Here is a 55959-nt window from a genome sequence, read left to right on the forward strand (position 1 = left end):
GGCCCGCCGTTACGGCAGGGACGACAGGTGACGGCGGCGGCTGTGTGCCGCCGGTGGGTGGGCTGTTGCCCGGGGTGGCGCGGGCGGTCAGCGGGTGGGCGGCGCATCCCTGTCCGCCAGCGCACCGGCCCTGCGCTGCGCCGCGACGGCGCGGCGGAGGGCACGGTCCTGTTGGCGCTGGCGGTGGCTGACGGACCACCCGCCGAGGATCCAGATCAGGACGCAGGCGGCGATGGAGATGCCGAAAAGGAAAGCGCCGGCGAGAAAGCCCATCAGCGCCACGGCGATCCCGGCGGCAAGCACGGCGTAGAGGGCCCATTTGCCGGTGGATGTCTTGGAAAAGCCTGTCATGATCCTGTCTGCTTTCAGGCAAAACATCACCGGTGCGGCGCAAGTTCCGGGGGCCTCTGCGGGGTGCGGCAGGCGGCGGGGCATCCCGTGGACGGGATGCGGGAAATCCATGGATGGATTTCTGTGCTGTTGCCGGAGCCGGGGCTGTGCCCGTCTGGCCCGCATGGTGCCGCTTAGCCCATGCCCGATCCGCCATTGCCGCGGCGGCGGGCGCGGGCATTGTCCCGGCGCCAGCTCCAGTAGGCCATGCCCGACCACCAGAGGATGTAGAGGCCGCCCACGGCGATCACCACCCAGCCCGGCAGCGGTCCGACGGCGGAGCGCTCCAGCGCCTGCCCCCAGGTCTCGACCGGCGTCGGGTGGACGGCGACCTTGCCGGCAAAGGCCACGGTCTGGATCAGCAGGATCCACAGGTAGTTGCGCCGGATGCGGCGCCCCATCGCCGAGGCGAAGCTGACGTGGTACTCGGGGCGCAGGTAGTCCTTCGCCAGCACCTCCTGCCAGTTCTCTTCGAGATGAAGGTCGCCCTCCAGCAGCATGGGGGCGTAGAAATGCGTTTCCATCCAGCGGCAGCGCGCGCGCCAGACGTTGAAATAGCGGTAGCGCCGGGCCTCGAGCACCAGGAAGAAGACGATCAGCACGCCGACCAGCACCAGCGGCAGCGGCGAGGCCTCGGGCGAGGCAAAGGAGATCGACAGCGCTACGCCCAGCGTGACCACAGACCAGTTGGTCGTGGTGTCCAGCCGCGTGCGCCAGATCGTGCTGCGATAGACCTCGCCGCGGTACAGATGCGCCACGGCGCCGATTTCCGCCGTGGTGAACCGTTCGCGTTCCTCTTCGGCCACGGTCCGTCCTCCCTGTGGCCAGCCTAGCCGCCCGCCGTGGCCCTTGCCAAGTCGGGCCAGCCGTCCGGGATGTCGCTTTTGCCCCGCGCCTGCCGGAATTCGTCGATGCGCTTCGGGGCAGAGGCGCTAGAAACGGACAGCGGGGCGCCCTGGGCGCCTCCGCCACGATTCAGCGAGGACGAGGGGCCATGGCAGAAGCAGCAGTGCGCAGACGGGGCAGGGGCGGCGGCGGTGCCGCGCGCCGGGCCGAGCGGACCTCGACCGCGATCGAGACCGCGCGCTACATCGAGCGCAATATCGCCAACTTCGAGCTGCTGGACGAAGAGGCGCTGGCGCTGATCGAGGATCACGCCGAGCAGGTCCTGCAGGAGATCGGCGTCAATTTCGTCAACAATCCCGCCGCGCTGCAGCGGTGGCGCGACGCGGGCGCCGATGTCGAGGGCGAGCGGGTGCGCATCCCGCGCGGTCTTGCACGGCAGCTTTGTGCCACGGCCCCCGCGACCTTCACCCAGCACGCCCGCAACCCGGCGCGCAACGTCGAGATCGGCGGGCGCAACCTGGTTCTGGCACCGGTCTACGGCCCGCCCTTCGTGCGCGATCTCGATGGCGGGCGGCGCTATGCCACCATCGAGGATTTCCGCAAGTTCGTGAAGCTGGGGCAGATGTCCAAGTGGCTGCACCATTCCGGCGGCACGGTCTGCGAACCCACCGACATCCCGGTGTCCAAGCGCCACCTCGACATGCTGCACGCCCATATGACCCTGTCGGACAAGCCGTTCATGGGCTCGGTCACCGAACCCAGCCGGGCGCAGGACAGCGTCGACATGTGCGGGGTGCTGTTCGGGCAGGACTTCGTGCGCGACAACACGGTGATGACCTCGCTCATCAACATCAACTCTCCGCTGACCTTCGACGACGTGATGATGGGCGCGCTGGAGGTCTATGCCGCGAACATGCAGGCCTGCATCGTCTCGCCCTTCATCGTCGGCGGCGCCATGGCGCCGGTCTCGGTGGCGGGGACGCTGGTGCAGGTGCTGGCCGAGGTGCTGGCGGGCGTGGCCTATTCGCAGCTTGTGCGGCCCGGTGCGCCGGTGATCTTCGGCGCCTTCGTGACCTCGATCGACATGAACTCGGGCGCGCCCACTTTCGGCACCCCCGAGGCCAGCCAGATCACCTATGGCGCCGGGCAACTGGCGCGGCGGCTGGGGCTGCCCTTCCGCTCGGCGGGATCGTTCTGCGGATCGAAGCTGCCGGACGCGCAGGCCGCCTACGAGACCGCGAATTCGCTGAACATGGGCCTTCTGTCGGGCGTCAACTTCATGCTGCACGCCTGCGGCTGGCTGGAAGGCGGCCTCGTTGCCTCTTTCGAGAAGTTCGTGATGGACGCCGACCAGCTTGGCGCGCTGCACAAGATGGCCGAGGGTGTGCGCGTCGACGCCGACACGCTGGCGATGGACGCGATCCGCGAGGTCGGTCCGGGCGGCCACTACCTTGGCTGCGCGCATACGCAGGCCAATTTCAAGACGGCCTTCTGGCGCTCGGACCTGCTGGACTACAAGCCCTTCGAGACATGGGCGGAAGACGGTGGCCGCGATACCGTCGTGCTGGCGCAGGCGCGGGTCGCGAAGCTTCTGGACAGCTACCAGCAGCCGGCCATGGACCCGGCCACCGCAGAGGCGCTTCAGGCCTATGTGGCAAAGCGCAAGGAAGAGCTTCCGGACGCCTTCGCCTGACCCCTCGCCCGGGGCATTCGTCCCGGGCCGACGACCCGCGCCGGGTTTGACGGCCGGAGGTCGGGGCCGCGATGGCCGCGCGGGCGGCGGCCGTCCAGCGCGGTATCTGGCTGTCCGGCGCTCAGCCGGCGTCGCTCAGGATGCGGGCCTCGCCCATCATGGCGGTCAGAACCTCGACATGGCGGCTGACCGAATAGGCGGCATCATCGCCCCGGCGGCAGTCGTCGAGCAGGGCCTCGATCTCGATCAGCTTCATCAGCGCGGCACCGGGGCGGGGCAGGGATCCCTGCCCGAGCAGGCGGTGCAGCTGCGGGTTGCGCCGGTAGTCCTCGGCCCCGATGCGGGCGGCGCGGATCAACAGTCGCGGGCGGCGCATTTCGGTCAACAGTCCCAGAACATCCTTCATGGGGGAACCCTCTCGTTAGGCGGATGGGTCAAGCTTAGGCACATCCGAAGCGGGTGTTGCGCAGGCGCGGACACCGCGCGCGAGCGATTCAGGAATCGTTATTCTTTCTTAGGTTTCGTCAACAATGACGCGTTTTAAGGGGTCTTTGTTAACGAATAGGTAACTGGCACACGCGAAGGTTGCGTCCCGCGGCTTGTGGATAAAGCTGTGGAAAACTTCCGGGACGGAGGGATGTCATGATGGACACAGGTGTGAAGCCGCCGTGGAACCGCTTGCCGGAATGGGTTCCCGATGCGGCGCGCGTCTACCTTGCTCATACCGAGCAGGGGCAATCGATCCGGGCGCTGGCGCGGCAGGCGGGGTGCCATGCCTCGACCGTGCTGCGGCAAGTGCGCAGGATCGAGACGCGGCGCGACGATCCCCTGATAGACGCGGCGCTCAGCAGCCTCGGCGTGGCGCGGGCGTCGGCCATGGATCGAATGACCAGAAAGGACAGGGATCCGATGAATGCTGCCAATCAACACCCGGCACCGCCGGACGCACTGACACTGGCGCGCGAGGCGCGGCGAATCCTCAGGCGCCTGTGTGAAAGCGGGGCGGTGCTGGCCGTCGCCGCCGAGATGGACAAGGCCGTGGTGGTGCGCGACACCGGCGACGGCGGCAGCGCCCGGACCGGGGTGGTCGATGTGGCCGTGGCCGAGGCCATGGCGCTGAAGGGCTGGATCGCCTGCGATCAGCCGGCGCGGATCTCGCGCTACCGGGTGACGGCGTCAGGGCGGGCGGCGCTGAACCGCCTGGTGGCGGAGCAGGAAAACAAGGTCCGGGGTTTCGCCGAGGCGCAGGCCGGGTTCGAGACCGGTCGCGCCGCCGAGGCCGGGCTGGACGCGGTCGAGCGCGATCCGCGCGCCCGCAAGAGCCGCTACGTGCTGGCCGAAAGCCCACTGACGGCGCTGGGGCGGCGGCGCGACAAGGAGGGCATGCCGTTCCTGACGGAGCCGCTGATCGCCGCGGGCGAGCGCCTGCGCGAGGAATACGAGCTGGCGCAGCTGGGGCCGCGCAGCGTGCAAAGCTGGGACCGCTACGTGCAGGAGGCCCCGGTCGAGATCGCCGAGGGCGCGGAGGCCAATCCGGCGCAGGCGCGTCTGCGCGCCGCGCTGCGCGATCTGGGGCCGGGTTTGGGGGACGTGGCGCTGCGCTGCTGCTGCTACCTCGAAGGGCTGGAAACCACCGAAAAGCGGCTGGGCTGGTCGGCGCGTTCGGGCAAGGTGGTGCTGCGGATCGCGCTGCAACGGCTGCGGCGGCATTACGACGCGATGTCCCGGCAGGGCGGAGATTTCCTCGGCTGAGGATTGGGTTGTCCCAGAGCGGACCGCGCTTTGTAGCCTTGCAGCGTTGGCGCGCGGACGCAGGCCAAAGGCCGAGCGCGGCAGCCCGGCGCATTCCGACTGACAGCGGTGGTCCGAAGGAAAACGCCCCCGCAGTGGCCTGCGAGGGTGGTCAGTCTTCGGTGCGGTGGCGTCACCTCATCAGAACGGCGCGATCACGTCATCAGAGTGAAGCGCTCACTCCGCCGCCTTGGTGGGCGTGTCCGGTGTCACCGGCAGGGCGGGCGCGCTTTCGGCGGCTTCCCGGACGCCCCTGGCATAGGCCGGATGTACGCGCTCCAGCACCGCGTACCAGCGTTCCTTGACCGCGTCCGAGCAGGGCGCCATGGCGCCGGCCATGTTCTGGTGCAGGCGCTTGCGCGCGTCATCGTCCAGAACCTCCAGATACAGCGCGCGGGGCTGGACGAAATCGTCCTCCGTGACCTCTTGCGGATAGCGATAGGCCTCTGCGTCGATCTTCAGTGGCGGCTCCTGCACCGAGGGGTCGGGGCGCGGCGCGTCCTCGTACTGGTTGGGCTCGTAATAGGCATCCGGGTTGCCGGTGTCGTTCCGGAAAAAGCGCATCGCGCCGTCCTTGTGGTAATGCGCGACCGGGGCCTTGGGGGCGTTGGCGGGCAGCGCCTCGTAATGCGTGCCAAGGCGGTAGCGGTGCGCATCGGCGTAGGAGAAGATCCGCGCCTGCAGCATCTTGTCGGGGCTGAAGCCGATGCCCGGCACCACGTTCGACGGCGAATAGGCGGCGTTCTCGACCATCTGGAAGTAGTTCTCGGGCAGGGTGTGCATCTCCAGCTCGCCGACCTCGATCAGCGGATAGTCGGCATGCGGCCAGACCTTGGTCAGGTCGAAGGGGTTGAAGGGGAACCTGTCTTCCTCGCCTTCCTTCATCACCTGAATGAACAGCGTCCACTTCGGGAACGTGCCTTCGGAGACCATGGTCCAGAGGTCCTCCTGAAAGCTCTCCCGGGTCTCGCCGATCAGCTTCTTTGCTTCCTCGTTGGTGTGGTTCTCGATGGGCTGCTGGCAGCGGAAGTGGAACTTCACCCAATGCCGCTCTCCGGCCTCGTTCCACATGCTGAACGTGTGCGAGCCATAGCCGTGCATATGCGCGGGGTTCTTCGGAATGCCCCGGTCGGACATCAGGATCGTCACCTGATGCACCGATTCCGGCTGGCCCGCCCAGAAGTCGAACATCGCCTCGGGCGAGCGCAGGTTGGTCTGGGGGTGGCGTTTCTGCGTGCGGATGAAGTCGGGGAACTTGTAGGCGTCGCGGACGAAGAAGATGGGGGTGTTGTTGCCCACCATGTCCCAATTGCCTTCCTCGGTGTAGAACTTCAGGCTGAAGCCGCGCACGTCGCGCTCGGCATCCGCCGCGCCCTGTTCCCCCGCCACGGTGGACCAGCGCGACAGCACCTCGGTCTGCTTGCCGATCTCGCTGAAGAGCTTCGCGCGGGTGTATTTCGTGATGTCATGGGTGACGGTGAAGGTGCCCTGAAGGCCCCAGCCCTTGGCGTGGACCGCGCGCTCTGGGATGCGCTCGCGGTTCTGATGGGCGAGTTTCTCGATCAGCTGGTAGTCTTCCAGCAGCACCGGGCCGCGGGCGCCCGCGGTCTTCGACGTCTCGTTGGTGGGGACCGGCGCGCCGGCGCTTGTTGTCTGCCGTTTCGACATGGGAATGCTCCTTTGTGCTGCCGGGAAAATGCGGGGGTGAATCGATAGGTTCCATTGAAAGAACCTGTCGGAGCGATAGGGAAATCCTTTGCCTCGCCCGCCTGTCGGCAGGCGACCGGGTGGGGGCTTTGCCCCCGCTCGCTGCGCTCGCCCCCCCAAGGTATTGGGGGACCAAAGAAGCGGGGGGCGCGGCTTTTGCGGGGTTTGCGCGGCATGCATGGCGCTGCGTCATCCGGGGCACTGGCTTTTTCGCGGGCGGGGGGTTACCTAGACAGAAAGACCGGAGCCCGAGAAAGGCCGCCATCCCATGCGCGATCTCAAGATCCCCCAGGAACGCCACCCCGAGAAGGCCCACCGCAGGGACAATGCCCAGCCGAAGAAGCCGGACTGGATCCGGGTGAAGGCGCCCGGCGGCAAGGGCTATGCCGAGACGCGGCGGATCATGCAGGACAACAACCTGGTGACCGTCTGCCAGGAGGCGGGCTGTCCCAATGTCGGCGAATGCTGGAGCCAGGGCCACGCGACCATGATGATCATGGGCGAGATCTGTACGCGCGGCTGCACCTTCTGCAATGTCGCCACCGGGCGGCCCGATACGCTGGATGTCTTCGAGCCGGGGCGGGTGGCCGATGCGGTGCAGAAGCTGGGGCTGAACCATGTCGTGATCACGAGCGTCGACCGCGACGACCTGGAGGACGGCGGGGCGGAGCATTTCGCCCAGACCATCCGCGCCGTGCGGCATCGCGCGCCGGGCACGACCATCGAGATCCTGACGCCCGACTTTCTGAAATGCGGGCCGGAGGCGCTGGAGATCGTCGTGGCCGCCAAGCCGGATGTCTTCAACCACAACCTCGAGACCGTGCCGGGGCTGTACCCCGAGGTGCGGCCCGGGGCGCGGTATTTCCATTCGCTGCGCCTGTTACAGCGGGTGAAGGAACTGGATCCGCATATCTTCACCAAGTCCGGCATCATGGTCGGCCTTGGCGAGGACGCGCAGTCGGTGCGGCAGGTCATGGACGACATGCGCGCGGCGGACGTGGATTTCCTGACCATCGGCCAGTACCTGCAACCGACGCCCAAGCACCACAGGGTGGACCGCTTTGTGCATCCCGACGAGTTCGCGGCCTATGAAAAGGCGGCTTTCGGTAAGGGCTTCCTGATGGTCTCGGCCACGCCGCTGACGCGGTCGAGCTACCACGCGGGCGACGATTTCGCCCGGCTGCGGGACGCGCGCGAGGCGAAGCTGGCCAAGGCCTGAGGGCAGGCTGGCCGATCTGTCCGGGCCGCTTTCGTCGTGCGTGTTGGTCGATCTGGTGCGGTCTTGCACTGAGGCCGGAGAGAGTGAAGCCGGGTTCGGCTGCCAACCAATGGATATAGGAATGCGCCGCGGACCCGGGTCTGCGGCGCTTTCTTATTTGTCGGTCTGCCGGGGCAGGGGGTGTCACTCGCCCAGCGGCGGCAGGGCCTTGACGTAGGCGGCGACAGCCTTGCGGTCCTCTGCCGTAAGCTGCGAGAAGTTCTCGACCACCTCGGCCATGTGACCGCCGACCGCGTCGAATTCCGGCGTGAAGCCGGTTTCGAGGTAATAGGCCACGTCCTCTGCCGACCACGACAGCTTGTCAGGGGTCAGCGGCGGGATACTGCCCTCGCCCGAGGGGTTCGGCGCGCCGCCCATCCAGCGGCCCCGGTCCAGCCCGCCCAAGGCATTGCGCGGCGTGTGGCATTCGGCGCAATGGGCCAGCGCCTCGACAAGATAGCGGCCGCGTTCCAGGTTGGGGTCCACGTCCATCACGAAGCTCTCGCGGAAGAACAGCAGCTTCCAGCCGCCAAGCGAGCGACGGATGTTGAACGGAAAGCCCACGTCATGGGCCTGCGACGCCGTGCCATCGGCGGGCAGGGTCTGCATGTAGGCCCAGAGGTCCGCGACGTCCTGCGGCTCCATCTTGGAATAGGCGGTGTAGGGGAAGGCGGGGTAGTAGTGCTGCCCCTGCGGCGAAACACCCTGCGTCAGCGCGTTGGCGAGGTCGGTCAGGGACCAGTCGCCGATCCCGGCCTGCGCGTCGGGGGTGATGTTGGGCGCGTAGAAGGTGCCGAAGTCCGAGGCGAAGGGCTGCCCGCCGACCAGCACCAGCTTGGCCTCGCCCTCGGGCGCGTGGTGGCAGGAGGCGCAGCCGGCGGCGGTGAAGACGGTCTCACCCCGGTCGGCATCGCCGGTGAGGCCCTCGTAGGCCGAGGCATCGACCTGCGAGGGTCCGGTCAGGAACCAGCCGGCCCCGGCCGCGACAATCGCGGCCGGGACCAGGAAGCCAAGGAGCTTCTTCATCCCGGATTACTCGGGCGTGCGGTAGGTGTCGTGGCAGGCCTTGCAGGCATTGCCGAGCGGGCCCATGTTCGGGCCGATGGCGGCCTGACCCTCGCCGATGGCGGCCTGCATGGCGGTCGCGGCCTCACCCAGGGCGGCCCATTTCGAGCCGAAGTCATCCATGTCGGACCAGATCTCGGCCTTGGCGCGGGTGGCATCCAGGTCGTCGACCGAAGTGCCTTCGGGCCACATGGCGTGCTGGCTGACCATGCTCACCGCCACGAGGGAATCGGCGGCGGCCTGCGCGGCCTCCTGGTCGAAATCGACGGTGCCGCGGGCCATGCCGCCGAGCACGCCGAGGTTCAGGGCGAGGATGTTGAACTGGCCCTGACGGGCCTTCACGGCCTGCGGGATTTCCTGGGCAAAGGCGGGGGTGATCATGAGGGCGGTGGCTGCCGCGACTGCAAAAAGCTTTGTCATTGGGTGACTCCCTAAAGTGCAATGGTGCCAGCATACTGTGCATGGTGACTGTGACAATCCTATAGTGCGACAGCCCGACGCAGGCGGCAAGGCGCTGAAAACCCGTCTGAATCACGTTGAATTGACCGGATGCGAGCGCCGCGCCGATGCTTTCGGCAGCGATGGCGTCAGACGATGCAAAAACCGTGCAAACAGGTGCCTTGGCTGTACCTGCTGGCAGGGGGCGGCATTGGGGGGCGCAGCCAGCGGTGTGCCCGGAGGCGAAGGGCCTTCGCCGCGCGCATGGCCTGCGGTGCGCCGCGTGCCAAGGCCCTTTCGCCCGCGCGGTCCGCGTGCGTGAGGCCAAGGGCCTTCGCCGCGTCCGCGCACAGAGGGAGCGTCGCCGGGCAAGGCCCTTGGCGCCGCCGTCAGCCGATCCGCCGGATCGTGACCGCCTGCTCCGACAGCTCTGACGGCGCCTGGTGGTCGATGAAGGCCATGTCGCAGGCGTCGCGGCCCACGGCCCCCCCCTGCCAGCCCGTCGGCGTGGCACGGGCCAGTGGCCATCACCAGGTGCCAGGCCTCGTGCCGCCGGACCTGCGCGACGGCGCGGAAGTCAGAGGGCGTCACCCCCCGGCCCCTGGCGCCGCGCCATCCCGCCCCCGGGCACCCGCGCCAAAAGCGTGGCGGCGACCGCAACGTCGCCGCCGATGCGGATGATCTGCGCGCCCGGCCTGTCCGGGCTTTCCGACAGGCTGCGCTGGCCCTCGGTCTGCGCCGCTGCGCTTACAAGCAGCGCGGTGTTGGCCCTGCGGGCAGCCGTAGCGCCATGTCACGTCCATGGAGATCCTCCTGCCGTCCTTTCGGCAGGCGGCGCCCCCGTGCCGCCTAGTCCGTGAAGCGGACCTTTCCGATGTAGGGCAGGTTCCGGTTGCGTTGGGCGAAGTCGATGCCGTAGCCCACGACAAACTCGTCGGGGATCTCGAAGCCCAGCCAGTCCGAGCGGAAATCGACCTCGCGGCGCGTGGGCTTGTCGAGCAGCGCGATGCTTTTCAACCGGGCCGGGCCGCGCGACCGCAGCAGGCCGGTGACGTGGTGCAGCGTGTGGCCGGTGTCGACGATGTCCTCGACCACCAGCACGTCGCGGCCCTCGACGCCAGAGCGCAGGTCCTTGAGGATGCGCACCTCGCGGCTCGATTCCATCGCATCGCCGTAGGAGGAGGCCTCGAGGAAATCGACCTCGACCGGCAGGCGCAGCTCTCGCACGAGGTCGGCGATGAACACGAAAGAGCCGCGCAGCAGCCCCACCACAACCAGCTTTTCGGTATCGGCAAAGGCCGCGTCGATCTCGCGCGCCAGCGCTTCGATGCGGGCGGCGATGGATTTGGCCGAGATCATCTCGTCGACGACATAAGGTCGCTCTGTCATGGTATCCCCTTGAATATTTGCGCCCCCTATACGACATCAGCGCCCATTGTGCCCCACCAAAAAGAGCGACATGCCGACACATTCCGAGACCAAGACGCTGCCCTACACGGCCCAGCAGATGTACGATCTGGTGGCGGATGTGGCGAGTTATCCGAAGTTCCTGCCCTGGACCGCCGCCGCGCGCATCCGCAGGACCGAGGACAAGGGCGACCACACGGAGATGCTGGCGGACCTCGTGATCTCGTTCAAGGTGTTCCGCGAGACCTTCGGCTCGCGGGTGGTGCTGTGGCCCGAGGCGATGAAGATCGACACCGAATACCTTGACGGGCCGTTCAGGCACATGAAGTCGAACTGGGCCTTCAAGGATGTCGACGGCGGCTGCGAGGTCGCGTTCTTCGTGGATTTCGAGTTCAAGAACAGGCTGTTGCAAAGCGCGGCGGGGATGTTCTTCTACGAGGCGATGCAGCGCATCGTGCGGGCCTTCGAACGGCGGGCGGCTGAACTCTACGGCTGAAGCGCCGCGTTAACCACAGGGTAGGATCGGCGGCGACCTGCCAAGGTTTCGCCCGATTTCGCGACCAGAGTCCCACCATTCGCAAGGGAGGGACCAATTCATGACGTCCATCTTCACGGCAGCCGCCTATGCGCCCGCCGCGCAGCAGGTCCAGCGCCCCGGCGCGTCGGCGGATGGGACGCCCCCGGGACAGGCAAGGAAAGAGGCCGGTGCCTCTTCTGCCGCGCCCAACGGCGCCGGTCTGCCTGTTGCCACGGGGCAGGTGACGCAGGCAACGGGGGCCAACCCGGCCCCGGCGGCGACGCCGACCGCGGCCAGCGCGCAAACGGTCAGGGCCTTCGCGGCGGCGGTGAACGGAAGGGGCGACCCGGTGGCGCCAGAGGATATCGCCTGCGCGGCGGGGCAGGGCTACCGGGATGCCGCCGGGACCATGGCGGGGGGCGAGACCGGCAAGCTGCTGATCACGGCGTAACGGCCCGGTCCCCTTGCGGGCGGATGGTCGGGCCTGGGTCGGGTGCTTTCTGTCCGTGGCCTGTCTTGGCACGGCCTGCCATCGCTGGGCAGGTGGGGCCGTCGCGCGTCCTTAGCCCAATGCGCCAAGGATCAGCGACAGCGCGTGATCGCGGGCGGCAAGGCGCACCTCTGCACGGCCCAGGGCGCCGTGGTCGATGGTCTGGGCCGTGACCCCCGTTGCGGTGGCAAGGCCATAGCAGACACGGCCCTCGGGCTTGAACTCGGACCCGCCGGGTCCGGCGATGCCGCTGATCGCCACGGCGATATCCGCGCCCGCCCGGACCCGCGCGCCCTGCGCCATCTCGCGCACGACCTCTTCCGAGACGGCGCCGTGCGCCTCCAGCGTTTCGGGGTGGACGCCCAGAAGGTCGACCTTGGCGCCGTTGGAATAGGTGACAAAGCCGTAGGCGAAGACGGCGGAGGACCCGGCCACATCGGTGATCGCGGCGGCCACCTGGCCGCCGGTGCAGCTTTCGGCGCAGGTGACGGTGACACCCCGCGCGCTGGCCTGTTCCACGATCTGCCGGGCGAGCGGGCTCACATCAGCACCCCGTGCGCGAGACCTGCCAGCAGGATCGAGACCACTGCCGCCATGATGCCCGCGACGACATCGTCCAGCATCACCCCGCCCGCGTCGCCGCGCGCGTCCATGCGGCCCACCAGCCAGGGCTTCCAGATGTCGAAGAGGCGGAACAGCACGAAGCCCGCGACCCAGCCGGGCCAGAGCCGCCAAGGGTCGACACCCATCATGCCCGCACCGTAGCCCACCGGGAACAGCGCGATCCACTGGCCGACAAGCTCGTCCACCACCACCCAGGACGGGTCATGCTCGCCGTCCCGCGTGACCTCTGCGGTGGCGTACCACCCCAGCGCAAGGGCCGCGACGGTGGCGATCAGCAGCAGCCAGAAGCCGCCCAGCAGCAGGATGCCATAGGCCAGCGGCAGCGCCGCAAGCGATCCCCATGTGCCCGGCGCGGGCCTAAGATAGCCGACGCCACCGACCGATGCGATCCACCTCATGGCTTCACCAGCGTCGCGGTGGCAAGCGCCGCGATGCCTTCTTCGCGGCCCGTGAAGCCCAGCCGTTCCGAGGTGGTGGCCTTCACCGACACCCGGTCCTCGTCAAGGCCCAGCAGGCGCGCCATCCTTGCCCGCATGGCGGCGGCATGGGGGCCGACCTTGGGCCGCTCGCAAATCAGGGTAATGTCCACGTTGGATATCCCGAACCCCTTCTGCCGCGCCATTTCGGCGGCATGGGTCAGGAATATCTCGCTGGCCGCGCCTTTCCACTGCGGATCGGAGGGCGGGAAGTGCTGGCCGATGTCGCCCTCGGCCATGGCGCCGTACAGCGCGTCGGTCACCGCATGCATCCCGACATCGGCATCGGAATGGCCCTTGAGCTTGCGGTCATGCGGGACGCGCACACCGCAGAGGATGACGTGGTCGCCCTCTTCAAAAGCATGTACGTCAAAGCCGTTCCCGACGCGGATATCCATGGTGTCTTCCTTCAGCAGGCGCGCTGCCCGGGCAAAATCCTCGGGCAGGGTGATCTTCAGGTTGGCTTCATCGCCCGGAACGATGGTGACGTCCAGACCGGCGGCACGGGCCACCTCGACATCGTCGGCGGCGCCGCCCGGATGGGCGCGGTGCGCGGCAAGAATGTCGGGAAAGTGGAAGCCCTGCGGCGTCTGCGCCCGGTACAGGCCGCTGCGGTCCTGCGTACCGGTGACCCGTTCCCCGGCGCCGGTCCAGAGCGCGTCGGACACGGGCAGGGCGGGCGCGGCCCCGGCGGCGGTTTCCAGCGCGGCGCGCACGCGGGCGATGGTATGCGGGGGGGTGCAGGGCCGCGCCACGTCCTGGATAAGCACCGCGTCGGGGGCATCGGCCAAGAGGGCCTCTAGCCCGGCGCGCACCGAATCCGCGCGCTCGGCGCCGCCCTCGACCAGCGTCACGGGCAGCCCGGCGCAGGCGGCCTCGGCCCGGGCGCGGTCGTCGCGGTGGATGACCATGACGGTCGGCCCCAGTCCGGCGAAGCGTTCCAGCGTCCAGCGGGCGACGGGCTTTCCGGCAAGGTCTTGCCACTGTTTGGGCAGCTCGCCGCCCGCGCGGGTGCCGCGTCCGGCGGCGACAATCAGGACTGCGCAACGCATCATTCTGATATCCTTTCGCTTTCGCCCTTCTAAGAGCGGCAGGCCGGCGTTGCAAACGCCCTGCGCGCATGCCTAAATTTTAAGCATATGCGCATTTTGTCCGCGTGAAATCCGGCCCGAAACATTGAACAAATACAGGGTTCACGGTAATTCGACCCATAACCAGCCCCATCCGGGGAAAACGCACAAGGACTGGGCATTTGCGCCTGACACTCGGCAACCGTGACATTCTGCCTCCGGTGATGCTGGCCCCGCTGGCCGGAATCACCGATCTGCCTTTTCGCACGCTGGTCTCGGGCTTTGGCGCCGGGCTGGTGGTCTCCGAGATGATCGCCAGCGGCGAGTTCCTGACCGCGCGCCCCGGCACCCGCGAGAAGGCGGAACTGGGCGCGGCGGTCGAGAACACCTCTGTCCAGATCGCCGGGCGCGAGCCGGGGCCCATGGCCGAGGCCGCGCGGCAGGTGGCGGACATGGGCGCCCGGGTGATCGACATCAACATGGGCTGCCCGGCCAAGAAGGTGACGGGCGGCTGGTCCGGTTCGGCGCTGATGCAGGTGCCCGACCACGCGCTGCGCCTGATCGAGGCGGTGGTGGGCGCCGTCGACCTGCCGGTGACGCTGAAGACCCGGCTGGGCTGGGACGACGCGGCGCTGAACGCGCCCGAGCTCGCGAAACGGGCCGAAGGCGCGGGGGTGCAGATGGTGGTGATCCATGGCCGCACGCGCTGCCAGTTCTACAAGGGCCGCGCCGACTGGGCGGCGATCCGCGCGGTGAAAGAGGCGGTGACGATCCCGGTGGTCGCCAATGGCGACATCACCGATGCCGCGACCGCGCGCGAGGCGCTGCGCCTGTCGGGCGCAGACGGGGTGATGATCGGTCGCGGCGCGCAGGGCGCCCCCTGGCTGCTGGCCGAGGTGGCGTCCCAGCTGACCGGATCGCCGCCGCCTGAGATCCCGCAAGGAATAGAGCTTATCGACATGGTTTCAGGACATTACGAGGCGATGCTCAGCTTCTACGGCCCCGAGCTGGGCAACCGCGTCGCGCGCAAGCATCTGGGCTGGTACATGGACCGCGCGGGCACGCCCGCGACGCTGCGCAAGCCGCTGATGACAGAGCGCGACACCGCCCGCGTGCTGCGCCTGCTGCCCGAGGCCCTTGCCTGCGAAAGCGAGGCGGCATGACCGGACCCACAGAGATGCAGATCTGGTCCTCGCTGCCGGTTCCGGCGATCCTGATCGACGAATACGAAAAGATCGCCGAGATGAATCCCGCCGCCGAGGGCTTCTTCAACAATTCCGCCAAGTGGTTGACGGGGCAGCCGATCTGGGACCGGCTGGCCGTCGATGCGCCGCTGGAGGAAAGCCTGCAACGGGCCCGCGAACACGGCACGCCGCTGTTCGTGAACGACGTCGACGTGGGCACCGGCGCGCGGCCGCCGCTGGTCTGCAACCTGCAATTCGCGCCGATGCAGGGGCGCGAGGGCTGGATGATCATGCTGATTTCCCCGCGAGAGCTGGCGGGCCGCATGACCCAGAGCCACAGCGTGAAATCGGCGGCGAAATCCGCCATCGGCATGGCCGAGATGCTGGCGCATGAGATCAAGAACCCGCTGGCGGGCATCACCGGGGCGGCGCAGCTTCTCAGCATGAGCTTACCCAAGGGAGACCTTGAATTTACGGACCTTATCGTTGCCGAAACCCGGCGTATCGTGAAGCTGCTGGAGCAGGTGGAGCAGTTCGGCAACCTCTCTCCGCCGGAACAGCGCCCGGTCAATATCCACGATGTGCTGGACCGCGCGCGGCGCTCGGCCCTGCTGGGCTTTGGCGGGCACATGAAGATCATCGAGGATTACGACCCCTCGCTGCCCATGGCGCTTGGCGACCCGGACCAGCTGTTGCAGGTGGTGCTGAACCTGATCAAGAACGCCTCCGAGGCGGCGGACCCGAAGACCGGCGGCACGATCCGTCTGCATACCTTCTACGAGCACAGCTTTCGCCTGCGCCGCGCCGATGGCAGCGGGCAGACGCTGCCCCTTCAGATCGAGATCATCGACGACGGTCCCGGCCTGCCCGAGGACATCAAGGGCGACATCTTCGACCCCTTCGTCTCGGGAAAAGAGAACGGCACCGGGCTGGGGCTGGCGCTGGTGAGCAAGATCATTTCCGACCATGGCGGCTGGATTTCGGTGGACTCGGTCCCCGGCCGGACGTTGTTCCGCATCTCGCTGCCGCGCGCGCCGCGCCCCGCAGCCATCGAGGAGACCGAGTGATGGATGGCACAGTTCTGGTTGCCGACGACGACCGCACGATCCGCACGGTTCTGACGCAGGCCCTGACCCGCGCCGGCTGCAAGGTCCACGCGACTTCTTCGCTGACGACGCTGATGCGCTGGGTCAGCGAGGGGAAGGGCGATGTGGTGATCTCGGACGTGATGATGCCCGACGGCAACGGGCTGGAGATGCTGCCCAAGATCGCCGAGGACCGGCCCGGGCTGCCGGTGATCGTGATCTCGGCGCAGAACACCATCATGACCGCCATTCAGGCCGCCGAGGCCGAGGCCTACGATTATCTGCCAAAACCCTTCGATCTGCCGGATCTGATGAAGCGCACGGCGCGGGCGCTGGAGAACCGCAACAAGCAGCCGCGCCGGGACGAGCCGGTGGTGGGCGCGGACGAGCCGGACGAGCTGCCGCTGGTGGGCAAGACCCCGGCGATGCAGGCACTGTACCGCCTTGTCGCAAGGGTCATGAATACCGACCTGCCGGTGCTGATCACCGGCGAAAGCGGCACCGGCAAAAGCCTGATCGCCCGCGCGCTGCACGATTTCAGCGACCGGCGCAGCTTGCCCTTCGTCACCGTCACCGGGGCCGACCTGTCCGACCTCGACGGCCCGGCGCGGGTGCTGGCGCGGGTCAGGGGCGGCACGCTGCTGATCGACGAGATTGCCGATATCGACGACGAGGTGCAGGGCCGCATCGTGCGCATGATGGACGTGCCCGGCGAACATGTGCCGCGTTTTCTGGCGTCTTCGCAATACGATCCGCAAAGCCTGACCGAGACCGGCAAGGTCCGGCATGACCTGTTTTATCGGCTCGACGGGGCGGCGATCGCCGTGCCCTCGCTGCGCGAGCGGGTCGAGGATATCCCGCTTCTGGCAGAGCATTTCCTGCTGCGGGCCGAACGCGACGGCGCGGCGAAGCGCTGGTTGTCCGAGGGCGCGGCAGAGCTGTTCCGCGTCTATTCCTGGCCCGGCAACGTGCGCCAGCTGGAAAACGCGGTGCGGCGGCTGTCGCTGACCAGCCGCTCCGAGGAAATCACCCGGGCCGAGGTCGAGGCGGTGCTGGGCAATCAGCCGGAAACCGGCCCGGTGCTGCGCGGCGGCGATGGCGACAAGCTGGCCGACAGCGTCTCGCGCCACCTGCGGCGCTACTTCGACCTGCACGGGGCCATGCTGCCGCCGCCGGGACTGTACGGACGCATCCTGCGCGAAATCGAGGCGCCGCTGATCGAGATCGCGCTGGAGGCGACGGGCGGCAACCAGGCCAAATGCGCCGACCTTCTGGGCATCAACCGCAATACTCTGCGCAAGAAGATCACCGACCTCGATATTCGCGTGACACGCCGCCGCAAGTTGATGTAAAAAGACCACAGGACTGTGGCCCCGTTGCCCCATGGGTAGGAGAAGGCCACAGCATAAGGCGGACGCTGCCAACGAGCAGCACATCATGGTGAGAGGTGGTTGTGGCGACAAGGGCACGACCCATGTTTCGGTCGCCGACCTGGGCGTTTCTTATGCGCCTGCGTCGGCAAAGGTGGTTTCACAACCTGGTGACCCTTGCGCTGGTCGCGCTGGGGCCGATCCTTGCCTTCTGTACCTTCCTCGTTCTCGGCCCTCTGGATCAGGGCGGCTCTTCGCTGTCGCTGCGGCTGGTGCTGCTGGCGGACCTTGTCTACACGCTGCTGCTGGCGGCTTTGGTGCTGGCGCGGGTGGCGCGCATGGTGGCCGCGCGGCGGCGCGAATCCGCCGGGTCGCGGCTGCACCTGCGGCTGACGCTGGGCTTTGCCATGATGGCGCTTTTGCCCACCGTGACGGTGGCCGTCTTTGCCGTGCTGACCATCAATATCGGGCTGGAGACTTGGTTTTCCAGCCGGGTGCAGAACGTCGTCGGCGCCTCGCTGGAGGCCGCGGAAAGCTACGAGGCCGAGGCGCGCGCCGGGCTGGAACAGGATGCCGCCGCGCTCGGCGCCTTCCTGGATGCCTCGCGCCGCGCGTCCTTCGTCATGGATGACGGCGAATTGCGGCGCATGCTGGGGCAGGGGCAGGCACAGATCCAGCGCGGGCTGCGCGAGGCCTATGTCATCGACGGCACCGGGGCGATCCGCGCCCGGGGCGAACGGTCCTATCTCTTCGATTTCGAACAACCCACCGAGACGGATTTCGCGCAGGCGGACAAGGCCGGCATCGCGCTGATCCCGGACTGGGACAATGGCGAATTCCGAGCGCTGCTGCCGCTGCGGGCCTTCGTTGACCGCTATCTTTACATCTCGCGCGCGGTGGACGGCAAGCTGCTGAACCTGCTCGATGAAACGCAGGAGACCGCGCGGTTCTACCAGCAGCAGGAGACAGAGCGCGGGCGCCGCCTGTTCGACTTCGCGCTGCTGTACCTTGGCTTTGCGCTGCTGCTGATCCTTGCCGCCACCTGGGCGGGCCTGTTGTTCGCCGAACGCCTCAGCCGTCCCGTGGGCCGCCTGACCGACGGCGCGCAGCGCGTCGGCGGGGGCGATCTGGACGTTCAGGTCGTAGAGGACGACGGCGACGACGAAATCTCGCAGCTGGGGCGCTACTTCAATCAGATGACCCGCCAGCTGAAGGCGCAGCGCGAGACGCTGCTGGAGAACACGCGCCAGATCGAGCGCCGCCAGCGGCTGTTCGATTCCGTGCTGTCCTCGGTGACCTCGGGGGTCGTGGGGCTGGACGCCGAGGGCAAGGTGACCTTCGTCAACCGCTCTGCCGAACGCCTGCTGGGCTGGCACGAAACCCACCGCTCGGTGCCCCTGGGCGTCGCGGTGCCCGAATTCGGCGCGCTCTTCGACCGGCTTCGCGCGGATGCGCTGGAGACCGCGCAGGAAGAGGTCAAGGTCAGCCGGGAGGGGCGGCTGGAGCACCTCTTGGTGCGCCTGTCCACCCGCCGCCGCGCCGACCGCTCGCTTGAAGGGTACGTGGTGGCCTTCGACGACGTCACCAACCTTGTCAGCGCGCAGCGCATGGCGGCCTGGGGTGACGTGGCGCGCCGCATCGCGCATGAGATCAAGAATCCGCTGACGCCGATCCAGCTGTCCGCCGAGCGCATCAAACGCAAGTTCGGGCGGCACCTGCCCGAGGACGACGCCCAGAAGCTGGACGACATGACCGGCGTGATCATCCGCCAGACCGGTGATTTGCGCCGCATCGTCGACGAGTTCTCGAAGTTCGCGCGGATGCCCGAGCCCGAGCGCAAGCCCGAGGATCTGGGCGAGATCCTGCGCGGCGCGGTGTTGTTGCAGGAAACCGGTCAGCCGGACGTGCACTTCGTCACCGACCTGCCATCCGACCCGATGCCCGCCGAGCTGGACAGCACCATGATCGGGCAGGCGCTGACCAACCTGATCAAGAACGCGGGCGAGGCCATCGTCACGCTGCAGGAACGGGGCGCGCCCGAGGGCCACGCCCCCGAGATCCGCGTCAGCGCCGCCATCGCCGAGGACGGTCGCGCCGAGATCCGCATCATGGACAACGGCGTCGGCCTGCCCGAGGACCGCGCCAGCCTGTTCGAACCCTACGTGACCACGCGCGACAGCGGCACCGGCCTTGGCCTGCCCATCGTCAAGAAGATCATCGAGGAACACGGCGGCACGCTGGTGCTGGAAGATGCCCCGCCCTTCGGCCCCGAGGCGCATAGCGGCGCCATGGCCCTGATCCGCATGCCCCTGACCCGCCCGGTCCGGGAGGCCCCCGAAGAGGGGCGGGAACTGGAAGATGTTTGATAACCAATACCTGAGAGGCACCCAATGAGCGACATCCTGATCGTCGATGACGAACGCGACATCCGGGAACTGATCGGAGACATCCTCGAAGACGAGGGGTTCACCACGCGTCTTGCCGCCAACAGCCAGGAGGCGATGGCCGAGATCAATTCCGAGCCACCGGCACTGCTGATCCTCGACATCTGGCTGAAGGACAGCAAGATGGACGGCATCGACATTCTCAAGACGGTGAAACGGGACAACCCGGATATCCCGGTGGTGATCATCTCGGGGCATGGCAATATCGAGATCGCCGTGGCGGCGATCAAGCAAGGCGCCTACGATTTCATCGAGAAGCCCTTCAATATCGACCAGTTGCTGGTGGTGATCCGCCGCGCGATGGAGACCTCTATCCTGCGCCGCGAGAATGCCACCCTGAAGCGCGGCGACGTGAAGGCGGCCGAGATGATCGGCGACAGCGCCTCTTTCCGCACGCTGGTGGGGCAGCTCGACAAGGTGACCAAGTCGAACGGCCGCGTGATGCTGACCGGCCCGGCGGGCTCGGGCAAGGAGGTGGCGGCGCGCTACATCCACGGCCAGTCGGCGCGCGCCAATGCGCCTTTCGTGACGGTGAACTGCGCCGGCGTCGAACCCGAGATGATGGAGGCCATGCTCTTCGGCCGCGAATCCTCGAAGCGCGGGATCGAGCCGGGCCTGCTGGAGCAGGCGCATGGCGGGGTGATCTACTTCGACGAGGTCGCCGACATGCCCAACGGCACCCAGTCCAAGATCCTGCGCGTGCTGGTGGACCAGCAGTTCACCCGCGTCGGCGGCGCCGACAAGGTGCGGGTCGACCTGCGGGTGATCTCCAGCACCAACCGCGACCTGCAGTCCGAGATCCAGGCCGGGCGCTTCCGCGAAGAGTTGTATCACCGGCTGAACGTGGTGCCGATCGCGGTGCCCTCGCTGGCGGAACGGCGCGAGGATATCCCGGTTCTGGCGCGGCATTTCATCGAAGCCTGTCACAGCGGGCAGGGCCTGCCGATCCGCGAACTGACCGAGGACGCCGTGGCGCTGATGCAGACCATGTCCTGGCCCGGCAACGTGCGGCAGCTGAAGAACCTCGTGGAGCGGGTGCTGATCCTCGGCGACGGCACCGGCCCGATCGAGGCGCGCGAACTGCCGCAGGAAACCACCGGGCGCGACGACGGCGAAGAGCGGGTGGTGCTGTCGGGCACGCTGGCCACGATGCCGCTGCGCGAGGCGCGCGAGGCCTTCGAGCGCGAGTACCTGCTGACGCAGATCAACCGCTTTGGCGGGAACATCTCGCGCACCGCCTCTTTCGTGGGAATGGAACGCTCGGCGCTTCACCGCAAGTTGAAGTCCCTGGGCGTCGTGACCTCGGCAAAATCGGGCGGACGTATTGCCCATGTGGACGATGCCATGCAGGAAGTGTCCTGATTCCAAGGGACAGCCGGAGACAAGGGATATGAACAGAAGACGGTTTTGCAGCCTCCTTTCCGGGGCGGCGCTGGTTGCGGGCTGCGGCATGCCCGCGGACGAGATGGCCCAGTCGCGGGCGGTCATGGCCTTCGCCGAAGGCCGCAGCACCGAAGAGGCCAAGATCGCGGCGCTGACGCGGCGGTTGCTGGACCTCGGGCCGAATGTCTCGTCCGAGGAGGCGGCCCGGGCGGCGCGGATCGCGGTGATGGAGCCGCTGGACTGGGCGGTCGAGTGGCAGGTCACCGACCCGCCGCTGCTGCACAACACCAAGGTCAACAATGGCCTCAGGCCACGCGGGCTGTGCAAGGACTGGGCCGACGATCTGGAAATGCACATGCGGGCACAACGCTTCCAGACCCTCGACCTGCACCGCGCCATCGCCAATTCGCGGAATGTCCGGCTGGAGCATTCCACGCTGATCCTCTCGGCCAAGGGCGACCCGATGGAAAAGGGCCTTGTCCTCGATCCCTGGCGGCAGGGGCAGGGGCGGCTGTACTACGTCGGGGTCACCGAAGACCCGCGCTATGAATGGGACCGCCGTGCCGATGTCTTCGCCTGGAAGCGGCAGTGGCAGGACGAGGCGCGGGCGGAGATCCGCGGCCAGTGACGGGCGCGACGCGGGCCGCCTGCGGTGGCAAGCGCCTTGATACAACGGCCTGCGCAGTCCCGGGCGCCGCGAAGGCGCTTGGCGCCAAACGCGACCGCCGCGCCACGGGGCGGCGGGCTCTGCCACGGCTGGCGTTGACCCGCCGCGCGGGCCGTGTCACTCCGGCAGGGCAATTCCTCGGGGACGGTCCATGAAGGTCATCATTTGCGGCGCGGGGCAGGTCGGCTGGCAGATCGCCCGCCACCTTGCCGGAGAGCGCAACGACGTCACCGTCGTGGACAACAATCCCGACCTCGTGCGGCGCGCCACCGATACGCTGGACGTGCAGGGCATCGCGGGCTTTGCCTCTTACCCGGACGTGCTGGATCAGGCCGGCGCGGGCGATGCCGACATGATCATCGCCGCGACCTATTCGGACGAGGTGAACATGGTCACCTGCCAGGTCGCGCATTCGGTCTTTTCCGTGCCGCGCAAGATCGCCCGCCTGCGCGCCGAAAGCTACCAGAAGGCGCTGTACTCCGACCTGTACCGGCGCGACCACATGCCCATCGACGTGGTCATCAACCCCGAACGCGAGGTGGCCGAGGCCGCCTTTCGCCGCCTCTCCGCCACCGCGGCCTTCGACACCGAAGAGTTCCTGGGCGGCAAGGCCCATCTGATGGGGCTGCTGATCGACGAAGGCTGTCCGATCGTGAACACGCCGCTTCGGCAGCTCACCGACCTGTTCAGCACCCTGCGCGCGGTCGTGGTGGGCATCCGGCGCGACGACACGCTGTTCGCGCCGGAATCCGGCGACCAGCTGTTCGTCGGCGACAGCTGCTATCTCATGGTCCACGACGAGGACGTGCAGCGCGCGCTGGAGATCTTCGGCAAGTCGCAGCGCAAGCAGGAGCGGGTGGTGATCATCGGTGGCGGCAATGTCGGCCTGGCCGTCGCGCGGCGGCTGGAGCAGGGGCCGCGCCGCATCCGCGTCAAGGTGATCGAGCGCAACCGCTCGATCGCCGAACGGGCGGCCGAGGATCTGGAACGCACCATCGTGCTGCACGGCGACGGGCTCGATTCGGCGCTGCTGGCCGAGGCCGGTGTCTCGCGCTCGGACGCGACGCTCTGCGTGACCGACGACGACAAGGTGAACACGCTGGCCGCCGTGCGCGCCAAGGCGGCGGGCTGTCCCATGGTGATCGCGCTGATCAACGACCCGACGCTGGTGCCGCTGATGGATGCGCTGGACATCGACGCCTACATCAACCCGCGCGCCACCACCGTCAGCTCTATCCTGCGCCACATCCGCCATGGCCGCGTCAGCGCGGTCTATTCCATCGGCGACGCCGAGGCCGAGGTGATCGAGGCAGAGGTCATGTCGACCTCGCCGATCTCGGGCTCGCTGATCCGCGAGATCGACTTTCCCGAAGGCGTGCTGGTGGGCGCCGTGGGCCGGGGCGACCAGATGCTGAAACCCACCGGCGCCCTGCGGATCGAAGAGGGGGACAAGATCGTGATCTTCGCCCTGTCGGGTGACGTGCCGGAGGTCGAGCGCCTGTTGCAGGTCTCGATCGATTTCTTCTGATGCTGGGCATCCTCTCGCGCCTGCCGTTCTTCCTGTCCATCATGGGGCTGGCCTTCCTGTCGATGCTGGTGCCCGCGGGTTATGCGCTGGCCATCGAGGAATTCCACGACGCGCGCAGCTTCTTCTACGGCACGGTCCTCGGGCTGACGCTGACGGCGCTGATGGGGTTGGCGCTGGGGAACCGGGACCACAACCGGTCGGCCCTGCGGCTGCTGCTGCAACTGGCGGCCAGCTTCCTGATCCTGCCCGCGCTCATGGCGATTCCCTTCCACGAGGCGGTGCGCAACACCACCTACGTCAGCGCCTATTTCGAGATGGTCTCGAGCATGACCACCACCGGCGCGACGATCTTCGATGCGGCGCGGCTGTCGGGGCCGGAACACCTGTGGCGCGCGCAGGTCGGCTGGATGGGCGGCCTTCTGATGTGGATCGCTGCCTCGGCCATCCTGGCGCCGCTGGCGCTGGGGGGCTTCGAGGTGACCGCCAGCGGCGAGCCGGGGCAGACCATCCTCGACGGCTCTGCCCGCAGCGGCACCGGCACGCCCGGCCAGCGGGTCTGGCGCGCCACAGAGGTGCTGGTGCCGATCTACGCGGGGCTGACGCTGGGGCTCGCGGTGATGCTGCTGGTGGCGGGCGACCCGCCGCTGGTGGCGCTCAGCCATGCCATGGCGGTGCTGTCCACCTCCGGCATCACGCCGCTGGCCTCGCTGGGCGCCGCGCCCAGCGGTCTGGCCGGAGAGATGATCCTCTTCTGCTTTCTCTTCTTCGCGCTGTCGCGGCTGACGTTTTCCTCTGACACGCGCAACGGGCAAAGCCTTTGGTACGACCCGGAATTCCGCATGGGTATCCTGCTGGTCGCCGCCGTGCCCGCCGCGCTCTTTGTCCGGCACTGGGCCGGGGCCTTCGACGTCGGGCAGGAACAGGACTGGGTCACCGGCGTGCGGGCGCTGTGGGGCGCGCTGTTCACCGCGATGTCCTTCCTGTCGACCACCGGCTTCCTGTCGGGCGACTGGGACACCGCGCGGGCCTGGTCGGGGCTGCCGACGCCGGGGATCATCCTGATGGGCCTCGCGGTCATCGGCGGCGGCGTGGCGACCACGGCGGGCGGCGTCAAGCTGCTGCGGGTCTACACCCTTTACGCCAACGGCCTGCGCGAGATGGAGCGGCTGATTCACCCCTCGTCGGTGGGGCGTGCGGGGCTGATGGGGCGCCGCACCCGGCGCGAGGGCGCCTTCATCGCATGGGTCGTGTTCATGCTCTTTGCCATCATGATCGCCGCCCTGACGCTGATCTTCGGCAGCTACGGGCTGACCTTCGAAGAGGCGACGGTGGTCGCGGTCGTGGCGCTGTCCAACACCGGACCGCTTGCGCAATACGCCGCCGCCGAACCGATCAACATGAGCGCGTGGCTCTGGGACACCAAGCTGATCATGTGCCTTGCCATGGTGCTGGGGCGGCTGGAACTGCTGGCCTTCATCGTCATGCTGACCCCGGAAAGCTGGCGGGAATGAGCGCGGCGTGCCCGGCGGGTCGCAAGTTGATGCGCGATTTCGCTTTTCGGCTGGAAACTCCCCGCCGGGCGCGACATACTCTGTCCGACGAGGGCGCCCGAGCGGGGCGCAAGGCAAGAATAAAGGCAAGTCAATGGCTTCTGACAGACAGAACCTTCAGGACGCGTTTCTCAATCACGTCCGCAAGACGAAGGTTCCGGTAACGGTCTTTCTCATCAACGGGGTGAAGCTGCAGGGCGTGATCACCTGGTTCGACAATTTCTGCGTGCTGCTGCGCCGGGACGGCCAGTCCCAGCTGGTCTACAAGCACGCGATCTCGACCATCATGCCAAGCCAGCCGATCAACCTGTATGACGGCGAAGGGGACGCGTGAAGGAACACGCTCCGCATGTGACCCGGGCATGGGTCGTGCATCCCGACATCAAGAGCGACCCGAACCGCCGGGACGCGCGCATGGCCTTGGAAGAAGCCGTGTCGCTGGCGCATGCCCTGCCGGGGCTTGAAATCGTCGGCTCCGAAGTCGTGCCCCTGCCGCGCCCCCATGCCGGGGCGCTGTTCGGCACCGGCAAGATCGCCGAACTGAAAGACCGCTTCCACGATGCCGAGGTCGAGCTGGTGCTGGTGGACGGTCCCGTCTCTCCGGTGCAGCAGCGCAATCTTGAAAAAGAGTGGAAGGTCAAGCTTCTGGACCGCACCGGGCTGATCCTCGAGATCTTCTCGGATCGCGCCGCCACCCGCGAGGGGGTCTTGCAGGTCGAGATGGCGGCGCTGTCCTATCAGCGCACGCGGCTGGTCCGCGCCTGGACCCACCTTGAACGGCAGCGCGGCGGGCTTGGCTTTGTCGGCGGCCCGGGCGAGACCCAGATCGAGGCCGACCGCCGCGCCATCGACGAGCAGATGGTGCGCCTGCGCCGCCAGCTGGACAAGGTTGTCCGGACGCGCGAACTGCACCGCAAGGCGCGCGCCAAGGTGCCCTATCCCATTGTCGCGCTGGTGGGCTATACCAACGCCGGCAAGTCGACGCTGTTCAACCGCCTGACCGGCGCCGAAGTCATGGCCAAGGACATGCTCTTCGCGACGCTGGACCCGACCATGCGCGCGGTGCGCCTGCCCACCGGCGCCGACGTGATCCTGTCGGACACCGTGGGCTTCATCTCGGACCTGCCGACGCAGCTGGTCGCCGCCTTCCGCGCCACGCTCGAAGAGGTGCTGGCGGCGGATGTGATCGTGCATGTGCGCGATATCTCGCACCCCGAATCCGAGGCGCAGGCCGAGGATGTGAACGCGATCCTCGCCGAGCTGGGCCTCGACGAGGAAACCCCGCGACTGGAGCTTTGGAACAAGCTCGACCGGCTGGACCCGGAGGGGGCCGAGGCGGTGGCCCTGCGGGCCGAGCGCGATGAGGCGGTCTTTGCGGTCTCGGCCCTGACCGGGGCCGGACTGGACGGCTTTCTGGAAGCGGTGACGGCGGCGCTGGGGGAAGAGACCCGGCAGGACAGGGTGCGCCTGGGCTTCGGCGCGGGCCGCCGCCGGGCGTGGCTGTTCGAGAAGGGGCTGGTCGAGGCCGAGACGCAGGACGAGGACGGCTATCTGCTGACCGTGAAGTGGTCCGCCGCCGACCGCGCCCGCTTCGACTCGATGGAGTAGGGCAGGCAGCGCTCCGGGGGCCGGGCATGGTCCGGCTGCCGGGATGTGGCTACGGCCTGATTGCCTTGCGTGGCGCCACTTTGCCTTGGCCCGCAGCCCTGACCGTGACCTCGCGGCCCTGCGTCTGATCTCGACGCGCTGGCCGCTGCCGTCCCGCTCAGGCCGTCCTTGCGGGGCGGACCGGGGTCTTCCCGATCCCCAGTTCGACGCGGCCCTGCGATTGGCTTCGATATGCTGACCGTCGCGCTCCAGCGCAGGCTGACCTTGCGGGGCGGGCCAAGGCCTGTCAGATCACCGGTTCGCCGAGCCCCAGCATCCACTGCGCCGCCTCCAGCCGCGCCGCCTGTCGGCGCGAGGGCATGACGGGGGTGTTGGCCCAGACCCCGAGCGCGAAGGCCTGTTGCAGGAACAGCCGCGCCTGCGGTGTGGCGATCTCCCGGCCATAGCCCTGCCGCAGGGCCGTCAGCGCCGTTTCCCGCCCGGTCGCGCCCGGCGTTAGGACGCAGAGGTCCAGCGCCAGCGTGAAGAGGTCGCGCAGGGGTTCGTCCTCGCGGGTGTTCTCGAAGTCAATGCCCCAGACAGCGCCTCCACCGGTTACGAGATTCGCAAGGGTCATGTCCCGATGGGTCACCGCGCGGCAGGCGGGCGAGCCGCGCGCCGCCCTTGCCAGCGGGGTCAGCGCATCGATCCGCGCGGCGAAACCCTCGGGCTCGGGCAGAACGCGGGCGCCTGAGCGGACCGCCTCCTTCAGGCGCGCGGCCCATGCCAGATGGCCCGCGGGCCGGAAGGGATGTGCGCGCAGGCTGAGATCGTGGAAGGCCGCCAGCCAGCCGCCCGCCTGCGCCGCAACCGCCGCGCCGCCTTCGCCCAGGGTCCGCAGGCTCTCGCCGCCCGGGTCGGTCATGATCAGCGCGTTGCGCGCCGCGTCGAAGCCCAGCACCGCGGGCACCCGCCAGGCCCCGTGGGCCATCGCGGCGGCGACCTCGGCCTGTCGCGCCGCCTGCGCCGTGGCCCGGGCCGCGTTGCCCGGCCCCCAGACCTTTGCCACGGTGGGTTGCGGCCCGCCCGCCACGCGGAAGACGGTCGCCCGCAGGGGTTTGGTCAGGGGTTTGAGCGGCGTCAGCGTCACCGCCCGTCGCGGCCAGAGCGTCCCCAGCGCCGCAAGCGCCACAGCAAGGGCCTTTTCGCCATCGAGATGGGTGGGCAGGCCGCTCACCAAGGCCCTTGCCGCCTCACTTCGGGACGAGTCGCGTGATGCCGACCGAGGCGGCGCGCGCGAGGTCGATGTCCAGCGACATGGGGATGTATTCGCCGCGCCGCCACAGCTGCCCGAGGTCGTCGTAGTGCCGCGACAGCGGGTGGCCGGATTGCCCGGTGGCATTGATGAAGACCGAAGAGTCCGGATCTGCGAAGTCGTAGACGCCGCGATAGCCCGCGCCATGGACGTTCTGGAAGGGCGCCGGGTCTTTCCCCGAGGTGCGCCCGCGCATCAGCGTGTGATCGCCACCCGAGGTGCTTTGGCGGATGTTCACGAAGTAGCGCAGCAGCGGCACCTCGCCCAGCACCGGGTGTTCGTGCACGGCGGCATGGGCATCGCCCCAGCGCAGGCTTTCCAGCGCCGATCCGTGGTGTTCGGCGATCCACAGCAGCGCGTCGTCCAGCGCCAGCCGCGCGATGTCCGAGCAGGTCTCGACCTCGGCAGAGCGGATCACGTCGCACCAGACCCCGGCGCCGTTCACGTTGCGGAAGACCCGCTCGATGAACAGCGGTTCGACATGGTCGAAGTCCTCGGCCAGCGGTCCCAGCTCGTCGCGGATCAGCCGGTCCTGCAGGGCGCGCAGCCAGGCTGCGTAGATCAGCGGTTCGGGCAGGTGTTCGGACATCTCGCCGTTCCAGTCGGCCAGCAGGTCCAGCGCGCGCTGGCGGCGGCGCTCGGGCGTGCCCTCTTCGGCGGCCTCGCCGGTGAACCACAGGTCGCGCCCGATCAGCGGCAGCAGGGTGCGGGCGGCGGGCGACACGGTGTCCAGCTGCGCCTCGATGAAGCTGTCGCGGGTATGCACCTTGCGGCCCTGCATCAGCCCCTGCCAGCGCTGCACCCGCTGGCTGTCGCCCCAGTCAAAGCTGACGTGGTTGGGGAAGGGCCGGTCGATGACCTTGTTGTTGGTATTGCCGACGATGCCGCCCTCGGGGGCGAGGAACTCGGGGTTGGCGGAGTAGGGCATGACCCCCTGCCAGCGGTTCTGTTCCAGCCAGCCGGGCGAGGGCAGGCGCCCCCGGCTCTGGTGCGCGGGATCGCGGCGCGGCATGGCGCCGACCATCTTCATCGCCACCATCTCGTCGTCGATCAGCGTCAGGTTCTGTGCGGGCGCCACGTAGAGCCGCGAGACCTCGATCGCCTCTTCCACGGACTGCGCCATCATCAGCCCCACCGCCGCCGAGGCCGAGGTGTCCTCGCCCGAGAGCGCGGTCCAGGACAGCGACATGACATGGCCCTCGGGCGTCACGTCTTCCAGGTTGAACTGCGAGCCGGGCAGCACCGGGCCGTTTTCCGTCCAGCGCAGGGTGATGGTGATCGGGGCCGCGTCCTTGATCTCGATGATCGACTTGCGGGTGCGGAAGGGGACATAGCCCTCGGGGCTGCGCACCTCTTCAGGGTTCTCGGGGTTCACCTCTTCGAAGTGCAGGTCCTGATCGTCCATATAGGCCGAGGTGATGCCCCATGCGAGGTTCTCCGACCGCCCCACCATGATCGCGGGGATGCCGGGAATGGATCCGCCGATGACGCCGCCGGATTGCAGTTGCAGCCGCGCCAGATACCAGATCGACGGCGCGGTGAAGCCAAGGTGCGGGTCGTTGGCCATCAGCGTTCCGCCGCCGGCAGAGCGCGAGGCCGCCGCCGCCCAGACGTTGGAGGCGCCCGCCAGACCGCGCTCGGGCACGGCGGCCAGAAAGCGCGGCATCTCCTTGCCGGGCAGGGCCGCGTGACGTTGCAGCGGCGCCGGCAGCAGGCTGGCGTAAGAGGGCAGGGCCGCGACGCCGGACCCGGGCATATCCGGCAGGATGTCGGCCAGCCGGTCGGGATCGTCCAGCAGCCACGAGGTCCGGGCGCGCAGCACCTCTTCGGACATATGCGCCGAGAGTTGCAGCGCCATCAGCTTGATCAGGGCGATGGAATCGGCGGGTTGCCACGGCGCCATGGGCGCGTCGAAGAGGAACAGTTCCGGTGCCCCGCGCCCGAGGCTTTCGGTGTTGATCTCGGTGATCCGTGCATTGACCCCGGCCGCATAGGCGCGCAGCGCGTCCGTTGTGCGCGCGTCCTGCGCCTGCACCGACTGCCGCGCCAGCGCGTAAAGGTCGAGCCGCCGCAGCAGCGTGTCGGTGCGCACCGTGCGTTCGCCGAAGATCTCGGACAGGCGGCCCTGCGCGGTGCGGCGCAGCACGATCATCTGCCACAGGCGGTCCTGCGCATGGGCGTAGCCGAGGCCAAAGAAGGCATCCGCGTCGCTTTCGGCAAGAATGTGCGGCACGCCGGAATTGTCGCGCACGATCTCGACTTCGGCGGCGGCGCCCGAGACGCTCAGCGTCTTGTCGTAATCGGGCAGCGACCGCGAGGCGAGGTAATAGGCCACCCCGATGCCCAGAACGCTCAGCACCACCGCGGCGGTGGCCAGTCGCAGAAGCCATCGGAACAGAACCGCCATTTGCACGCGCCTTGTATTGGGGTAGGTGGGGCAGGGACGGGATTAACGTGCCTGCCGGGGCTTGCCAAGAGGCGCGCCGGGCGGGCCTGACGGAGGACCAACGACAATGGCAAAGGTTGCATTTCTCGGGCTTGGGGTCATGGGCTACCCGATGGCGGGTTATCTCGCCAGGGCCGGTCACGAGGTGACGGTCTACAACCGCACCGCGGCAAAGGCCGAAAAATGGGTTGCAGAGCATGGCGGTGCCAGCGCCGCGACCCCGCGCGAGGCCGCCAGCGGCGCGGATTTCGTCATGGCCTGCGTCGGCAACGACGACGACCTGCGCTCTGTCTGCACCGGCGCCGACGGCGCCTTTGCCGGCATGGCGGAGGGCAGCACCTTCGTCGACCACACCACCGTCTCAGCCATGGTCACCGCCGAGCTGTTCCAGCAGGCGCGCGAGGCCGGGATCGCCTTCGTGGACGCGCCTGTCTCTGGCGGGCAGGCGGGCGCCGAGAACGGACAACTTGTCGTAATGTGCGGCGGCGATCAGGCCGCCTTCGATGCCGCCAAGCCGCTGATCGACAGCTATGCCAAGCTGTGCAACCGCCTTGGCGAAAGCGGTGCCGGGCAATTGTGCAAGATGGTCAATCAGATCTGCATCGCCGGGCTGGTGCAGGGCCTGTCCGAAGGGCTGCATTTCGCGCAGAAGGCGGGCCTTGACGGGCGCGCGGTGGTCGAGGTCATCGGCGGCGGCGCCGCCGGGTCCTGGCAGATGGTCAACCGCTTCGAGACAATGCTGGACGACAAGTTCGACCACGGCTTTGCCGTCGACTGGATGCGCAAGGATCTGGGCATCTGCCTGAACACCGCGGATGAGGTCGGGGCCTCGCTGCCCGTCACTGCCCTGGTGGATCAGTTCTACAAGGACGTGCAGAAGCTGGGCGGCGGGCGCTGGGACACCTCTGCGCTGATCAAGCGGCTGAACGCCCTCGGCTGATCGGTTCGGGCGCCTCGCCCTTACCCCGAGGCACCGAAGCCCCGCCAGACCGGCGGGGCTTCGAAGGCAATGGTTTGGCTGAAGGCTGGCGGGTTTCGGCGGGATGCCGTCGGCCCGGAACGGGCGGCTACATTCCCCACCAGCGCAGGGTCTGCACCAGATGGATGTCGATGGTTTCCTCGACCCGGCGCAGATCGCGCGCTTCCATGGCGGCGATGATGTCCAGATGCTCTTCCATCGCCGAGGTGATCCGGTCCATCAGGAACGGCCGGGTCTGCTGGATCACCGCGATCCGGTCGCGGTTCTGCCGGTAGGCCTCTTGCAGGTAGGGGTTGTCCAGCCCCTCTGACAGCGCGTTGTGCAGGCTGAGGTCGACGCCGATGGCGAGCGTGCCGGTGGCCGTCGGATCCCCCGCCCGCGCGCGCGCCAGCAGGTCTTCGTGCGTCCGGCGCAGCCCTTCCGCCGGAAAGGGCGCCTCTGTCAGCAGGATCCGCCGCGCGCCTTCGCGCTCCAGCGCCGAGCGCATGTCCATGCAGGTTCGCGTGGTCCGGGGGCCCGCATCCATCACGGTGATTCCCCGTTTGGGCCGGATGCTGAGCAGGGCGCGGGCCTCTGCCAGCTTCGTTGCCTCGCGGATCGCGGCGATGGGATAGTCCAGCCTGCGCGACAGCTCTGGCATGGAAAAGAAGGCCCCGGCTTCCAGCGCGCCGCTGCGGAGCGCCGAAAGGAGCGCGTCAAATGCCTGATCTGCCAGCGGTTTTTGCATTTCGTCCATGCCTGTCTCACTCTCCTGAACTGCTTGACGCTATCACGGCATTATCAAAATACCACGAAAGGTCTTGATTGGCATTCCGCATTGTCTGACAGATGAAATCCCATCTAACATTTTAGAAGATAGCTCAATTGCGATGGCAAACAAGCCCGGGTCCCCCGGGCGGGCATGTCGAAACGGTAGGGAGGCCGATATGACAAGCGAGACACAGAGGACACTGGACCCGGAGGAGGAGATTGCCGGATCCGAGGGCATGCGGATGCCGCATATCTACGTCATTCTATTCGTCTTCACCGCGCTTGCCGCGCTGGCGACGCATTTCATTCCGGCGGGCGTCTTCGACCGCGTGACCCTGCCCAACGGGCGCAGCGCCATCGACCCCGAGAGCTACCGGCAGGTGGCCCCGACCCCGGTCGGGCTGGAGGATTTCATGATGGCGGTGCCGCGCGGGCTCGCCGATGCCTCGGTCGTGGTGTTCTTCACCTTCATCATCGGCGGCATGTTCATGGTGATCCGGCGCACCGGCGTGATCGACGTCGCGGTGGACAAGCTGACACGGCGGTTCGCGGCGCGCTCGATCCTGATCCTGCCGGTGCTCATGGTGACCTTCGCCGTGGTGGCGACGCTGATCGGCACGCAGGAGCTTGCGCTGGTCTACGTGCCGGTGATCCTGCCGCTGATGATCGCCCTGCGCTTCGACAGCGTGACGGCGGTGGCGGTGGCGCTGCTGGCGACGACGGCGGGTTTCACCTCGGGCGTTCTCAACCCGATCAACACCGGCCTCGGCCAGTCCATCGCCGAGGTGCCGCTGTACTCCGGCGCCGGTCTGCGGGCCGCTCTTTTCGTCGCCTTGCTGGGCGCCGCGGTGATCCATGTCACCCGCTACGCCAGCAAGGTCCGTGCCAATCCCGCAGCAAGCCTGATGGCCGGCACCGCGCGCGAGGAAGAGAAGCGCCGCCTGTACCAGACCGCAGAGATCGGCGCGGCGCTGCAATTCACTCCGCGCCAGTTCCGCGCCGGTCTGGTGGCGCTGGCTTTCTTCGGTGTCATGATCTGGGGCGTGCTGACGCGCGGCTGGTTCATGATGGAGATGGCGGGGCTCTTCGTGCTCATGGGGATCACGGTCGGGCTTGTGGCCGGGCTCACCACCACGAAAATCTGCGAGGCCTTCAACGAAGGGTTCCGCGACGTGCTGGTGGGCGCGATCATCGTCGGGCTGGCGCGCGCCGTGGCCGTGATGCTGGAGCAGGGGCAGGTGATGGACACGCTGGTGCTGGGGCTTGGCGACCTCGTGGGTTCGTTCCCCGACACGCTGTCGGCGGTGGGCATGTTCCTTGCGCAGCTGGGGTTCAACTTCGTGATCCCGTCGGGCTCGGGCCAGGCTCTGGTGACCATGCCGATCATGGCGCCGCTGTCGGACATCATCGGCGTGACCCGCCAGAACGCGGTGCTGTCCTACCAGCTTGGCGATGGCCTTTCGAACATCCTTTACCCGACGTCGGGGTACTTCATGGCGACGCTGGCGCTTGGCGGGGTCGGCTGGGATCGCTGGATCCGCTTCTTCCTGCCGCTCTTCGCGGTCTGGGTCGCCATCGCCGTGGGCTTCGTGGTCTTTGCACAGGCAACCGGCTGGATCGGGTAGGCCGGTCCGCAACGGAACGCCAAAGGGCGCCGCCATCCGCGGCGCCCTTCTTTTTGTCATCCACGCCGGGGACTGGGGATAAAGCGCAATTTCAGCATTGTGTTCTTGGTGCCTCAGACGTTATGTTGGCTTTCAGGCAGGCTGTCTTCAGGACAGCGCCGACCAGTTTCGCTGCCTCAAAGCCCGGACCAATCCGCTTTCTGGCAGACCGATCCGGCCGCAAGGCCAAAGAACCGAGCCCGGACCGCTTCTTGCGACGGGTTTCATGAACGGGCGCAGCCGAGGCATGGACCATGCCGCGGTATAGCGTCGGAGAAGAACCGCGATGAAGCGCGCGACAGACATGAGGCACGAGGACAGGAGCGTCTGCGCCCCTCGTGACGGTGCGCTACCTCTCGCCCTGACAAGACACAGTCCCCACGCGCCGCGACCCCCGGGACGGGGCTCGTCCGGCTGTGCATACGGAACCCATGGCAAAGAAAATGCTCATCGACGCCACCCACGCGGAGGAAACCCGCGTCGTGGTGGTGGACGGCAACAAGGTCGAGGAATTCGACTTTGAGTCCGAAAACAAGCGGCAGCTCGCCGGCAATATCTACCTTGCAAAGGTAACGCGGGTCGAACCCTCGCTTCAGGCGGCCTTCGTGGACTATGGCGGCAACCGCCACGGTTTCCTCGCCTTCTCGGAAATCCACCCGGATTACTACCAGATCCCGGTCGCTGACCGGAAGGCGCTGATGGAGGAGGAGGCAGAGCTTGCCGCCGCCGCCGCCGAGGAAGAAGAGAAGCCCAAGCGGTCGCGTTCGCGGTCGCGCCGGAAGCCTGCGAAGACAACCGAGGCCCCGGAGGCTCAGGCCGACAAGGCGGACAAGGCTCCCCGCGAGATCAGCGGGATGGAAACCATCGATCTTGGCGAGGACGGCGATGCCGGCGAGCCGGGCGAGGGCCTGTCGCCGATGGAAACCGTGGCCGAGACCCCGGTGGCAGAGCCTGACGGCACGCCGGATACCGGTGTGGCCGAAGCCACGCCCGCGGAACAGGCGCTGCCGGATCACGTGACCGAGGCGCCCGCCGCCGCTGGCGCGGACGTGCCCGGAGAGACCCCGACAGAGGAACCCGCGCCCGCCGAGGCGCCGGAAAACCCGACCCCCGCCGAGACCCCGGCAGAGCCGCCCGCGCCTTCCGAGCTGCCCGAGCCGACGCCCGCCGAGACGCCGGTCCAAAGCCCCGACGAGGCCGGTGCAGAGGCCGGGGACGCCGGGCAGGACAGTCAAGAGGACGAGCCCAAGGGCCGCCCCATGGCCGCCGACAGCGACGATGACGCCGATGTGATCACCGCCGAGCCGGGCGGTTCCGACGACGATGACGACGACTCTTCTGACGGCGACGATGGCATCGAATCCGTCGCCGACGACGACACCGAGGAAGACATCCGCCCGGTGCGCAAGCCGTCGCGCGCGCGCCGCTACAAGATCCAGGAAGTCATCAAGGTCCGCCAGATCATGCTGGTGCAGGTCGTCAAGGAAGAGCGTGGCAACAAGGGCGCCGCTCTGACCACCTACCTGTCGCTGGCCGGTCGCTACTGCGTGCTGATGCCCAACACCGCGCGCGGCGGCGGCATCAGCCGCAAGATCACCAATGCCACCGACCGGCAGAAGCTGAAGGCCATCGCCAACGAGATCGACGTGCCCAAGGGCGCGGGCCTGATCATCCGCACGGCGGGCGCCAAGCGCACCAAGACCGAGATCAAGCGCGACTACGAATACCTGCAGCGCCTGTGGGAGCAGATCCGCGAGCTGACGCTGAAGAGCATCGCGCCCGCGAAGATCTACGAAGAGGGCGACCTGATCAAACGCTCGATCCGCGATCTGTATTCGCGCGAGATCGACGAGGTCTGGGTCGAGGGCGAGCGCGGCTACCGCGTGGCCAAGGACTTCATGAAGATGATCATGCCGTCCCACGCCAAGAACGTGAAGCACTACCAGGACCAGATGCCGCTGTTCGCGCGCTATCAGGTCGAGTCGTACCTTGGCGGCATGTTCAACCCGACCGTGCAGCTGAAGTCCGGCGGCTATATCGTCATCGGCGTGACCGAGGCGCTGGTGGCCATCGACGTGAACTCTGGCCGGGCCACGAAAGAGGGCTCGGTCGAAGAGACCGCGCTGAAGACCAATCTCGAGGCCGCCGAAGAGGTCGCCCGCCAGCTGCGCCTGCGCGACCTTGCGGGGCTGATCGTCATCGACTTCATCGACATGGACGAGCGCAAGAACAACGCCGCCGTCGAGAAGCGCATCAAGGACAAGCTGAAGACCGACCGCGCCCGCATCCAGGTGGGCCGGATCTCGGGCTTCGGCCTGCTGGAGATGTCGCGCCAGCGCCTGCGCCCCGGCATGATCGAGGCAACGACGCAGCCGTGCCCCGCCTGTCACGGCACCGGGCTGATCCGGTCCGACGACAATATGGCGCTGAACATCCTGCGTCAGGTCGAGGAAGAGGGCACGCGCCGCCGCTCGCGCGAGGTGCTGCTGAAATGCCCGGTGGGCATCGCCAACTACCTGATGAACCAGAAACGCGAGCATGTGGCCCAGATCGAAAGCCGCTACGGCATGTCCGTGCGGATCGAGGGGGACGTGCACCTGGTCTCGCCCGACTTCACGCTTGAGAAGTTCAAGACCGCGACCCGCGTGGTGCCCGAGGCGGCGCCGGTGGTGTCGGTCGATACCTCGATCATGGACGAGATCGACGAAGCGGCAGAAGCCGCAGAGGCCGAGGAACTGGAAGCCGCCGAAAAGGCAGAGGCCGAGGCCGAGGTATCCGAGGTGCGCGCGCCCTCGTCCGAGGAGGACGGGGAGGACGACGGCAAGCCCAGGAAGCGCCGTCGCCGGCGTCGCCGCAAGTCCAAGTCCCGCGACAACGGCGAGGGGCAGGATGGGGCAGAGGCCTCTGACAAGCCCGAGGGCGACAGCGCCGAGGATGGCACCGGCACCGCGTCGGACAACGACCAGCCCGCGCAGAGCCCCGCCGCCGAAGCGCCTGCCACCCCGGCAGAGCCTGTCGCGGCAGAGGCATCGGATGGTGCCGTGGCCGAAGCTGAAACCGCCGAGGCCGCGCCCGAAACCGCGCCCGAGGCAGAGGTTGCCGTGCCGGTGAAGGAAAAGCCGAAGCGGACCCGCAGCCGGACGCGCAAGCCCAAGGTCGTGACGGAAGAGCCCGCCGCGCCCGCTGCCGAAGCCAGCGATGATGCGGCGCCCGCAGCGGCGGCCCCGGAGGCCGTGACGGAGACTGTGACCGAGGCGGCGCCTGCCGCAACCGAGGTGGCGGACACTGCCGAGGCGGCGACCCCGTCCGAGGCTCCGGCGCCCGAGGCGCAGGCCGAAACCGCAGAGGCCCCGCAGGAAGGGCCCAAGCGCAGGCGCACGCGGGCCAAGGCCTCTGACGTCATCGCGTCGGTCGTCGGCGCCCCGGCGGAGCCTGACGCGCCCGTCGAAGCCAAGGACGAGGCGCCGGTTGCTCCGGCGGTGGAGGAGACTGTGACCGAGGCGGCGCCCGAGCCTGCCGAGGCTGAAGAAGCGCCCGCCGCAGAAGCGCCCGAGGCCACCGAACCGGCTGGCGAGGACGACAAGCCGAAACGCCGCGGCTGGTGGTCCCTGGGCCGCTGATCCGGCAGGACAGACAAGGAAAGCCCCGGCGCGACGCCGGGGCTTTTTCTTTTCAGATCAGGTGATTGTGAGGCGGTCTTGATGTCCTGTCGGGCACCGGATCCCTCACGGCGGACACGGCGGACACGGCGGACACGGCGGACACGGCGGACACGGCGGACACGGCGGACACGGCGGACACGGCGGGCATGGCGGACACGGCGGACACGGCGGACATGGCGGACACAGGGCCCGCCGGATGCACATCAGCCGCGGCGTATCGTCCAGATCATCGCGTTGCCGTCCTCGGCCTGTGTTTCCAGATGATGCCCGGCCTCGGCGCAGAAATGCGGGACGTCGATGATCGCCGCCGGATCGTCGGTGCGCAGCACCAGCAGGCCTCCCGGTTCCAGCGCCCGCAGGCGTTTGCGGGCCTTCAGGACGGGCAGGGGACAAAGCAGGCCGGTGGCGTCGAGTTCATGGGTCATGGCGCAGACATAGAGCGTTTCGACCGGGCGTAGAAGCGGCTCTGCGCGGATTTTCCACCGGCCCGCGACAGGCGGCCCGCGGGGCCGGGGCGGCGCGCCATGGCCGTACCCCCGGGGATGTTTCAAAGACGCCACGCGGATGTGACCCGGGCGGAGCGTGACGCGCCCGCCCGGATGGCCTAAGCCCTGACACATGTTCGGAATCGAGATCATCGACGCATCCCTCTTGCCCGCCATGTTCGTGGCGCTGGCGGCGGGATTCATTTCTTTCCTCTCGCCCTGCGTGCTGCCGGTCGTGCCGCCCTACCTTGCCTATATGAGCGGGGTTTCGATGACGGAGCTGGGGGCCTCGCGCCGCAAGGCGCTGATGTCGGCGCTGTTCTTCGTGCTGGGGCTCTCCACGGTCTTCCTGCTGCTGGGGGCGGCGGCCTCTGCGGCGGGGCGGGCGCTGTTGCAGTACCAGGCGCATCTGAATGCCGCGGCGGGCGTGACGGTGATGATCTTCGGCGCGCATTTCGTCGGGGTCTACCGCATCGGCTTTCTCGACCGCGAGGCGCGCATGGATGCGGGCGACCGCGGCGGCAGCGCCTTCGGCGCCTATGTGCTGGGGCTGGCCTTCGCCTTCGGCTGGACGCCCTGCATCGGCCCGCAGCTGGGGGCGATCCTGTCGCTGGCCGCGTCCGAGGCCTCTGTCTCGCGCGGGACGGCGCTGCTGGGCGTCTACGCGGCGGGCCTGGGCATCCCCTTCCTGCTGGTCGCGGCCTTCCTGCCGCGCCTGACCGGCGCCATGGCCTGGATGAAGCGCCACATGCAGCAGATCGAGCGCGCCATGGGGCTGCTTCTGTGGACCATCGGTCTGATGATGCTGACGGGTGGTTTCTCGGCGCTGTCCTTCTGGCTGCTCGAAACCTTCCCGGCGCTCGCGACACTGGGTTAGGCGGCGCCCCTCGCGGGCGCCGAAGTCCGTGGCGGACTTCGGACCGGACTTCGGCGCGAAGTCCGGTTGCGCGCGGGGCGGGGCGCGCGCCATACTCCTGCCGGATTGCCAGGCTAGGCTGACCGGCAAAACGAGGGCGCGCCATGGCAGAGCAGCACGACACCCCACAGGAAGTGACCCGGCGCCGGGTCTTCTACATTCCCGGCTACGACCCGATTCACCCGCGCCGCTACCGCGAGCTCTACCGCAAGGAGGGCGCGGCGCAGGCGGCAATCTCGGGCTACGCGCTGACGCTGAGTCCCAAGAAGGGCGGCGGCGCCTATGGCTGGCACGTGCAGACGGTCATGGAGGGCGCGGAAACCCAAGCGGATATCGAGGTTCTGGTCTGGTCCGACATCGTTCGCGACAGCATGTCGAACAGCATCCCGGCAACCTACGCGCAGCTTCTGCGCACCTCGTGGGAATACATCGCCACCGGCGCACTGCGGCGGCTGATGCGGCTGCGCAAGGGGCCGGTGATCGCCGCGCTCTACCCGGTCGGGGCGCTTCTGGTGCAACTCGGTCTTGCGCTGCTGCTGGGCTGGGTGGGATTCGCGCTGATCGGCCTGCTGACGCCCTGGCTGGGCATCGCCGCCACGCTGTCCGGCCTTATTGCATGGGGCGGCATCGCCTATGCGGTGCTGCGCTGGTTCCGGGCCAGGGACGGCAAGCTCTTCGCCTATTACCTGATGCACGACTACGCCTTCTCGGCCCTCCACCGCGGCGCCAACCCGCCCGCGCTGGAGGCCCGCATGTCAGAGTTCGCCGCCACCATCGGCACCGCCCTGACCGAAGACGTCGACGAGGTTCTGGTGGTCGGCCATTCCTCGGGCGCGCATCTGGCGGTCTCGATCCTCGCCGACCTTATCCGCGCGGGGCGCGTGCCCGCCAACGGGCCGCGCCTGGCCTTCCTCAGCCTCGGACAGGTGGTGCCCATGGTGTCCTTCCTGCGCGACGCGCATCGGCTGCGGGCCGACCTGCGTTTCCTCTCGGCCAGCGAGGCGCTGTCATGGGTCGACGTGACCGCGCCCGGGGACGGCTGCGCCTTCGCGCTCTGCGATCCGGTCAGCGTCTCGGGGGTGGCGCCCGCGGACAAGCGCTGGCCGCTGGTCTTCTCGGCGCAGTTCACCCGGTCGCTCAGCCCCGAACGCTGGAAGGAACTGCGCTGGCGCTTCTTCCGCCTGCATTTCCAGTATCTCTGCGCCTTCGACCGGCCGCGCGACTACGACTATTTCCGCATCACCGCCGGCCCCCTGTCGCTGGCCAGCCGCTACGCCGGGCGCCCGCCCTCGGCCAGCCGCATCGACCACGCGGTGTCCAAGTATACGAGCGTCGCCGCATGATCCCCCCGAAACCGGCGACGCGCCCGGACCGGGTCTCGCTCTGGCGCTACGTGAAACTCTTCCGGCAGGACATCCTCTCGGCCCAGCCCGCGCGGCTCTACCGGGCCTGGATGGCAGAGTTCAGGTCGCCCTTCTTCCGCTCCTACCTGCTGAACCAGCCCGATCTGGTGAAGACGGTGCTGAAGGAGCGCCCGATGGATTTCCCCAAATCCGACCGCATCGGCGCCGGGCTGCGCCCGCTTCTGGGCAACTCTGTCTTCCTGACCAATGGCGCCGAGTGGCAGCGCCAGCGCCGCATCATCGACCCGGCCTTCGAAGGCGGACGCCTGCGCGAGACCTACCCGGCCATGTGGCAGGCGGCGCTTGCGGCGCGCGACCGGCTGGCGGGGCAGCTGGGTACCGGGGGCGCAGAGGTCGAGGTGGAGGAGCAGGCCAGCCACGCCGCCGCCGACGTCATCTTTCGCACGCTCTTCTCGATCCCCATCGAGGACGCGCTGGCGCAGGAGGTCTTCCACGAATTCCGCGCCTACCAGCGCAGCCAGCCGATCCTGAACCTCGCCGCCTTCATCCCCGGCCCGCGCTGGATGCCGCGCTTCTTCCGGCGCGACACCCGCGCGGCGGCCACCCGCATCCGAAGCCTCATTACGCAACTGACAGAGGCGCGCCAGAAGGCCATCGCCGCAGGCACCGCGCCCGACGACCTCGCCACCAAGATCATGACGACCCGCGACCCCGAGACCGGGCAGACCTTCTCCGCCGCCGAGATGGTCGACCAGGTGGCGATCTTCTTCCTTGCCGGGCATGAAACCTCGGCGTCGGCGCTCGGCTGGGCGCTTTTCCTCCTGGCCTCACATCCCGAATGGCAGGACCGGGTGGCGGCCGAGGGCCGCGCGGTCAACGCCGACTTCGCCAGCGTCTCGAAACTGCGCGTGACCCGCGACGTCTTCCGCGAGACCCTGCGGCTCTACCCGCCGGTGCCGATGATGGTGCGCGAAACGACCCGGCCCGAGCGCTTCCGCGACCGCGCCATCCCCAGGGCGGCACAGATGGTGCTCAGCCCCTGGCACCTGCACCGCCACACGCGCCTGTGGGACAACCCCGACGGCTTCGACCCCGCCCGCTGGCAGACCGAGAACGGCAGGATCTGCGGGCGCGAGGCCTATATCCCCTTCAGCGCAGGCCCGCGCGTCTGCACCGGCGCGGGCTTTGCCATGGTCGAGGGCGTCCTGCTGCTGGCCCTGTTGCTGCGCGACTTCCGCGTGACGACCATCACGAACCGCACCCCGATCCCCGAAGCGCATCTGACCGTGCGCGCGCGCGACGGCATCTGGCTGAGGGTTGAGGAACGCTGACCGGCACGCCCGGGGCGGGTTCGGAATGAAGGTATTTGGACCAAGTAAAAACACCCGTCGACACCCGCCCGCCCGGGCAACGGGTGTCCCACGCCGCCGGGCGGGCGGGCCCTGGGCTTCTTCTTGGCACAAATACCCAAGTGCGACCGTGCCGCTAGCCCGCGGCTGGCGTTTGGCGAAGCCCCGGCCAGGTTTAGCGTTAACAGTGGCGCGCGCCCCTATACCCGCTTCGCGGGACGGGGTATCGACCATGTCTAGAGATTTCACCGTGGCGAGGAAGAGTACATGACACAGGACGATTTCGCGAAGATGAAGGCGCAGATGGCGGGCGGCAAGGGGTTCATCGCCGCGCTCGACCAGTCGGGCGGCTCGACCCCCAAGGCGCTGGGGCTCTACGGCGTCACCGAGGACATGTACGATGGCGAAGAGGCCATGTTCGGCCAGATCCACGAGATGCGCACGCGGATCATCAAGGCCCCCGACTTCACCGGCGACAAGGTGATCGGCGCGATCCTGTTCGAGCGCACCATGCGCGGGGCCGTGGATGGCACCCCGGTGGCGGAGTACCTGTGGAACAGCCTGTCCGTCGTGCCTTTCCTGAAGATCGACAAGGGGCTCGAGGACGAGGCCAATGGCGTGCAGATGATGAAGCCGATTCCGGGTCTGGAAGAGAGGCTGAAAGAGGCCGCGGGCCTCGGCGTCTTCGGCACCAAGGAGCGCTCGGTCATCCACGAGGCCAATGCCGAGGGGATCAAGGCCGTCGTGGCGCAGCAGTTCGAGGTGGGCGCCACTGTGGTGTCCTGCGGGCTGGTGCCGATTATCGAGCCCGAAGTCTCGATCAACTCCGCCACCAAGGCCGAGGCCGAGGCGATCCTGAAGGACGCGCTCAAGGCCGGCCTCGACGCGCTGCCCGAGGGGCATGACGTGATGCTCAAGCTGACCATCCCCAGCGAGGACGGGCTCTACGACGATCTGGCCGATCACCCGCGCGTGGTGCGTGTGGTGGCCCTGTCGGGGGGCTATTCCACCGACGAGGCCTGTGCGCGTCTGGCGCGGCAGCCGAAGATGATCGCCTCTTTCAGCCGGGCGCTGGCCGAGGGCCTGTCGAAGCAGCAATCCGATGCCGCGTTCAACGCGGCCCTCGGCTCGAACATCGACAAGATCTACCAGGCCTCGCTGTAAGCGACCCGCCTGGCATCTTCGGACCCGGCCGCGCCTGCCCGCGCGGCCGGGTCTTTTTGTCTGTCGTCACGGCGTGGGCCGCGCCCGGAAATCCGCCAGCCGCTTGCCCGGTTCATCGACGAAGAGGCCGGGCAGGGGCGTCAGCGCCCCGATCCGGTCGATGCGCAGGGTGGCGAAATCGCCCGCCGTCTCGTCCCAGGCCACGCAGGTCCAGACCCGTCCCCAGTAGTCGATATGCAGGGGCCGGATATCCCGGACCTGGCCGTCGAGCGTGACCCGCAGCTTCTGCCGGGCGCGGATGGCGGCCCGGATCGCGGGCATATGGGTGAAGCCGCGCGCCGCTTCCGCAAAGGCATCGGTGGCAAAGCCGAAGGGCGCCGGCGCGCTGCCCGCGTCTTCGGGCAGGACCGTGTCGATCTTGCGGGCGAGGCTGCGGGCGGCGGCGGCCTGTTCGGCCATCTCGGAGGCGCCGAGCGCGGCGAGCGCGAGGTGCAGCGCCTCGAGCTCTGCCTCTGTCAGGTTGAGCGGCGGCAGGGTGATGGCGGCCTGCACCGTGTAGCCGTAGCCCCGCGCGCCCTCGACCGGAACGCCGGAGGCGGCGAGCACCTCCATGTCGCGGTAGATCGTGCGGACCGAGACCTTCAGATCCTGTGCCATGGCCTCTGCCGTGTGCAGCCTGCCGTCGCGCAGCCGCTGCATCAGGGCGTATAGCCGGTCTTTCCTGTTCATGCGTCAACCTCTGTGCCGGGGGCAAATTCCTTGCAAGGAATTTGGAAGGATTTTGCAAAATCCTTCCGCGCCGCGCTGCTATACTGACAAAATCCTGACAACTGACAAGGTCATGACACACGTGGTCGGGCATAGCGGCGCTTTGGCGCTTTTGTCGGGCGCCGGGAGCCGTTAGAACCCGGTCTCGGATTTCACGCGTCGCAAGGGCTGCGGCGCCGGACAAGGAGACCGCCATGTTGAACAATATCGGCCTTCCGGGCCTTCTGCTGATCGCCGTCGTCGTGCTCGTTCTGTTTGGGCGGGGCAAGATTTCCTCGCTGATGGGCGAGGTCGGCAAGGGCATCACCGCCTTCAAGAAGGGCGTGAGCGAAGGCGGCCAGGAACTTGAAGACCAGAAAAAAGCGGAAGAGGCGCGCGACGTGACCCCGCAGGCACCGGAGCACAACCCGGCCGACGAGAAGGACAAGGTGTAACCCGCCATGTTCGATCTTGGCTGGACCGAACTCATGGTCATCGGGGTCGTGGCGTTGATCGTCGTCGGCCCCAAGGACCTGCCGATGCTGTTTCGCAACGTGGGCCGCTTCATGGGCAAGGCCCGCGGCATGGCGCGCGAGTTCAGCCGGGCCATGAACGATGCGGCGGAGGAATCCGGCGTGCGCGACGTGGCCAAGACCTTCAAGACCGCGACCAACCCGATGAGCAGCGCCATGGACGGCGTCAAGGACGCGGCGAAATCGCTGACCGACATCGACCCGGAGAAGGCCGCCCCGAAACCCGGTAGCGAAACCGCCAAGCTGTCGCAGGAGCGCGACGAGGCCCGCCGCAAGATCGAGGCCAGTGCCGCCCGGGCGGCCGCCGAACGCAAGAAGCGCGAGGCGGAGGAGGCCATGAAGAAGGCCGAGGCGCTGGAGGCGGACCTGACGGCGCCGGGTGAGGACACCCCGAAGGGGACCGACGCATGAGCCATATCGAAGACGACATCGAGGACAGCGCCGCGCCGCTGATCGAACATCTGGCCGAGCTGCGCACGCGGCTGATCCGGTCGGTCATCGCCTTCATCATCGGGATCGTTCTGGCCTTCGTCGTGGCCGAACCGATCCTGCAATTCCTGCTGCAGCCGATCGAGGCGACCCTGCGCGACCTCGGCGACCCCTCGCCGACGCTGCAGTATACCTCGCCGCAGGAATACCTGTTCACGCTGTTCCGGATCTCGATGGTCTTCGGATTCGCGCTGGCCTTCCCGGTGATCGCGCACCAGATGTGGCGTTTCGTGGCGCCGGGTCTGTACCGCTCGGAGAAGGCGGCCTTCCTGCCGTTCACCATCGCCTCGCCGATCATGTTCCTGCTGGGCGCCTCCTTTGCGCATTTCGTGGTGACGCCGCTGGCGATGGCCTTCTTCCTGGGCTTCGCCGATGTCAGTTCGATCTTCGCCAACCTGCTGGCACAGACCACCGACGCGGTGCCCGATGCCGCCGCCGTTGTGCCCGCCACCGAGGACGGGCTGCGGATCACCTTCTTCGGCAAGGTCAACGAGTCGCTCGACATCACGCTGAAGTTCATCATCGCCTTCGGCCTGTGCTTTCAGCTTCCGGTGCTGCTGACGCTGATGGGCAAGGCCGGGCTGGTCTCTGCCGAGGGGCTGGGCAATGTGCGCAAATACGCGGTGGTCGGCATCCTGCTGCTGGCCGCGCTTGTGACGCCGCCGGATGTGATCACGCAGATGATCCTCTTTACCGTCGTCTACGGCCTGTACGAGATCTCGATCTTCCTGGTCGCCCGCGTCGAGAAGAAGCGCGAGGCCGACCTGCGGGCACAGGGCCTGTGGTTCGAGGAGGAGAACGGCGAAGAGGACCCGCTGGTCAAGGAATTCGACGAGGACGAGAAGTGAGCAAGACCCTGAAACGGATCGCGGCGGCGCTGGAACGCATGGCGCCGCCGCCCCTGGACGCGCCGGATTTCGATGCAGAGGCCTTTGTCTGGCACGTGGCACCCGATGCGCTGGTGCCGGTGCCGCGGGTCAGCCGCATCGAGCTGGAGCTGCTGGTGGGCATCGACCGGGCGCGCGACACGCTTTATGCCAATACGCTGCAATTCGCCCGCGGCCTGCCGGCCAACAACGCGCTGCTCTGGGGCGCGCGGGGGATGGGGAAATCCAGCGTCGTCAAGGCGGTCCATGCCGCCGTGCGCGCCGAGGGCCCGGACCTCAAGCTGGTGGAGCTGCAACGCGAGGACCTGCCGTCCGTCGGGCGCCTGCTGGCGCTCTTGCGCGACGCGCCCTACCGCTTTGTGCTGTTCTGCGACGACCTCAGCTTCAGTCATGACGACCAGCACTACAAATCGCTGAAGGCGGTGCTGGACGGCGGGGTCGAAGGGCGCCCGGACAACGTGGTGCTCTACGCCACCTCGAACCGCCGCCACCTGATGCCGCGCGACATGATCGAGAACGAGCGCTCGTCCTCGATCAACCCCTCGGAGGCGGTGGAAGAGAAGGTTTCGCTGTCGGATCGCTTCGGGCTGTGGCTGGGCTTCCACCCCTGTTCGCAGGACGAATACCTTGCGATGATCCGGGGCTATTGCGACAGCCACGGCGTGGCGATCGACGACGAGACCCTGCGCGCCGAGGCAATCGAATGGCAGGCCACGCGCGGGTCGCGGTCCGGCCGGGTGGCCTGGCAGTATTTCACCGACCTTGCCGGTCGAAAGGGTGTGGCGCTGAGCTGAGCGTGGCCTTCCGGGCGGCGGTGGCGATTCTGCCGGCCTGAGCCTCGGTAAGAGGGTGTGGAGGGGGCTCTGCCCCCGCTGCGCACCCCCGAGGTATTTTGGACCAAGAAGAAGCAGAAGGCCGTGCCGGGGCTGGCCGCGGGCGACGGCTGCGGCGTTCGGATCTAGATGGAGCTTGCGCCGTGATACCCCTGCGCGCGGCGCCCGCGCGCAGGGGTATGGGGGCTATTGAAAAAGCCCGGGTGCGTCAGCGCAGGTAGGGCATCGGATCGGTGGATTCGAAGCCTTTGCGGACCTCGAAATGCAGGAAGGACGGATCGCCGGAGCGCACGCGGGCGATGGACTGGCCCTTGCTGACCGCGTCGCCCTTCTTGACCGAGATGTCGTCGACATAGGTGTAGACCGAGATCAGGTCGTCCGGGTGGCGGATCAGCATGAACTTGACGCCTTCGTCGGTGGCCGAGATCGCCGCGACCTGGCCCGAGGCGGCGGCCTTGACCGGGGTGCCCGGCGCGGCGGAGATGTCGATGCCCTCGTTCCGGCCCTTGGCGTATTCGCGGATGATCGAGCCGCTGACCGGCATGGACATAGCGCCGCCGCCGCTGCTGCTGGCGGCCTTCTTCTGGCCGATATCGGCCACCGGTTCCGCCGGTTTCGGCGCCGGTTTGTCGGCCGTCGCCGCAGGGGCCGCGGCGGCGGTCTGGTTGGCGGGGGGCAGGACCTCTGTCGGCAGCGGCTTGGAGGCGGAGGGCGGTTGCGGCGTGGCCGTGCCTGCGCCGGGCACCGTCACCTGCGCGCTCTGCTGCGGTTGCGGCACGTTCTTGGCCGTCGGGATCAGCAGGTACTGGCCTTCGCGCAGCGAGAAGTTGCTGTCGAGCCCGTTCCACTCCGCCAGCGCGCGCGGGGTGACCTGATAGAGGCGCGCGATGGTAAAGGCGGTCTCGCCGCGCGCGACCTTGTGGCGCACCGGCTCTGTGCCGGTCTGCGGCGCCTGCGCGGGGCGGATGGCGGAGGGGGCGCGCTCGATGGCGCTGCCGGCCAGGGTCGCCACATCCACAGAGGCGGGCGGCTGGATCGGCCCGGTCGTCGCCGCGCCGGTGGCGGGCGAGGGCTCGGCCACGCGGCGGGGCAGGGCTATGATCTCACCCGCGCGCAGCGGGTCGTTCACCTGCACGCCGTTGTAGCGTGCCAGTTCCGGCGCCGGCAGGCCGATGCGGGTGGCGACGGAATTCAGCGTATCGCCGCGCCGGGCCACGGCGACCTGGTAGTTCGGGTAGGAGATCACGCCCCGGTCGTCCGGCTGCGGGCGATTGTCCACGGCCTGCAGGGCGGCCTGAGAGGTATCGACCGCCCCGCCCATGCGTCCGCGCATATCCAGATCGAGGCCGCCATCGCAGGCGCCAAGGGCGATCAGCAGGCCAAGGGCCGTGAAGGAACGGGTCGGGGTTGTCATCTGTCGATTTCCTCATATGCGCCCCTTGTGCCGGGACGTCACTGCACCGCGCCGAAGGCGGTCTAATCCTTGCCCAGCCCCTCGACGAGGGGCACGAAACGCACGGGGCGCAATTCGTCGTATTCGAAGCCGCCCTCGTGCCGCGTCACCCGGATCAGGTGCTGGACGGTGTCGGACTGTCCCACCGGCAGCACCATGATACCGCCAATCTTGAGCTGGGCCAAGAGCGGCCCGGGCGGATCCTCGGCCGCGGCTGTCACGATAATGCGGTCGAAGGGGGCCTGATCCGGCAGCCCGAAAGAGCCGTCGGCGGTGAAGGCGGTGATATTGGTCAGTTCCAGCGTATCGAAGACCGCGCGGGCGGCGGCCACCAGCCTGCGGTGCCGGTCGACGGTATAGACCCGCCGGGCGAGATGCGACAGGATCGCTGCCTGGTAGCCAGAGCCGGTGCCGACCTCCAGAACCTTGTCGCGGGGGCCGACCCGCAGCGCCTGCGTCATCAAGGCCACAACCGAGGGTTGCGATATGGTCTGGCCGCAGGCGATCGGCAGGGGCATGTCCTCATAGGCGCGTTCGGCGAAATAGCCGCGGATGAAGGCGCCGCGGTCGACCTTTTCCATGGCCGACAGAACCGTGGTGTCTGTCACGCCCTTGGAGCGGAGGGCAAAGAGGAACTGCATCTTGGCTTCGCCATCGAAGCTCATGTCAGGCGGTCTCGCAACGCGTCCAGCGTGGCGTGGCAGGTCAGGTCGGCGCGCATCGGCGTGACGCTGATATAGCCCTTCAGGTTGAGGTCCGCATCGGTGCCCGCGTCGGTGGCGGCCCGTTGGTCGCCGCCCTTGATCCACAGAAAACGCCGCCCTGACGGAGACTTGTGCGGCTCTACGCTGAAGCCTGTCGCGTGGCGGTAGCCCTGCGGTGCGACCCGGGTGCCCTTGACCTGCGCCGCCGGGACCGGGGGGAAGTTGACATTGTAGAAGAGCCGGTAACCCGGGTCCACGCGGTCGTTTTCGAGGATCTGGCGCACCACGCGGGCGCCATGGACGCGCGCGGATTCGAAGGGGTCTGAAGCATCTGCATTGTCGGGGCCGAAGTACTGCGACAGCGCGATGGACAGGATGCCCTGAAGCGCGCCTTCCATGGCGCCGCCCAGCGTGCCGGAATACAGGGCGTTCTCGGCGGAGTTGTTTCCACGGTTCACGCCGGAGAGGATCAGGTCCGGCGGGGTCTCGGCAAGGACATCGTGCAGACCGGCCAGAACGCAGTCCGCGGGACTGCCTTCGGCGGCAAAGCGGCGCTCGCCCATCTGCGCAATCATCGTGGGGTGGGTGTACGAAATGCAGTGCCCGACGCCCGACTGTTCGAAGGCCGGGGCGACGGTCCAGACCGCGCCGTCGGGCCCCGCGAGCTCTGTCGCGATCTCGGTCAGGACCGCGAGGCCGGGGGCGTTGATGCCGTCGTCATTGGTGATGAGAATGCGCATGAAACCGCTCGTCTAAGCCTGTGCCCTTCCTATGGGAAGGGGCGCGCCGGGGCAAGCGGCGCGTACCAACTGTAGGGAATCACCGCGCGCGATGCGGCAAGATGTGGGGTTCTAGAGCAACGCCAGCAGACGCGCGGCCTCTGCCGAGGGCTGCGCCAGCGGGGCGCGGTCCTCGCCGGGGTGAAACCGGGCGCGGGTGTGGGTTTCCATCGGCTGGGGCGTCAGGATGCGGATGCGCGGGCCGAAGTTTTCCTGTTCCGCCGCCCAGGACCGGGCCAGCGCGATCTGCGCCGCCTTGGTGGTGCCGTAGTGGCCGTAGAACTTCTCTCCGCCATGCGGGTCGTCGAAGAAAAGCGCGGTGCCGTCATCGCCCAGAAGCGGCGCGACGAAGGGGATCAGGTGGCCCATGGCATCGATATTGGTGGTCACCGACTTCTTCCAGTCCTTGGCGTCCATATGCGGTGCGGGCGTCAGGGGGGCCGCGTGAACAGCCGTGTGCGCCCAAAGGCCTATGCCGCCCCAGCGGTCGTGGATCGATCGGCACAGATGCGCCATGGCATCGCGGTTGCACACGTCCATCGGCGCCAGCGTCGCTTCTCCGCCCTTGGCCTTGATGCGGTCGTCGAGGTCCTCGAGACCGCCGACCGTGCGGGCCACGGCGACGATGTGATACTCGGGCGAAAGCGCCTCGGCGAGGGCGAAGCCCAGTCCGCGCGAGGCGCCGGTGATAAGAGCGATCCGTGTCATGAGGCGCTTTTCAGCGGCTTTGGCGCCAAGGTCAAGCGTCCGGCATTGACAGGCGGTGCGCCTTCTTGCCCCGCTGAAGGATGATCGAGTCCTCGGCCACCGCCACGACGGTATCGCGGCCGATGCGGCTGCCCTTGGACACCTCGGCGATCTTGCCCGAGGGCAGGCGGACAAGCGCAGAGGCGTCGTCGGAACTGCCGAAGATGCCGATGAGCATGGGTTCGGCGCGCGGGATCGGCGCGCTTGTGGTGGCGGCCCGGGCCACGGTGTCGTTGCTGGCGGCGGCGGGGACGACCTGCGCGGCGCGGGCGTCGAACCCGTCGGGACGGGCAAGGGGGCGGAGGGATTTGGTCAGTATCATGGGCTGGTCCCGGTGTCTCTGGGTGCCGCTGTCCGCGGCGCGATGGGGGCTGATACAGGCCTTGCTGCATGTGCGAAAGACAGCCCGCAGCGCATGGGCGCCGGGGTGCCGAAGCCCGGAAAAACATCGGCAGAAGGTCGCGCGGGGCGACGGCGTGCCGCAGGCGCAGGCCCTGTATGGCAGGGTCGCGCGGCCCGGTCTGGCCCGGGCCGGGTGGCAAGAGGGAGGCCGGGCCGGCGGGCCGTCCGGGACGGTGCTAAGGCCACGCGGCAAAACGGCCGCCCCCGGGGACGGCCGCTGAAAGAAAAAAAACAGGGCGGTGGCTGGCCTTACTGGGCGGCCTTGAGCTTGAAGCCCTGCTTGATCATGTCTGCCGGTTTGACCGGGTACTCGCCCGAGAAACAGGCGTCGCAATATTGCGGCCGCTCCGGGTCGCGCCCGCCCGATTCGCCCACCGCCCGGTAAAGACCGTCCAGCGAGATGAACTTCAGCGAATCGACGCCGAGATGTCCGCACATCTCGTCCTCGGTCATGGTGGCGGCCAGCAGCATCTCGCGCTGGGGGGTGTCGACGCCGTAGAAACAGGGCCATGCGGTGGGCGGCGAGGCGATGCGGAAATGCACCTCGGCGGCGCCCGCGTCGAGGATCATTTCCTTGATCTTGCGCGAGGTGGTGCCGCGCACCACCGAGTCGTCGACGAGGATCACCCGCTTGCCACGGATCAGCGCACGGTTGACGTTCAGCTTCAGCCGCACGCCCATGTTGCGGATCTGTTCCGTCGGCTCGATGAAGGTGCGGCCCATGTACTGGTTCCGCGTGATCCCGAGGCCGAAGGGAATACCGCTTTCGGCGGCATAGCCGATGGCGGCGGGGGTGCCGCTGTCCGGGACGGGGCAGACCAGATCCGCCTCGACCGGCGCCTCGCGGGCCAGTTCCACGCCGATCTGGCGGCGCGTTTCATAGACGCTGCGCCCGCCGATGATCGAATCGGGGCGCGAGAAATACACATGTTCGAAGATGCAGAAGCGCGGCTGCTGCGGGCGGAAGGGGTGCTGCGATTCGACACCGTTTTCCTGCGTGATGACGACCATCTCGCCGGGCTCGATCTCGCGCACGTATTCGGCGCCGATGATGTCCAGCGCGCAGGTCTCGGAGGACAGGCACCAGCCATCGCCGATCTTGCCCAGCACCAGCGGGCGCACGCCCAAGGGGTCACGCACGCCGATCAGCTTGGTCCGGGTCATGGCGACGACGCTGAAGGCGCCCTCGACCCGGCGCAGCGCGTCTTCCATCCGGCTGGGGATGTCGCGCTGCAGCGAGCGCGCCATCAGGTGGATGATGCATTCGCTGTCGCTGGACGACTGGAAGATCGAGCCGCGCTCGATCAGCTCGCGCCGCAGGGCATTGGCATTGGTGATGTTGCCGTTATGGGCGATCGCCGCGCCGCCCATCGAGAACTCTCCGAAGAAGGGCTGGACGTCGCGGATCGCGGTCTGGCCCTTCGACCCGGCGGTCGAATAGCGGACGTGGCCGATGGCGACGGCACCGGGCAGGGTCTCCATCAGCGACTGCTTGGTAAAGCTGTCGCGGACATAGCCGAAGCGTCGGGCAGAATTGAAGCCGCCCTTGTCGGGGTGATACGAAACGATCCCCCCGGCTTCCTGTCCGCGGTGCTGAAGGGCGTGAAGCCCCAGCGCCACGAAGTTGGCGGCGTCGGTGACACCCACGACGCCGAAGACGCCGCACTCCTCGCGGAGCTTGTCGTCATCGAAGGGATGGGCTGGGGGCATGTGGCGGTCGGACAAAGCGCGCTCCGAATCCATGGCTACTTACGGAGCCTCCATAGGCCGTATCTTCGCCGGTGTCACGGAACTATCACAGAGGCGGTGCGCGTGTTCCGGTCGCAGGGCCCGGATGGCTGTTGCCCGGCCGCCGGAGAACCCCCGTGGGTTTTCGGTGACCGTGCCGGGTCGGCCCGCGGTGCCGTCCGTTCTGTGCGCTTCAATTCGGCAACAGCCCCCACAGCCACCCGCCTTGCCTGGCGCGCGTGGTCTTCTGCCGGGCGGTCACAAGGTCATGGGCGGCCCGGCTGCGCAGGAGGCGACCGCGCCGCATGTAGTAGGCGGTGTCGATGCTGCCGTCGCGGCGCAGGCGGATCTGGGTTTCGGTGATGTGCATGGGGATCTCCTTTCGGCGCTGTGCCCTCAGGATGGCAGGCGGTCCGCCGTCGCGCTTGAAGACCGCCTTGCGGTTTCCCCGAGAAACCCTTGTGATTTCCCAAAGGTCCGGGTGCGGGCTTGGTCGGGCGGGCGCTTTGCGGTTAGCTGGTGCCATGGAGTACCGCTTCGCCTCTGTCTGTCTTGACCTCGCGCGTCACCGGCTGACCCGCGACGGCGCACCGGTGCATGTCGAGCCGCAGGTCTTCGCGCTGCTGGCGCTGCTGGCCGAGCGGGCGGGGACCGTGGTCAGCAAGGACACCCTGATAGAACGCGTCTGGAAGGGGCAGATCGTATCCGAGGCGACGGTCGGCGCCCGCATCAGTGCCGCCCGTGCCGCCGTCGGCGATACGGGGCGCGCGCAGGCGATCATCCGAACGGTGCCGCGCGTCGGGCTGGAACTGGTGCCCGAGGTCCGTTGTACCGCAGCCGCACCGGACCCCACGGTGCCGGAGCCGCCGGTTGTGGTGACACCCCGCCTCGCGACACCGGGGCGGATGCGCATGGCCAGGGCGCCGGATGGCAGCCGCCTTGCATGGAGCGCCAGCGGCGCGGGGCCGCCGCTGTTGCGGGCGGGCCATTGGCTGACCAATCTCGACCGCGATCCGGAGAGCCCGATCTGGGGCCCATGGCTGGAGCGGATGGGACGCGGGCGCCATCTGGTGCGCTACGATGGCCGGGGCACCGGCGTTTCGGGCCCGGCCTGCGGGCCTCAGTCGCTGGATGCCTTCGTCGACGACCTCGCCTGCGTGGCCGATGCGGCGGGGCTGGATCGCTTCGACATCTTTGCCTCGTCCCAGAGCGTCCCGGTCAGCCTGACCTTTGCCGCGCGCCATCCCGACCGGGTGCGCCGGATCGTCAGCTATGGCGGCTGGGCACAGGGGGCGGCGATGCGCCCCGGGGCGCAGAAGGCGGGCATGACCGATGCCATGGCGACCATGCTGCGGCTGGGCTGGGGCCAGCCCGAGGGCGGCTACATGCGGGCCTTCGTCTCGCTCTTCCTGCCCACGGCCAGCCCCGAACAGATACGCGCCTTCGTCGATCTGCAGTGCGATTCAGCCAGCGCCGAGCGCGCGGTCGAGATCCGCTCGGTGATCGCGCAATTCGAGGTGACGCCGGTGCTGGCGCAGGTCCGCTGCCCGGTTCTGGTCGCCCATGTGCGCCACGAAAGCCTGCATCCCTTCGGACAGGCGCAGCACCTGATGCAGCATCTGCCGGACGCGCAATTGCTGCCCTTGGAGGGGCAGAACCACATCCTGATGCCGGACGAGCCGGGGTTTGCCCGGCTCATGGATGCGGTGGACGCCTTCCTCGCGGATTGACGGACAACTCCGGTCCGGCGACAGGTGATGGGCGACAGGTGACAGGTGGCGGGGCAGGGTGCCCCGCGCCCTCAGCTGTCGGAAACCGGTGCGGCGGGGGCTTCGCAGACGCTCACCAGCGCCTCGTACTGGGTGGTGATCCACCCCAGCGCCTGCTCGGGGTTCTGTTCCTCGATGCGGCCGGTGAAGCGCGAGAAGACGGCGGCAGAGCGCGAGTCGTTGATGGCGGGGATGTCCTGCGCGGTGATCACCGTCTGGTAGACGAAGAAGCCGATGGCCACCAGAAGGATGCCGCGCGCCACGCCAAAGAGGAACCCCAGCGCCTGGTCCAGCCCGCCAAGCGCCGAGCGCTGGATCAGCGACGAGAACAGCGGCGTGAACAGCGAGACCAGCACCAGCGCCACGGTGAAGACGGCGGCGAAGGCGGCGATCACCGACAGCTCGCAGCTGTCCGACAGGAATTCGCCGACCACCGGGATCTCTTTCACCAGCGGCTGCACCTGTGCGGCGAACATGAAGGCCACGACAGCCGCCGCGACCCAGCCGAGAATCGCCATGAGTTCGCGCACAAGACCGCGCGAATAGGCCAGCAGCGCCGAGAGCACGATGATGACGCCCACTGCGCCGTCGACAACGGTAAAGCCTTCCATCAGCCTCGCTCGCCTTTCTTCTTTTCCTTGCCTGCCGTCTCAGCCTGCGCCGAAGACATCGCCCACGAATGTGGTCAGGTCGCCCATCAGGGACAGCTTCATGTCGCCCGCGGAACCGGGTTTGCCGCCCTTCGGCAGGATCGCGGTGGAGAAACCAAGTTTTTGCGCCTCTTTCAACCTGTTTTCGGACTGGCTGACCGGGCGGAGCGCGCCGGATAGCGAGATTTCTCCGAAAACGACGGTTTCCGGCGGCAGGCTGACGTCTTCTCGCGCGGAAAGCAGGGCGGCGGCCACCGCCAGATCGGCGGCGGGTTCGCTGACGCGCAACCCGCCCGCGACGTTGAGGTAGACGTCGAGGCCCGAAAACGGGATGCCGCAGCGCGATTCGAGCACCGCGAGGATCATCGCGAGGCGTGAGCCGTCCCAGCCCACCACCGACCGGCGCGGCTGCGAATGGGGCGTCGGCGCCACCAGCGCCTGGAACTCGACCAGCACCGGGCGCGTGCCCTCGATGCCCGCGAAGACCACCGATCCGGGCGAGGGCTCTCCGCGCTCGGACAGGAAGAGGGCAGAGGGGTTGGTGACCTCGGCCAGCCCGCCGCCGGTCATCTCGAAGACGCCGATCTCGTCGGCGGGGCCGAAGCGGTTCTTGACCGAGCGCAGGATGCGGAACTGGTGACCGCGCTCGCCCTCGAAATAGAGCACCGTGTCGACCATGTGCTCGACCACGCGCGGCCCGGCGATCTGCCCGTCCTTGGTGACATGGCCGACCATCACCACCGAGGACCCGGTGCGCTTGGCGAAGGTGGTCAGCTCATGCGCCGAGGCCCGCACCTGGGAAACGGAACCCGGCGCGCTGTCGACATTGTCGGCCCACATGGTCTGGATCGAATCGACGATGGCCAGGTCGGGGCGGTGTTCGTCCAGCGTGGTCAGGATATTGCGCAGGTTGGTTTCGGTCGCCAGCTGCACCGGCGCGTCCTGCAAGCCCAGCCTCTGCGCGCGCAGGCGCACCTGCGCACTGGCCTCCTCGCCCGAGATATAGACCACCTTCAGCCCGGCGCGCGCAAAGGCCGCGGCCCCCTGCAACAAAAGCGTCGACTTGCCGATGCCCGGATCTCCGCCCACCAGCACCGCCGAGGCGGGCACCAGGCCGCCGCCCAGCACCCGGTCCAGCTCGTCGATGCGGCAGGCGGTGCGCGGCGGCGGCGCCTCCTTGGCAGAGAGGTCCGACAGCGGCAGGGTGCGGCCGCGCGATTGCCCCAGCGTCTTGCCCGAGGGCCCCTGCGACAGCGGCGCTTCCTCGGCGACGGAATTCCACTCGCCACAGGCCTCGCAGCGGCCGGACCACTTGGAGGTCACGGCCCCGCAGGACTGACAGACGAAACGGGCGGCGGCTTTGGCCATCGGGCCTCCTTCAACGGCGATCGCGCCGCTTATGCCCGATCGCCGCCCCGGCGCCAATGCCCAGCGGCACAGCCGCCTCCAACCGCGCTGCCCGGCCCCGGCGTCCGGCCGATCCCTCTTCTTTGGTCTGAAAAATACCTCGGGGGGCGAGCGCAGCGAGCGGGGCAGAGCCCCCGCGGCACCGCCGCCACCGATACGCGCCCGGC

Annotated in this window: 52 protein-coding genes (1 of these 52 running past the window's edge); 27 read left to right on the forward strand and 25 right to left on the reverse strand. The window is 68.1% G+C overall.

Annotated elements, in window-relative coordinates; translation table 11 throughout:
- Positions 1 to 87: 87 nt before the first annotated feature.
- The gene (locus tag ACN5KJ_RS02835; protein ID WP_418591974.1) at positions 88 to 351 is read right to left on the reverse strand and encodes a hypothetical protein; all 264 of its coding nucleotides are present in this window, start codon (positions 349 to 351) and stop codon (positions 88 to 90) included.
- Between the two features lie 173 nt (positions 352 to 524).
- Positions 525 to 1196 (reverse strand): DUF2270 domain-containing protein, encoded by a 672-nt coding sequence (locus tag ACN5KJ_RS02840; protein WP_347167466.1) that lies wholly within the window; start codon positions 1194 to 1196, stop codon positions 525 to 527.
- Positions 1197 to 1384: 188 nt separating this feature from the next.
- On the opposite strand from ACN5KJ_RS02840, the gene ACN5KJ_RS02845 reads away from it, so the two are divergent.
- Positions 1385 to 2929, forward strand: coding sequence for a trimethylamine methyltransferase family protein (locus ACN5KJ_RS02845; protein WP_347167467.1), 1545 nt, complete (start codon positions 1385 to 1387; stop codon positions 2927 to 2929).
- A 121-nt stretch (positions 2930 to 3050) separates the two neighbouring features.
- Here ACN5KJ_RS02845 and ACN5KJ_RS02850 read toward each other — a convergent pair whose 3' ends face one another.
- The gene (locus ACN5KJ_RS02850) at positions 3051 to 3335 is read right to left on the reverse strand and encodes a DUF6477 family protein (protein WP_418591975.1); all 285 of its coding nucleotides are present in this window, start codon (positions 3333 to 3335) and stop codon (positions 3051 to 3053) included.
- Positions 3336 to 3571: 236 nt separating this feature from the next.
- Here ACN5KJ_RS02850 and ACN5KJ_RS02855 point away from each other — a divergent pair, with 236 nt between their 5' ends.
- The gene (locus tag ACN5KJ_RS02855) at positions 3572 to 4681 is read left to right on the forward strand and encodes a DUF6456 domain-containing protein (protein WP_418591976.1); all 1110 of its coding nucleotides are present in this window, start codon (positions 3572 to 3574) and stop codon (positions 4679 to 4681) included.
- Between the two features lie 216 nt (positions 4682 to 4897).
- Here ACN5KJ_RS02855 and ACN5KJ_RS02860 read toward each other — a convergent pair whose 3' ends face one another.
- Positions 4898 to 6388, reverse strand: coding sequence for a catalase (locus tag ACN5KJ_RS02860; protein WP_418591977.1), 1491 nt, complete (start codon positions 6386 to 6388; stop codon positions 4898 to 4900).
- Between the two features lie 307 nt (positions 6389 to 6695).
- Here ACN5KJ_RS02860 and lipA point away from each other — a divergent pair, with 307 nt between their 5' ends.
- The gene (gene lipA / locus ACN5KJ_RS02865) at positions 6696 to 7646 is read left to right on the forward strand and encodes a lipoyl synthase (RefSeq protein ID WP_418591978.1); all 951 of its coding nucleotides are present in this window, start codon (positions 6696 to 6698) and stop codon (positions 7644 to 7646) included.
- Between the two features lie 183 nt (positions 7647 to 7829).
- On the opposite strand, the gene ACN5KJ_RS02870 is transcribed toward lipA, so the two are convergent.
- From ACN5KJ_RS02870 to hpt, 3 genes are all read right to left on the reverse strand, one after another.
- Positions 7830 to 8711 carry a c-type cytochrome gene (locus tag ACN5KJ_RS02870; protein ID WP_418591979.1) on the reverse strand — a complete coding sequence of 294 codons (882 nt, stop codon included), beginning with the start codon at positions 8709 to 8711 and terminating at the stop codon, positions 7830 to 7832.
- A 6-nt stretch (positions 8712 to 8717) separates the two neighbouring features.
- Entirely contained in the window at positions 8718 to 9170 is a 453-nt protein-coding gene (locus ACN5KJ_RS02875; protein ID WP_418591980.1) for a c-type cytochrome, read from the reverse strand.
- An 867-nt stretch (positions 9171 to 10037) separates the two neighbouring features.
- Positions 10038 to 10577 (reverse strand): hypoxanthine phosphoribosyltransferase, encoded by a 540-nt coding sequence (gene hpt, locus ACN5KJ_RS02880; protein WP_347167474.1) that lies wholly within the window; start codon positions 10575 to 10577, stop codon positions 10038 to 10040.
- Positions 10578 to 10647: 70 nt separating this feature from the next.
- Here hpt and ACN5KJ_RS02885 point away from each other — a divergent pair, with 70 nt between their 5' ends.
- Entirely contained in the window at positions 10648 to 11091 is a 444-nt protein-coding gene (locus tag ACN5KJ_RS02885; RefSeq protein ID WP_206565039.1) for a type II toxin-antitoxin system RatA family toxin, read from the forward strand.
- Positions 11092 to 11191: 100 nt separating this feature from the next.
- A complete protein-coding gene (locus ACN5KJ_RS02890) occupies positions 11192 to 11563 on the forward strand; it encodes a hypothetical protein (RefSeq protein ID WP_418591981.1) in 372 nt (123 codons plus the stop codon).
- Positions 11564 to 11674: 111 nt separating this feature from the next.
- On the opposite strand, the gene ACN5KJ_RS02895 is transcribed toward ACN5KJ_RS02890, so the two are convergent.
- From ACN5KJ_RS02895 to ACN5KJ_RS02905, 3 genes are read right to left on the reverse strand one after another with little or no spacing between them, the layout of a single operon-like run.
- A complete protein-coding gene (locus tag ACN5KJ_RS02895) occupies positions 11675 to 12145 on the reverse strand; it encodes a CinA family protein (protein ID WP_418591982.1) in 471 nt (156 codons plus the stop codon).
- Entirely contained in the window at positions 12142 to 12624 is a 483-nt protein-coding gene (locus ACN5KJ_RS02900; protein WP_418591983.1) for a phosphatidylglycerophosphatase A, read from the reverse strand. Before ACN5KJ_RS02900 ends, ACN5KJ_RS02895 begins: the two co-directional genes overlap by 4 nt.
- Complete coding sequence (locus ACN5KJ_RS02905) at positions 12621 to 13754, reverse strand: bifunctional 2-C-methyl-D-erythritol 4-phosphate cytidylyltransferase/2-C-methyl-D-erythritol 2,4-cyclodiphosphate synthase (RefSeq protein ID WP_418592230.1); 1134 nt, start codon at positions 13752 to 13754, stop codon at positions 12621 to 12623. The genes ACN5KJ_RS02900 and ACN5KJ_RS02905 overlap by 4 nt, the downstream gene beginning before the upstream one ends.
- Positions 13755 to 13954: 200 nt before the next feature.
- Here ACN5KJ_RS02905 and dusB point away from each other — a divergent pair, with 200 nt between their 5' ends.
- From dusB to hflX, 10 genes are all read left to right on the forward strand, one after another.
- The gene (gene dusB, locus ACN5KJ_RS02910; protein WP_418591984.1) at positions 13955 to 14935 is read left to right on the forward strand and encodes a tRNA dihydrouridine synthase DusB; all 981 of its coding nucleotides are present in this window, start codon (positions 13955 to 13957) and stop codon (positions 14933 to 14935) included.
- Complete coding sequence (locus ACN5KJ_RS02915; protein WP_418591985.1) at positions 14932 to 16023, forward strand: two-component system sensor histidine kinase NtrB; 1092 nt, start codon at positions 14932 to 14934, stop codon at positions 16021 to 16023. Before dusB ends, ACN5KJ_RS02915 begins: the two co-directional genes overlap by 4 nt.
- Positions 16023 to 17393, forward strand: coding sequence for a response regulator (locus ACN5KJ_RS02920; protein WP_418591986.1), 1371 nt, complete (start codon positions 16023 to 16025; stop codon positions 17391 to 17393). The genes ACN5KJ_RS02915 and ACN5KJ_RS02920 overlap by 1 nt, the downstream gene beginning before the upstream one ends.
- 122 nt (positions 17394 to 17515) lie before the next feature.
- On the forward strand, positions 17516 to 19777 hold the full coding sequence (locus tag ACN5KJ_RS02925; RefSeq protein ID WP_418591987.1) for an ATP-binding protein: 2262 nt from the start codon (positions 17516 to 17518) through the stop codon (positions 19775 to 19777).
- A 24-nt stretch (positions 19778 to 19801) separates the two neighbouring features.
- Entirely contained in the window at positions 19802 to 21217 is a 1416-nt protein-coding gene (locus tag ACN5KJ_RS02930) for a sigma-54-dependent transcriptional regulator (RefSeq protein WP_418591988.1), read from the forward strand.
- 28 nt (positions 21218 to 21245) lie between these two features.
- Positions 21246 to 21866 (forward strand): hypothetical protein, encoded by a 621-nt coding sequence (locus ACN5KJ_RS02935; RefSeq protein ID WP_418591989.1) that lies wholly within the window; start codon positions 21246 to 21248, stop codon positions 21864 to 21866.
- A 190-nt stretch (positions 21867 to 22056) separates the two neighbouring features.
- A complete protein-coding gene (trkA, locus tag ACN5KJ_RS02940; RefSeq protein WP_418591990.1) occupies positions 22057 to 23433 on the forward strand; it encodes a Trk system potassium transporter TrkA in 1377 nt (458 codons plus the stop codon).
- Positions 23433 to 24944, forward strand: coding sequence for a TrkH family potassium uptake protein (locus ACN5KJ_RS02945; RefSeq protein ID WP_347167481.1), 1512 nt, complete (start codon positions 23433 to 23435; stop codon positions 24942 to 24944). The genes trkA and ACN5KJ_RS02945 overlap by 1 nt, the downstream gene beginning before the upstream one ends.
- A 133-nt stretch (positions 24945 to 25077) precedes the next feature.
- A complete protein-coding gene (hfq, locus tag ACN5KJ_RS02950; RefSeq protein ID WP_023849333.1) occupies positions 25078 to 25317 on the forward strand; it encodes an RNA chaperone Hfq in 240 nt (79 codons plus the stop codon).
- Between the two features lie 17 nt (positions 25318 to 25334).
- A complete protein-coding gene (gene hflX, locus ACN5KJ_RS02955) occupies positions 25335 to 26591 on the forward strand; it encodes a GTPase HflX (RefSeq protein ID WP_347168053.1) in 1257 nt (418 codons plus the stop codon).
- A gap of 286 nt (positions 26592 to 26877) precedes the next feature.
- On the opposite strand, the gene ACN5KJ_RS02960 is transcribed toward hflX, so the two are convergent.
- Complete coding sequence (locus ACN5KJ_RS02960) at positions 26878 to 27807, reverse strand: aminoglycoside phosphotransferase family protein (RefSeq protein ID WP_418591991.1); 930 nt, start codon at positions 27805 to 27807, stop codon at positions 26878 to 26880.
- Positions 27808 to 27823: 16 nt separating this feature from the next.
- Positions 27824 to 30292 (reverse strand): penicillin acylase family protein, encoded by a 2469-nt coding sequence (locus ACN5KJ_RS02965; RefSeq protein WP_347167484.1) that lies wholly within the window; start codon positions 30290 to 30292, stop codon positions 27824 to 27826.
- 106 nt (positions 30293 to 30398) lie between these two features.
- Here ACN5KJ_RS02965 and ACN5KJ_RS02970 point away from each other — a divergent pair, with 106 nt between their 5' ends.
- Positions 30399 to 31271, forward strand: coding sequence for an NAD(P)-dependent oxidoreductase (locus ACN5KJ_RS02970; RefSeq protein ID WP_418591992.1), 873 nt, complete (start codon positions 30399 to 30401; stop codon positions 31269 to 31271).
- 127 nt (positions 31272 to 31398) lie between these two features.
- Here ACN5KJ_RS02970 and ACN5KJ_RS02975 read toward each other — a convergent pair whose 3' ends face one another.
- The gene (locus tag ACN5KJ_RS02975; protein ID WP_418591993.1) at positions 31399 to 32046 is read right to left on the reverse strand and encodes a GntR family transcriptional regulator; all 648 of its coding nucleotides are present in this window, start codon (positions 32044 to 32046) and stop codon (positions 31399 to 31401) included.
- Positions 32047 to 32236: 190 nt separating this feature from the next.
- Here ACN5KJ_RS02975 and ACN5KJ_RS02980 point away from each other — a divergent pair, with 190 nt between their 5' ends.
- The gene (locus ACN5KJ_RS02980) at positions 32237 to 33685 is read left to right on the forward strand and encodes a YfcC family protein (RefSeq protein ID WP_418591994.1); all 1449 of its coding nucleotides are present in this window, start codon (positions 32237 to 32239) and stop codon (positions 33683 to 33685) included.
- A 470-nt stretch (positions 33686 to 34155) separates the two neighbouring features.
- On the forward strand, positions 34156 to 37344 hold the full coding sequence (locus ACN5KJ_RS02985) for an Rne/Rng family ribonuclease (RefSeq protein ID WP_418591995.1): 3189 nt from the start codon (positions 34156 to 34158) through the stop codon (positions 37342 to 37344).
- Between the two features lie 245 nt (positions 37345 to 37589).
- Here the strand turns inward: ACN5KJ_RS02985 and ACN5KJ_RS02990 are convergent, their stop codons facing one another.
- Positions 37590 to 37811, reverse strand: a complete 222-nt coding sequence (locus ACN5KJ_RS02990) for a sulfurtransferase TusA family protein (RefSeq protein WP_418591996.1) — start codon at positions 37809 to 37811, stop codon at positions 37590 to 37592.
- A gap of 193 nt (positions 37812 to 38004) precedes the next feature.
- On the opposite strand from ACN5KJ_RS02990, the gene ACN5KJ_RS02995 reads away from it, so the two are divergent.
- The 4 genes from ACN5KJ_RS02995 (at position 38005) to ACN5KJ_RS03010 (ending at position 42664) form a co-directional block, all read left to right on the forward strand.
- Positions 38005 to 38748 carry a cytochrome c biogenesis CcdA family protein gene (locus tag ACN5KJ_RS02995; RefSeq protein WP_347167491.1) on the forward strand — a complete coding sequence of 248 codons (744 nt, stop codon included), beginning with the start codon at positions 38005 to 38007 and terminating at the stop codon, positions 38746 to 38748.
- A gap of 143 nt (positions 38749 to 38891) precedes the next feature.
- Positions 38892 to 40130 carry a hypothetical protein gene (locus ACN5KJ_RS03000; RefSeq protein ID WP_418591997.1) on the forward strand — a complete coding sequence of 413 codons (1239 nt, stop codon included), beginning with the start codon at positions 38892 to 38894 and terminating at the stop codon, positions 40128 to 40130.
- Positions 40127 to 41482, forward strand: a complete 1356-nt coding sequence (locus ACN5KJ_RS03005) for a cytochrome P450 (RefSeq protein ID WP_418591998.1) — start codon at positions 40127 to 40129, stop codon at positions 41480 to 41482. The genes ACN5KJ_RS03000 and ACN5KJ_RS03005 overlap by 4 nt, the downstream gene beginning before the upstream one ends.
- A 285-nt stretch (positions 41483 to 41767) precedes the next feature.
- The gene (locus tag ACN5KJ_RS03010; protein WP_418591999.1) at positions 41768 to 42664 is read left to right on the forward strand and encodes a fructose bisphosphate aldolase; all 897 of its coding nucleotides are present in this window, start codon (positions 41768 to 41770) and stop codon (positions 42662 to 42664) included.
- A 66-nt stretch (positions 42665 to 42730) separates the two neighbouring features.
- Here the strand turns inward: ACN5KJ_RS03010 and ACN5KJ_RS03015 are convergent, their stop codons facing one another.
- Positions 42731 to 43393, reverse strand: a complete 663-nt coding sequence (locus ACN5KJ_RS03015) for a helix-turn-helix transcriptional regulator (RefSeq protein WP_347167494.1) — start codon at positions 43391 to 43393, stop codon at positions 42731 to 42733.
- A 233-nt stretch (positions 43394 to 43626) separates the two neighbouring features.
- Between ACN5KJ_RS03015 and ACN5KJ_RS03020 the strand changes: the two genes are divergently transcribed.
- Genes ACN5KJ_RS03020 through ACN5KJ_RS03035 form a run of 4 tightly spaced genes read left to right on the forward strand, consistent with a single transcriptional unit; the run spans position 43627 to position 46114 of the window.
- Entirely contained in the window at positions 43627 to 43866 is a 240-nt protein-coding gene (locus ACN5KJ_RS03020) for a twin-arginine translocase TatA/TatE family subunit (RefSeq protein ID WP_418592000.1), read from the forward strand.
- A 6-nt stretch (positions 43867 to 43872) separates the two neighbouring features.
- Complete coding sequence (gene tatB, locus ACN5KJ_RS03025) at positions 43873 to 44355, forward strand: Sec-independent protein translocase protein TatB (RefSeq protein ID WP_418592001.1); 483 nt, start codon at positions 43873 to 43875, stop codon at positions 44353 to 44355.
- Complete coding sequence (gene tatC, locus ACN5KJ_RS03030; RefSeq protein ID WP_347167496.1) at positions 44352 to 45281, forward strand: twin-arginine translocase subunit TatC; 930 nt, start codon at positions 44352 to 44354, stop codon at positions 45279 to 45281. The genes tatB and tatC overlap by 4 nt, the downstream gene beginning before the upstream one ends.
- Positions 45282 to 45319: 38 nt before the next feature.
- Positions 45320 to 46114, forward strand: a complete 795-nt coding sequence (locus ACN5KJ_RS03035; protein ID WP_418592231.1) for an ATP-binding protein — start codon at positions 45320 to 45322, stop codon at positions 46112 to 46114.
- Positions 46115 to 46361: 247 nt separating this feature from the next.
- On the opposite strand, the gene ACN5KJ_RS03040 is transcribed toward ACN5KJ_RS03035, so the two are convergent.
- The 7 genes from ACN5KJ_RS03040 to ACN5KJ_RS03070 form a co-directional block, all read right to left on the reverse strand.
- Positions 46362 to 47567: a peptidoglycan DD-metalloendopeptidase family protein gene (locus ACN5KJ_RS03040; RefSeq protein ID WP_418592002.1), complete on the reverse strand. Its 1206-nt coding sequence runs from the start codon at positions 47565 to 47567 to the stop codon at positions 46362 to 46364.
- Between the two features lie 62 nt (positions 47568 to 47629).
- Positions 47630 to 48271, reverse strand: a complete 642-nt coding sequence (locus ACN5KJ_RS03045; RefSeq protein WP_418592003.1) for a protein-L-isoaspartate(D-aspartate) O-methyltransferase — start codon at positions 48269 to 48271, stop codon at positions 47630 to 47632.
- Positions 48268 to 49050, reverse strand: coding sequence for a 5'/3'-nucleotidase SurE (surE, locus tag ACN5KJ_RS03050; RefSeq protein WP_418592004.1), 783 nt, complete (start codon positions 49048 to 49050; stop codon positions 48268 to 48270). The genes ACN5KJ_RS03045 and surE overlap by 4 nt, the downstream gene beginning before the upstream one ends.
- A 111-nt stretch (positions 49051 to 49161) precedes the next feature.
- Positions 49162 to 49797, reverse strand: coding sequence for an SDR family oxidoreductase (locus tag ACN5KJ_RS03055; RefSeq protein ID WP_347167498.1), 636 nt, complete (start codon positions 49795 to 49797; stop codon positions 49162 to 49164).
- A gap of 31 nt (positions 49798 to 49828) precedes the next feature.
- Positions 49829 to 50158: a hypothetical protein gene (locus tag ACN5KJ_RS03060; RefSeq protein WP_206565008.1), complete on the reverse strand. Its 330-nt coding sequence runs from the start codon at positions 50156 to 50158 to the stop codon at positions 49829 to 49831.
- Between the two features lie 329 nt (positions 50159 to 50487).
- Entirely contained in the window at positions 50488 to 51948 is a 1461-nt protein-coding gene (gene purF / locus ACN5KJ_RS03065; protein ID WP_418592232.1) for an amidophosphoribosyltransferase, read from the reverse strand.
- A 211-nt stretch (positions 51949 to 52159) separates the two neighbouring features.
- On the reverse strand, positions 52160 to 52336 hold the full coding sequence (locus ACN5KJ_RS03070) for a hypothetical protein (protein WP_418592005.1): 177 nt from the start codon (positions 52334 to 52336) through the stop codon (positions 52160 to 52162).
- Positions 52337 to 52490: 154 nt separating this feature from the next.
- Between ACN5KJ_RS03070 and ACN5KJ_RS03075 the strand changes: the two genes are divergently transcribed.
- The gene (locus ACN5KJ_RS03075) at positions 52491 to 53696 is read left to right on the forward strand and encodes an alpha/beta fold hydrolase (protein ID WP_418592006.1); all 1206 of its coding nucleotides are present in this window, start codon (positions 52491 to 52493) and stop codon (positions 53694 to 53696) included.
- Between the two features lie 71 nt (positions 53697 to 53767).
- Here the strand turns inward: ACN5KJ_RS03075 and ACN5KJ_RS03080 are convergent, their stop codons facing one another.
- The 3 genes from ACN5KJ_RS03080 to ACN5KJ_RS03090 form a co-directional block, all read right to left on the reverse strand.
- Positions 53768 to 54346 carry a CvpA family protein gene (locus ACN5KJ_RS03080; protein ID WP_418592007.1) on the reverse strand — a complete coding sequence of 193 codons (579 nt, stop codon included), beginning with the start codon at positions 54344 to 54346 and terminating at the stop codon, positions 53768 to 53770.
- A 39-nt stretch (positions 54347 to 54385) separates the two neighbouring features.
- Positions 54386 to 55753: a DNA repair protein RadA gene (gene radA / locus ACN5KJ_RS03085; protein WP_418592008.1), complete on the reverse strand. Its 1368-nt coding sequence runs from the start codon at positions 55751 to 55753 to the stop codon at positions 54386 to 54388.
- A gap of 205 nt (positions 55754 to 55958) precedes the next feature.
- A protein-coding gene (locus tag ACN5KJ_RS03090) for a DNA repair protein (protein ID WP_418592009.1) crosses the window boundary here: on the reverse strand, position 55959 shows a 1-nt sliver of it. 824 nt of this gene lie beyond the right edge of the window; a 1-nt sliver of its 825-nt coding sequence is all that appears in the window; the start codon falls outside the window, past its right edge — the gene reads right to left on this strand; its stop codon straddles the right edge of the window (only 1 of its three bases is visible, at position 55959).

Source organism: Ponticoccus sp. (in: a-proteobacteria) (assembly GCF_048381735.1).

Bases quoted from the DNA above. Each gene is read 5' to 3' on its own strand.
- ACN5KJ_RS02835 (WP_418591974.1), bottom strand. From the start codon at position 351: ATGACAGGCTTTTCCAAGACATCCACCGGCAAATGGGCCCTCTACGCC.
- ACN5KJ_RS02845 (WP_347167467.1), top strand. From the start codon at position 1,385: ATGGCAGAAGCAGCAGTGCGCAGACGGGGCAGGGGCGGCGGCGGTGCC.
- ACN5KJ_RS02850 (WP_418591975.1), bottom strand. From the start codon at position 3,335: ATGAAGGATGTTCTGGGACTGTTGACCGAAATGCGCCGCCCGCGACTG.
- ACN5KJ_RS02855 (WP_418591976.1), top strand. From the start codon at position 3,572: ATGATGGACACAGGTGTGAAGCCGCCGTGGAACCGCTTGCCGGAATGG.
- ACN5KJ_RS02860 (WP_418591977.1), bottom strand. From the start codon at position 6,388: ATGTCGAAACGGCAGACAACAAGCGCCGGCGCGCCGGTCCCCACCAAC.
- lipA (WP_418591978.1), top strand. From the start codon at position 6,696: ATGCGCGATCTCAAGATCCCCCAGGAACGCCACCCCGAGAAGGCCCAC.
- ACN5KJ_RS02870 (WP_418591979.1), bottom strand. From the start codon at position 8,711: ATGAAGAAGCTCCTTGGCTTCCTGGTCCCGGCCGCGATTGTCGCGGCC.
- ACN5KJ_RS02875 (WP_418591980.1), bottom strand. From the start codon at position 9,170: ATGACAAAGCTTTTTGCAGTCGCGGCAGCCACCGCCCTCATGATCACC.
- hpt (WP_347167474.1), bottom strand. From the start codon at position 10,577: ATGACAGAGCGACCTTATGTCGTCGACGAGATGATCTCGGCCAAATCC.
- ACN5KJ_RS02885 (WP_206565039.1), top strand. From the start codon at position 10,648: ATGCCGACACATTCCGAGACCAAGACGCTGCCCTACACGGCCCAGCAG.
- ACN5KJ_RS02890 (WP_418591981.1), top strand. From the start codon at position 11,192: ATGACGTCCATCTTCACGGCAGCCGCCTATGCGCCCGCCGCGCAGCAG.
- ACN5KJ_RS02900 (WP_418591983.1), bottom strand. From the start codon at position 12,624: ATGAGGTGGATCGCATCGGTCGGTGGCGTCGGCTATCTTAGGCCCGCG.
- ACN5KJ_RS02905 (WP_418592230.1), bottom strand. From the start codon at position 13,754: ATGCGTTGCGCAGTCCTGATTGTCGCCGCCGGACGCGGCACCCGCGCG.
- ACN5KJ_RS02915 (WP_418591985.1), top strand. From the start codon at position 14,932: ATGACCGGACCCACAGAGATGCAGATCTGGTCCTCGCTGCCGGTTCCG.
- ACN5KJ_RS02920 (WP_418591986.1), top strand. From the start codon at position 16,023: ATGGATGGCACAGTTCTGGTTGCCGACGACGACCGCACGATCCGCACG.
- ACN5KJ_RS02925 (WP_418591987.1), top strand. From the start codon at position 17,516: ATGTTTCGGTCGCCGACCTGGGCGTTTCTTATGCGCCTGCGTCGGCAA.
- ACN5KJ_RS02930 (WP_418591988.1), top strand. From the start codon at position 19,802: ATGAGCGACATCCTGATCGTCGATGACGAACGCGACATCCGGGAACTG.
- ACN5KJ_RS02935 (WP_418591989.1), top strand. From the start codon at position 21,246: ATGAACAGAAGACGGTTTTGCAGCCTCCTTTCCGGGGCGGCGCTGGTT.
- trkA (WP_418591990.1), top strand. From the start codon at position 22,057: ATGAAGGTCATCATTTGCGGCGCGGGGCAGGTCGGCTGGCAGATCGCC.
- ACN5KJ_RS02945 (WP_347167481.1), top strand. From the start codon at position 23,433: ATGCTGGGCATCCTCTCGCGCCTGCCGTTCTTCCTGTCCATCATGGGG.
- hfq (WP_023849333.1), top strand. From the start codon at position 25,078: ATGGCTTCTGACAGACAGAACCTTCAGGACGCGTTTCTCAATCACGTC.
- ACN5KJ_RS02965 (WP_347167484.1), bottom strand. From the start codon at position 30,292: ATGGCGGTTCTGTTCCGATGGCTTCTGCGACTGGCCACCGCCGCGGTG.
- ACN5KJ_RS02970 (WP_418591992.1), top strand. From the start codon at position 30,399: ATGGCAAAGGTTGCATTTCTCGGGCTTGGGGTCATGGGCTACCCGATG.
- ACN5KJ_RS02975 (WP_418591993.1), bottom strand. From the start codon at position 32,046: ATGGACGAAATGCAAAAACCGCTGGCAGATCAGGCATTTGACGCGCTC.
- ACN5KJ_RS02980 (WP_418591994.1), top strand. From the start codon at position 32,237: ATGACAAGCGAGACACAGAGGACACTGGACCCGGAGGAGGAGATTGCC.
- ACN5KJ_RS02985 (WP_418591995.1), top strand. From the start codon at position 34,156: ATGGCAAAGAAAATGCTCATCGACGCCACCCACGCGGAGGAAACCCGC.
- ACN5KJ_RS02990 (WP_418591996.1), bottom strand. From the start codon at position 37,811: ATGACCCATGAACTCGACGCCACCGGCCTGCTTTGTCCCCTGCCCGTC.
- ACN5KJ_RS02995 (WP_347167491.1), top strand. From the start codon at position 38,005: ATGTTCGGAATCGAGATCATCGACGCATCCCTCTTGCCCGCCATGTTC.
- ACN5KJ_RS03000 (WP_418591997.1), top strand. From the start codon at position 38,892: ATGGCAGAGCAGCACGACACCCCACAGGAAGTGACCCGGCGCCGGGTC.
- ACN5KJ_RS03005 (WP_418591998.1), top strand. From the start codon at position 40,127: ATGATCCCCCCGAAACCGGCGACGCGCCCGGACCGGGTCTCGCTCTGG.
- ACN5KJ_RS03010 (WP_418591999.1), top strand. From the start codon at position 41,768: ATGACACAGGACGATTTCGCGAAGATGAAGGCGCAGATGGCGGGCGGC.
- ACN5KJ_RS03015 (WP_347167494.1), bottom strand. From the start codon at position 43,393: ATGAACAGGAAAGACCGGCTATACGCCCTGATGCAGCGGCTGCGCGAC.
- ACN5KJ_RS03020 (WP_418592000.1), top strand. From the start codon at position 43,627: ATGTTGAACAATATCGGCCTTCCGGGCCTTCTGCTGATCGCCGTCGTC.
- tatB (WP_418592001.1), top strand. From the start codon at position 43,873: ATGTTCGATCTTGGCTGGACCGAACTCATGGTCATCGGGGTCGTGGCG.
- tatC (WP_347167496.1), top strand. From the start codon at position 44,352: ATGAGCCATATCGAAGACGACATCGAGGACAGCGCCGCGCCGCTGATC.
- ACN5KJ_RS03035 (WP_418592231.1), top strand. From the start codon at position 45,320: ATGGCGCCGCCGCCCCTGGACGCGCCGGATTTCGATGCAGAGGCCTTT.
- ACN5KJ_RS03040 (WP_418592002.1), bottom strand. From the start codon at position 47,567: ATGACAACCCCGACCCGTTCCTTCACGGCCCTTGGCCTGCTGATCGCC.
- ACN5KJ_RS03045 (WP_418592003.1), bottom strand. From the start codon at position 48,271: ATGAGCTTCGATGGCGAAGCCAAGATGCAGTTCCTCTTTGCCCTCCGC.
- surE (WP_418592004.1), bottom strand. From the start codon at position 49,050: ATGCGCATTCTCATCACCAATGACGACGGCATCAACGCCCCCGGCCTC.
- ACN5KJ_RS03055 (WP_347167498.1), bottom strand. From the start codon at position 49,797: ATGACACGGATCGCTCTTATCACCGGCGCCTCGCGCGGACTGGGCTTC.
- ACN5KJ_RS03060 (WP_206565008.1), bottom strand. From the start codon at position 50,158: ATGATACTGACCAAATCCCTCCGCCCCCTTGCCCGTCCCGACGGGTTC.
- purF (WP_418592232.1), bottom strand. From the start codon at position 51,948: ATGCCCCCAGCCCATCCCTTCGATGACGACAAGCTCCGCGAGGAGTGC.
- ACN5KJ_RS03070 (WP_418592005.1), bottom strand. From the start codon at position 52,336: ATGCACATCACCGAAACCCAGATCCGCCTGCGCCGCGACGGCAGCATC.
- ACN5KJ_RS03075 (WP_418592006.1), top strand. From the start codon at position 52,491: ATGGAGTACCGCTTCGCCTCTGTCTGTCTTGACCTCGCGCGTCACCGG.
- ACN5KJ_RS03080 (WP_418592007.1), bottom strand. From the start codon at position 54,346: ATGGAAGGCTTTACCGTTGTCGACGGCGCAGTGGGCGTCATCATCGTG.
- radA (WP_418592008.1), bottom strand. From the start codon at position 55,753: ATGGCCAAAGCCGCCGCCCGTTTCGTCTGTCAGTCCTGCGGGGCCGTG.